Annotated in this window: 54 protein-coding genes, 2 tRNA genes and 1 pseudogene (1 of these 57 running past the window's edge); 28 read left to right on the top strand and 29 right to left on the bottom strand. The window is 72.4% G+C overall.

The genetic code is table 11. The features are described 5' to 3' along the window. The 3 genes in view from TR49_RS21815 to TR49_RS21805 are tightly spaced (at most 2 nt apart) and all read left to right on the top strand, a layout consistent with a single transcriptional unit that may run on beyond the window. Positions 1-79, top strand: partial view of a DUF4097 family beta strand repeat-containing protein gene (locus TR49_RS21815; RefSeq protein WP_042383948.1) — the final stretch only. It extends 815 nt beyond the left edge of the window; only the last 79 of its 894 coding nucleotides appear in the window; its start codon lies off the left edge, out of view; its stop codon occupies positions 77-79. Next, positions 79-1,029: a daunorubicin resistance protein DrrA family ABC transporter ATP-binding protein gene (locus tag TR49_RS21810; RefSeq protein WP_042383945.1), complete on the top strand. Its 951-nt coding sequence runs from the start codon at positions 79-81 to the stop codon at positions 1,027-1,029. Before TR49_RS21815 ends, TR49_RS21810 begins: the two co-directional genes overlap by 1 nt. A gap of 2 nt (positions 1,030-1,031) precedes the next feature. Beyond that, positions 1,032-1,880: an ABC transporter permease gene (locus tag TR49_RS21805; RefSeq protein ID WP_042383944.1), complete on the top strand. Its 849-nt coding sequence runs from the start codon at positions 1,032-1,034 to the stop codon at positions 1,878-1,880. Here TR49_RS21805 and TR49_RS21800 read toward each other — a convergent pair whose 3' ends face one another. Continuing rightward, a complete protein-coding gene (locus TR49_RS21800; RefSeq protein WP_236653480.1) occupies positions 1,881-2,501 on the bottom strand; it encodes a class I SAM-dependent DNA methyltransferase in 621 nt (206 codons plus the stop codon). Positions 2,502-2,575: 74 nt separating this feature from the next. On the opposite strand from TR49_RS21800, the gene TR49_RS21795 reads away from it, so the two are divergent. The 6 genes from TR49_RS21795 to TR49_RS21770 all read left to right on the top strand — a co-directional run bounded on the left by TR49_RS21795 (position 2,576) and on the right by TR49_RS21770 (position 7,434). After that, complete coding sequence (locus TR49_RS21795) at positions 2,576-3,025, top strand: hypothetical protein (RefSeq protein WP_042383942.1); 450 nt, start codon at positions 2,576-2,578, stop codon at positions 3,023-3,025. Continuing rightward, positions 3,010-3,375: a transcriptional regulator gene (locus TR49_RS21790; RefSeq protein ID WP_084725197.1), complete on the top strand. Its 366-nt coding sequence runs from the start codon at positions 3,010-3,012 to the stop codon at positions 3,373-3,375. The genes TR49_RS21795 and TR49_RS21790 overlap by 16 nt, the downstream gene beginning before the upstream one ends. A gap of 359 nt (positions 3,376-3,734) precedes the next feature. Continuing rightward, positions 3,735-4,760, top strand: a complete 1,026-nt coding sequence (locus TR49_RS21785) for an ABC transporter substrate-binding protein (RefSeq protein ID WP_042383940.1) — start codon at positions 3,735-3,737, stop codon at positions 4,758-4,760. Between the two features lie 4 nt (positions 4,761-4,764). Next, a complete protein-coding gene (locus TR49_RS21780; protein ID WP_042383939.1) occupies positions 4,765-5,580 on the top strand; it encodes an ABC transporter ATP-binding protein in 816 nt (271 codons plus the stop codon). Further along, positions 5,577-6,485: an ABC transporter permease gene (locus TR49_RS21775; RefSeq protein WP_084725195.1), complete on the top strand. Its 909-nt coding sequence runs from the start codon at positions 5,577-5,579 to the stop codon at positions 6,483-6,485. Before TR49_RS21780 ends, TR49_RS21775 begins: the two co-directional genes overlap by 4 nt. A 46-nt stretch (positions 6,486-6,531) precedes the next feature. Next, positions 6,532-7,434, top strand: a complete 903-nt coding sequence (locus TR49_RS21770) for a TauD/TfdA dioxygenase family protein (protein ID WP_042383937.1) — start codon at positions 6,532-6,534, stop codon at positions 7,432-7,434. Between the two features lie 85 nt (positions 7,435-7,519). Here the strand turns inward: TR49_RS21770 and TR49_RS21765 are convergent, their stop codons facing one another. Continuing rightward, a complete protein-coding gene (locus tag TR49_RS21765) occupies positions 7,520-8,905 on the bottom strand; it encodes a dipeptidase (protein WP_042383935.1) in 1,386 nt (461 codons plus the stop codon). 92 nt (positions 8,906-8,997) lie between these two features. Then, complete coding sequence (locus tag TR49_RS40230; protein WP_052434514.1) at positions 8,998-10,752, bottom strand: hypothetical protein; 1,755 nt, start codon at positions 10,750-10,752, stop codon at positions 8,998-9,000. A gap of 189 nt (positions 10,753-10,941) precedes the next feature. Here TR49_RS40230 and TR49_RS21755 point away from each other — a divergent pair, with 189 nt between their 5' ends. After that, the gene (locus TR49_RS21755) at positions 10,942-11,757 is read left to right on the top strand and encodes an SDR family oxidoreductase (RefSeq protein ID WP_042383934.1); all 816 of its coding nucleotides are present in this window, start codon (positions 10,942-10,944) and stop codon (positions 11,755-11,757) included. A 30-nt stretch (positions 11,758-11,787) separates the two neighbouring features. Here the strand turns inward: TR49_RS21755 and TR49_RS21750 are convergent, their stop codons facing one another. Beyond that, entirely contained in the window at positions 11,788-12,600 is an 813-nt protein-coding gene (locus TR49_RS21750) for a hypothetical protein (RefSeq protein ID WP_042383932.1), read from the bottom strand. A 225-nt stretch (positions 12,601-12,825) separates the two neighbouring features. Beyond that, positions 12,826-14,463, bottom strand: a complete 1,638-nt coding sequence (locus tag TR49_RS21745; RefSeq protein WP_236653479.1) for an APC family permease — start codon at positions 14,461-14,463, stop codon at positions 12,826-12,828. 316 nt (positions 14,464-14,779) lie between these two features. On the opposite strand from TR49_RS21745, the gene TR49_RS21740 reads away from it, so the two are divergent. The 3 genes from TR49_RS21740 to TR49_RS21730 all read left to right on the top strand — a co-directional run bounded on the left by TR49_RS21740 (position 14,780) and on the right by TR49_RS21730 (position 17,516). After that, positions 14,780-15,010 (top strand): NfeD C-terminal domain-containing protein, encoded by a 231-nt coding sequence (locus TR49_RS21740; RefSeq protein ID WP_042383928.1) that lies wholly within the window; start codon positions 14,780-14,782, stop codon positions 15,008-15,010. Positions 15,011-15,109: 99 nt separating this feature from the next. Next, complete coding sequence (locus tag TR49_RS21735) at positions 15,110-16,261, top strand: SPFH domain-containing protein (RefSeq protein ID WP_042383927.1); 1,152 nt, start codon at positions 15,110-15,112, stop codon at positions 16,259-16,261. Between the two features lie 148 nt (positions 16,262-16,409). Further along, positions 16,410-17,516 (top strand): TolB-like translocation protein, encoded by a 1,107-nt coding sequence (locus TR49_RS21730; RefSeq protein WP_042383924.1) that lies wholly within the window; start codon positions 16,410-16,412, stop codon positions 17,514-17,516. Here the strand turns inward: TR49_RS21730 and TR49_RS21725 are convergent. Further along, positions 17,507-17,989, bottom strand: a complete 483-nt coding sequence (locus TR49_RS21725) for a hypothetical protein (RefSeq protein ID WP_236653478.1) — start codon at positions 17,987-17,989, stop codon at positions 17,507-17,509. The two genes, TR49_RS21730 and TR49_RS21725, sit on opposite strands and share 10 nt — an antisense overlap. 78 nt (positions 17,990-18,067) lie before the next feature. Then, positions 18,068-19,042: a trypsin-like serine peptidase gene (locus TR49_RS21720; protein ID WP_052434513.1), complete on the bottom strand. Its 975-nt coding sequence runs from the start codon at positions 19,040-19,042 to the stop codon at positions 18,068-18,070. Between the two features lie 165 nt (positions 19,043-19,207). Between TR49_RS21720 and TR49_RS21715 the strand changes: the two genes are divergently transcribed. Further along, positions 19,208-19,996, top strand: a complete 789-nt coding sequence (locus TR49_RS21715; RefSeq protein WP_042383921.1) for a sulfite exporter TauE/SafE family protein — start codon at positions 19,208-19,210, stop codon at positions 19,994-19,996. A 45-nt stretch (positions 19,997-20,041) separates the two neighbouring features. On the opposite strand, the gene TR49_RS21710 is transcribed toward TR49_RS21715, so the two are convergent. Beyond that, positions 20,042-22,273 (bottom strand): terpene synthase family protein, encoded by a 2,232-nt coding sequence (locus tag TR49_RS21710; RefSeq protein ID WP_042383920.1) that lies wholly within the window; start codon positions 22,271-22,273, stop codon positions 20,042-20,044. A gap of 29 nt (positions 22,274-22,302) precedes the next feature. Beyond that, positions 22,303-22,926 (bottom strand): CGNR zinc finger domain-containing protein, encoded by a 624-nt coding sequence (locus tag TR49_RS21705; protein WP_042383918.1) that lies wholly within the window; start codon positions 22,924-22,926, stop codon positions 22,303-22,305. Positions 22,927-23,021: 95 nt separating this feature from the next. On the opposite strand from TR49_RS21705, the gene TR49_RS21700 reads away from it, so the two are divergent. Together TR49_RS21700 and TR49_RS21695 are read left to right on the top strand one after the other, a co-directional pair. Next, positions 23,022-23,441 (top strand): carboxymuconolactone decarboxylase family protein, encoded by a 420-nt coding sequence (locus tag TR49_RS21700; RefSeq protein WP_052434512.1) that lies wholly within the window; start codon positions 23,022-23,024, stop codon positions 23,439-23,441. After that, positions 23,438-24,349, top strand: a complete 912-nt coding sequence (locus tag TR49_RS21695) for a phosphotriesterase family protein (protein WP_042383915.1) — start codon at positions 23,438-23,440, stop codon at positions 24,347-24,349. Before TR49_RS21700 ends, TR49_RS21695 begins: the two co-directional genes overlap by 4 nt. Positions 24,350-24,427: 78 nt before the next feature. On the opposite strand, the gene gltX is transcribed toward TR49_RS21695, so the two are convergent. After that, a complete protein-coding gene (gltX, locus tag TR49_RS21690) occupies positions 24,428-25,786 on the bottom strand; it encodes a glutamate--tRNA ligase (protein ID WP_236653484.1) in 1,359 nt (452 codons plus the stop codon). A 254-nt stretch (positions 25,787-26,040) separates the two neighbouring features. On the opposite strand from gltX, the gene TR49_RS21685 reads away from it, so the two are divergent. Next, positions 26,041-26,997 (top strand): hypothetical protein, encoded by a 957-nt coding sequence (locus TR49_RS21685; RefSeq protein WP_042383914.1) that lies wholly within the window; start codon positions 26,041-26,043, stop codon positions 26,995-26,997. On the opposite strand, the gene TR49_RS21680 is transcribed toward TR49_RS21685, so the two are convergent. The 3 genes and pseudogenes from TR49_RS21680 to TR49_RS21675 form a co-directional block, all read right to left on the bottom strand. Then, a complete protein-coding gene (locus TR49_RS21680; protein WP_160311626.1) occupies positions 26,969-27,379 on the bottom strand; it encodes a sigma-70 family RNA polymerase sigma factor family protein in 411 nt (136 codons plus the stop codon). The two genes, TR49_RS21685 and TR49_RS21680, sit on opposite strands and share 29 nt — an antisense overlap. Positions 27,380-27,397: 18 nt before the next feature. Next, a pseudogene (locus tag TR49_RS46780) lies at positions 27,398-27,484 on the bottom strand (sigma factor-like helix-turn-helix DNA-binding protein); the annotation flags it as partial. 74 nt (positions 27,485-27,558) lie between these two features. After that, positions 27,559-28,698 (bottom strand): alpha/beta hydrolase, encoded by a 1,140-nt coding sequence (locus TR49_RS21675; RefSeq protein ID WP_084725191.1) that lies wholly within the window; start codon positions 28,696-28,698, stop codon positions 27,559-27,561. 349 nt (positions 28,699-29,047) lie between these two features. Between TR49_RS21675 and TR49_RS21670 the strand changes: the two genes are divergently transcribed. Beyond that, the gene (locus tag TR49_RS21670) at positions 29,048-30,412 is read left to right on the top strand and encodes an MFS transporter (protein ID WP_236653477.1); all 1,365 of its coding nucleotides are present in this window, start codon (positions 29,048-29,050) and stop codon (positions 30,410-30,412) included. A 354-nt stretch (positions 30,413-30,766) separates the two neighbouring features. On the opposite strand, the gene TR49_RS21665 is transcribed toward TR49_RS21670, so the two are convergent. The 3 genes from TR49_RS21665 to TR49_RS21655 form a co-directional block, all read right to left on the bottom strand. Then, entirely contained in the window at positions 30,767-31,837 is a 1,071-nt protein-coding gene (locus tag TR49_RS21665; RefSeq protein WP_063770146.1) for a tellurite resistance/C4-dicarboxylate transporter family protein, read from the bottom strand. Positions 31,838-31,961: 124 nt separating this feature from the next. Continuing rightward, a complete protein-coding gene (locus TR49_RS21660; RefSeq protein ID WP_042383912.1) occupies positions 31,962-32,651 on the bottom strand; it encodes an enoyl-CoA hydratase-related protein in 690 nt (229 codons plus the stop codon). 46 nt (positions 32,652-32,697) lie between these two features. Beyond that, positions 32,698-33,330 (bottom strand): TetR/AcrR family transcriptional regulator, encoded by a 633-nt coding sequence (locus TR49_RS21655; protein ID WP_236653476.1) that lies wholly within the window; start codon positions 33,328-33,330, stop codon positions 32,698-32,700. 103 nt (positions 33,331-33,433) lie between these two features. Here TR49_RS21655 and TR49_RS21650 point away from each other — a divergent pair, with 103 nt between their 5' ends. Beyond that, the gene (locus TR49_RS21650; protein ID WP_268874104.1) at positions 33,434-34,351 is read left to right on the top strand and encodes a glutaminase; all 918 of its coding nucleotides are present in this window, start codon (positions 33,434-33,436) and stop codon (positions 34,349-34,351) included. Positions 34,352-34,395: 44 nt separating this feature from the next. Further along, complete coding sequence (locus TR49_RS21645) at positions 34,396-34,986, top strand: hypothetical protein (RefSeq protein ID WP_042383910.1); 591 nt, start codon at positions 34,396-34,398, stop codon at positions 34,984-34,986. A gap of 8 nt (positions 34,987-34,994) precedes the next feature. Here TR49_RS21645 and TR49_RS21640 read toward each other — a convergent pair whose 3' ends face one another. Continuing rightward, positions 34,995-36,749 carry a pyruvate dehydrogenase gene (locus tag TR49_RS21640; RefSeq protein ID WP_042383908.1) on the bottom strand — a complete coding sequence of 585 codons (1,755 nt, stop codon included), beginning with the start codon at positions 36,747-36,749 and terminating at the stop codon, positions 34,995-34,997. Between the two features lie 144 nt (positions 36,750-36,893). On the opposite strand from TR49_RS21640, the gene TR49_RS21635 reads away from it, so the two are divergent. Further along, positions 36,894-37,661 (top strand): methyltransferase domain-containing protein, encoded by a 768-nt coding sequence (locus TR49_RS21635; RefSeq protein WP_042383906.1) that lies wholly within the window; start codon positions 36,894-36,896, stop codon positions 37,659-37,661. Positions 37,662-37,715: 54 nt separating this feature from the next. Here TR49_RS21635 and TR49_RS21630 read toward each other — a convergent pair. Next, positions 37,716-37,789: transfer RNA gene (locus TR49_RS21630), tRNA-Pro, on the bottom strand. 116 nt (positions 37,790-37,905) lie between these two features. Further along, positions 37,906-37,979, bottom strand: a tRNA-Pro gene (locus tag TR49_RS21625). A 152-nt stretch (positions 37,980-38,131) separates the two neighbouring features. Here TR49_RS21625 and TR49_RS21620 point away from each other — a divergent pair. Then, positions 38,132-39,142, top strand: a complete 1,011-nt coding sequence (locus TR49_RS21620; RefSeq protein WP_052434510.1) for a LysR family transcriptional regulator — start codon at positions 38,132-38,134, stop codon at positions 39,140-39,142. A gap of 12 nt (positions 39,143-39,154) precedes the next feature. Here the strand turns inward: TR49_RS21620 and TR49_RS21615 are convergent, their stop codons facing one another. Beyond that, positions 39,155-40,114: a metallophosphoesterase gene (locus tag TR49_RS21615; RefSeq protein ID WP_042383905.1), complete on the bottom strand. Its 960-nt coding sequence runs from the start codon at positions 40,112-40,114 to the stop codon at positions 39,155-39,157. Between the two features lie 142 nt (positions 40,115-40,256). Between TR49_RS21615 and TR49_RS21610 the strand changes: the two genes are divergently transcribed. Next, the gene (locus TR49_RS21610) at positions 40,257-40,724 is read left to right on the top strand and encodes a GatB/YqeY domain-containing protein (protein WP_042383904.1); all 468 of its coding nucleotides are present in this window, start codon (positions 40,257-40,259) and stop codon (positions 40,722-40,724) included. Positions 40,725-40,802: 78 nt separating this feature from the next. Here TR49_RS21610 and TR49_RS21605 read toward each other — a convergent pair whose 3' ends face one another. Continuing rightward, positions 40,803-43,088 carry a transglycosylase domain-containing protein gene (locus TR49_RS21605; RefSeq protein ID WP_042383902.1) on the bottom strand — a complete coding sequence of 762 codons (2,286 nt, stop codon included), beginning with the start codon at positions 43,086-43,088 and terminating at the stop codon, positions 40,803-40,805. Positions 43,089-43,475: 387 nt separating this feature from the next. On the opposite strand from TR49_RS21605, the gene TR49_RS21600 reads away from it, so the two are divergent. Further along, entirely contained in the window at positions 43,476-43,793 is a 318-nt protein-coding gene (locus TR49_RS21600; RefSeq protein WP_042373630.1) for a WhiB family transcriptional regulator, read from the top strand. A gap of 139 nt (positions 43,794-43,932) precedes the next feature. Here the strand turns inward: TR49_RS21600 and bagB are convergent, their stop codons facing one another. Further along, a complete protein-coding gene (gene bagB / locus TR49_RS21595) occupies positions 43,933-45,099 on the bottom strand; it encodes an ATPase BagB (protein ID WP_042383900.1) in 1,167 nt (388 codons plus the stop codon). Then, entirely contained in the window at positions 45,096-46,130 is a 1,035-nt protein-coding gene (gene bagA, locus TR49_RS21590) for an ATPase BagA (protein ID WP_042383898.1), read from the bottom strand. Before bagA ends, bagB begins: the two co-directional genes overlap by 4 nt. Positions 46,131-46,224: 94 nt before the next feature. Here bagA and sp36 point away from each other — a divergent pair, with 94 nt between their 5' ends. The 4 genes from sp36 (at position 46,225) to TR49_RS21575 (ending at position 48,562) form a co-directional block, all read left to right on the top strand. Next, on the top strand, positions 46,225-46,383 hold the full coding sequence (gene sp36, locus TR49_RS43000) for a Sp36 family protein (RefSeq protein WP_143094391.1): 159 nt from the start codon (positions 46,225-46,227) through the stop codon (positions 46,381-46,383). A 2-nt stretch (positions 46,384-46,385) separates the two neighbouring features. Continuing rightward, positions 46,386-46,850 (top strand): RidA family protein, encoded by a 465-nt coding sequence (locus TR49_RS21585; protein WP_042383896.1) that lies wholly within the window; start codon positions 46,386-46,388, stop codon positions 46,848-46,850. A gap of 72 nt (positions 46,851-46,922) precedes the next feature. Then, positions 46,923-47,786, top strand: a complete 864-nt coding sequence (locus TR49_RS21580) for an NUDIX hydrolase (protein ID WP_042383895.1) — start codon at positions 46,923-46,925, stop codon at positions 47,784-47,786. 53 nt (positions 47,787-47,839) lie between these two features. Then, the gene (locus tag TR49_RS21575; protein ID WP_084725209.1) at positions 47,840-48,562 is read left to right on the top strand and encodes an MBL fold metallo-hydrolase; all 723 of its coding nucleotides are present in this window, start codon (positions 47,840-47,842) and stop codon (positions 48,560-48,562) included. Between the two features lie 133 nt (positions 48,563-48,695). Here TR49_RS21575 and TR49_RS21570 read toward each other — a convergent pair whose 3' ends face one another. From TR49_RS21570 to TR49_RS21545, 6 genes are all read right to left on the bottom strand, one after another. Next, entirely contained in the window at positions 48,696-49,370 is a 675-nt protein-coding gene (locus TR49_RS21570; RefSeq protein ID WP_042373640.1) for a Crp/Fnr family transcriptional regulator, read from the bottom strand. A 165-nt stretch (positions 49,371-49,535) separates the two neighbouring features. After that, positions 49,536-51,209 (bottom strand): LCP family protein, encoded by a 1,674-nt coding sequence (locus TR49_RS21565; RefSeq protein ID WP_084725185.1) that lies wholly within the window; start codon positions 51,207-51,209, stop codon positions 49,536-49,538. Continuing rightward, positions 51,202-51,822, bottom strand: a complete 621-nt coding sequence (locus tag TR49_RS40225) for a DUF6542 domain-containing protein (protein ID WP_052434509.1) — start codon at positions 51,820-51,822, stop codon at positions 51,202-51,204. Before TR49_RS40225 ends, TR49_RS21565 begins: the two co-directional genes overlap by 8 nt. Positions 51,823-51,983: 161 nt before the next feature. Then, positions 51,984-52,634 carry an NUDIX domain-containing protein gene (locus TR49_RS21555; RefSeq protein WP_084725183.1) on the bottom strand — a complete coding sequence of 217 codons (651 nt, stop codon included), beginning with the start codon at positions 52,632-52,634 and terminating at the stop codon, positions 51,984-51,986. Positions 52,635-52,713: 79 nt separating this feature from the next. Next, positions 52,714-54,000, bottom strand: coding sequence for a hypothetical protein (locus TR49_RS21550; RefSeq protein WP_042383894.1), 1,287 nt, complete (start codon positions 53,998-54,000; stop codon positions 52,714-52,716). A 100-nt stretch (positions 54,001-54,100) separates the two neighbouring features. Beyond that, positions 54,101-55,227, bottom strand: a 1,127-nt coding sequence (locus TR49_RS21545) for an aminotransferase-like domain-containing protein (protein WP_052434508.1), incomplete at its 5' end; no start/stop codon positions are given.

Raw genomic sequence — 55,227 nt, 5'->3', positions numbered from 1 at the left:
CAAGGTCGAGATCCACGCCTCCACCAAGCTCGGCGACGTCATCGTCCGCCGCGTCCTCCGCCACGAGGAGCAGGTCTGATGAACACCTCCACGCACGACGACACTGCCGCGATCTCGGCCCGCGGCCTCTACAAGGCCTTCGGCGAGAAGGTCGTGCTCGACGGCATCGACCTGACGGTCCGGCAGGGCACGGTCCTGGCCCTGCTGGGGCCGAACGGGGCCGGCAAGACCACCGCGGTCCACCTGCTGACCACCTATCTGCGCCCCGACGCCGGCGAGATCCGCATCGCAGGCCGGGACGCCGTGAAGGAAGCGCAGGCCGTCCGGCGTGCGATCGGCGTCACCGGTCAGTTCTCCGCCGTCGACGGCTACCTGACCGGCCGCGAGAACCTGATGCTGATGGCCGATCTGCACCTGCTGCCGAAGCGCGTCGGCCGCCGCACGGCGGAGGAGCTGCTCGAGCGGTTCGAGCTCGGCGAGGCCGGGGACAAGCCCGCCTCGACCTACTCCGGCGGCATGAAGCGCAAGCTCGACCTCGCCATGACGCTGGTCGGCGACCCGAAGGTGATCTTCCTCGACGAGCCGACCACCGGCCTGGACCCACGCAGCCGCCGCACGATGTGGGACATCATCCGCGGCCTGGTCGCCGCCGGCACGACGCTGCTGCTGACGACCCAGTACCTGGAGGAGGCCGACCAGCTCGCGGACCGCGTCGCGGTGCTGGACGGCGGCCGGATCGTCGCCGAGGGGACGCCGGCCGAGCTCAAGGCGCGGATCCCCGGCGGCCACATCGAGCTGTCCTTCGCCGACCGCGCCCAGCTGGAGGCCGCGGCACGGGTCCTCGGCCCGGCGGGCGGCCGTGACGACGAGGGGCTCACCCTCCAACTGCCGGGCGACGCCCGGGTCAGCACCCTGTGGCCACTGCTCCAGCGGCTGAACGACGCCTCGGTCGAGGTCGAGGCGCTCGCCGTGCACACCCCCGACCTCGACGACGTCTTCTTCGCCCTCACCGGAAGGAAAGGGGCCTGACCATGACCACCGTCACCGCCACCCGGCCCACGGCCGACACCGACGACACCCGATCCCACGCCCTCGCGCACGCGCGGATCATGCTGCGCCGCAACCTGCGTCACATGCAGCGCTATCCATCGTTGACGCTCATGGTCACGATGATGCCCCTGGTCTTTCTGCTGCTCTTCGTCTACGTCTTCGGCGGCACGCTCGGATCGGGCCTGGGCGGCGGGATGCCGCCCGGCATGCACGGCGGCCGGGCGGCGTACGCGGCCTATGTCGCCCCCGGCATCATCCTGATGGCCGTGGCCGGCGCGGCGCAGGGCACCGCGATCGCCGTGGCCCAGGACATGACCGAGGGCATCATCGCCCGGTTCCGCACTATGGCGGTCGCCCGCTCGTCGGTCCTCACCGGACACGTCGTCGGCGCGACCGTCCAGACGCTGATCGGCGTCTCCGTCGTCACCGGCGCGGCGATCGCCGTCGGGTTCCGGCCGCACGCGAACGCGGTCGACTGGCTCGCCGCCCTCGGTGTGATCCTGCTGCTGACCTTCGCGGTCACCTGGCTCTGTGTCGGGCTGGGGCTGTCGTCCAAGAGCGTGGAGACGGCGAGCAACGCGCCGATGTTCCTGATGCTGCTGCCGTTCCTCGGCAGCGGGTTCGTCCCGACCTCCTCACTGCCGGTGGGCATGCGCTGGTTCGCCGAGTTCCAGCCCTTCACGCCGGTCAACGAGACCCTGCGCGGGCTGCTGACCGGCACGAAGATCGGCGACAACGGGGTCGTCACGGTCGCCTGGTGCGTGGGCGTCGCGGCGGTCTCCTACGTCTGGTCGCGCCGGCTGTACGAGCGCGAGCCGAAGGCGGGCTGACTAGCCCTTGCGCGAGAGGAGTTGCAGCTCCCGGAACTGACGTCGATCGGTGGGTTGTGGCTCGCAGAGGGTGCGGGCCACTTCGCCCATTCCGGCGTCCCGCAGCATTCCGGCCAGGTGGTCGGGCGACCACCGGTGGGCCGTCGTCACCGTGTGGTCGAAGGACTGCGACGGGATCGAGGGATCGTCGGTGGCGAAGAGGCTGATCAGCAGGTGTCCGCCCGGGGCGAGAACGCGGCCGATCTCCGCGAGGACGACGGGCAGGTCCTGCGGCGGGGTGTGGATCACGGACGAGCGCGAGAGCACCCCGCCCAGGGAGCCGTCCGCGATGTCCAGTGCGGCCATCGAGCCCAGCTCGAACCGCAGGCCCGGATTGGCCTCCCGGGCCAGTCGGACCATCGCCGGGGAGATGTCCACGCCGAACGCCTTGAGGCCCAACTCACGCAGGTGGGCGGTGATGTGGCCCGGGCCGCAGCCGAGGTCCGCGACCTCGCCGTTCCCGTTCGTCCGCACCAGCTCGGCGAAGGCGCGCAGCAGCGCACGCTCCAGGACCCGGTCGTGAAGGGTGTCGCGGAACTGCTCGGCGTAGCGGACGGCGAAGGCGTCGTAGGGAGTGGTCACCCCGGGAACGATAGCGGGGCCAGGCTGACGGAAAGTACTTTCCTTTTGGAAACAAAATGCTCTAGTCTTCAAGCATGACTGCTGAGTTGAGCCCGGAAGAGGCTCTGCGCATCGCCGTGGAGACCCGTCGGTCGGCTGCCCCGCCGCGCGTCCCGCGCTGGTTCCCCGGCTTCATGGGCGCCAGCTTCGGCCTGGCCATGGCCGCGGTCGGGGTGTCCGATCTGGTCGGCAGGAACCAGGCGGCCGCCTCGGCCTGCGGCATCGCCGGGATCGTCCTGCTCGTCGCCCACTTCGCCGTCTATGCGGAGCTGGTGCGCCGCTGGCGCCGCGGCGGGCTGGTCCCGTTGTCGGACACCTGCGCGACGCGTTCCCGGCGCCGGGCGTCCCGCTGGTTCCTCCTGGCCGCCGTCCTCGTCGCCGGGGCGTTCTACCTGGCCGGCAGCCCGGACTGGGGGAACGTCTCCTTCGGTGTGATCATCGGTGTGGAGACCTGGTACCGACTCACCGGATGGACCAAGCCGTAGTGCGCGAGACCTCTCGTTCCCCGCTGCCCGACGAGGCGTTCGGCACGCTGCCCAGGCTCAAGCTGGCCGCCTTCCTGGCCGGCTGCGGCGAGGCGGACTTCGCGACCGTCTCCGACGCCTGCCAGATCGCCGCGCCGACGCTGTCCAAGGCTGCCGTGGCGCTCGAGGAGTTGGGCTACGTCCGTGTCCGTAAGGGCCATGTCGGTCGCCGCCCCCGCACCTGGCTGTCCCTGACGGCCAAGGGGCGCAGCGCCTTCGAGTGCCACCTGTCCGCACTCACCGCCCTCACCGCCCAGGGTCGGGCCCACGCCGAGGAGGAGGGCGACGGGGAAACATCGGAGTCCGAGTAATTCTCGAAAAGCGAGACGCCGCCCCGGAATGTATTGACGACGGGTGGGAATTGCTGCGACGCTTTCGCCCATGAGCCAGTCCGCGAATTTCGCACTGCGCCGCCACGTCGATCTGCGACGCGAGGCGAGCGCCCTCTGTGCCGCCGGTCGGTGAACTGACCGGTCGGTAGCCGCTCCTGGCTGACCTGGCCTTCCTGTTCGCCGCGCACGTGTGTCCCGTGCGCGGCGTTTTCATTTCCCGACGCGCCTGGCGCCGGTATTGCGCGAATGTTGCCCGCCGTTGCGCCGGATTTCCCCGTCCGACCTGCCGTGAATTCTGCCTGCCCGAATTCCGTTCCCCCGAGAAAGGGTCCTTCGCCATGCACGCCTCCAGACGCCGTTTCCTCACCCTCCTGGGCGGCTCCGCCGCCGCTGTCACGCTGGCCGGGTGCGGGGCCGCCGCCGCAGGCGAGCCGGGCGGTGGCGGGCAGACGAAGAAGCTGCGCTACCAGGGCTGGGCCGGCCAGGTGCTGCTGCCCGAACTGGCCGAGGACCTCGGCTACTTCGGCGACGTGAGGCTGGACTGGGTGGGCGACACCATCAGCGGCCCGCAGGACATCCAGTCGGCCGCCACCGGCCAGGTCGACTTCGGCGGCGCGTTCAACGGCGCGGTGGTCAAGCTGGTCGCCTCCCACGCACCCGTGCAGGCGGTGATCAGCTACTACGGCGTCGACCAGTACTCCTACAACGGCTTCTACGTGCTCAAGGACAGCCCGATCCGCTCCGGACGGGACCTGCTCGGGGCCAAGGTCGGCGTCAACACCCTCGGCGCGCACGACGAGGCGATGCTGGACATCTACCTCAAGCGGCAGGGCCTCAGCCCCGCCGAGATCGCCCAGGTCGAGCCGGTCGTGCTGCCGCCCGTCAGCACCGAGCAGGCGCTGCGGCAGAAGCAGATCCAGGTGGCCGTGCTCGGCGGCATTCTGCGCGACACGGCACTGGCGAAGGGCGGCATCCGGCCCCTCTTCACCGACTACCAGCTGCTCGGCGCGTTCAGCGCCGGCACCTACGTCATGACGAAGCGCTTCCTGCGGCAGAACCCGGACACCGCACGGACCTTCGTCACCGGCACCGCCAAGGCCATCGAGTGGGCCCGGCGGACCCCGCGCGACGAGGTGGTGGCGCGCATGACCGAGATCGTCCGCAGGCGCGGGCGCAACGAGAACACGGCGCCGCTGAAGTACTTCCAGTCCTTCGGCGTCGCCGAGACCGGCGGCCGGATCACCGACGCCGAGTTCCAGCTCTGGCTCGACTGGCTCGCGGACCGGGGCACCGTGCCCAAGGGGTCGGTCACCGCGCCCTCCCTCTACACCAACGCGTACAACGGCTACAGGCCCGGGAGTTGAGACGGTGACGACGACGAGGATCGCATTCGAGAACGTCGGAAAGGTCTTCCCCGGGCGGGGCGGGGCCGCCGACCTGGTCGCCCTGGACGGGGTGGACCTGGAGATCGCGGCCGGGGAGTTCCTGGTCGTGGTCGGGCCCAGCGGCTGCGGCAAGTCCACGCTGCTGGACCTCCTCGGCGGCCTGACCACTCCCAGCAGCGGACGGGTGCTGCTCGACGGCGTCCCGGTGACGGGGCCCGGCCTGGACCGGGGGATCGTCTTCCAGCAGTACGCCCTGCTGCCCTGGCGCACGGCCCGCGGCAACGTCGAGTTCGGCCTGGAGGCGACGGGCGTCCCCCGCCGTGAACGGGCGGCGCGGGCCCGCGAGCACCTGGAGCTGGTCGGCCTGGCCGGCTTCGAGGACCGGCACCCGCACGAGCTGTCCGGCGGCATGCGCCAGCGCGTCGCGATCGCCCGCAGCCTCGCCTACGACCCGGACGTGCTGCTGATGGACGAGCCGTTCGCCGCACTCGACGCGCAGACGCGCGAGACGCTCCAGGACGAGCTGCTGCGGATCTGGGAGCGCACCGGCAAGACCGTCGTCTTCATCACCCACGGCATCGACGAGGCCGTCCACCTCGGGCAGCGCGTGGCCGTGCTCACCTCCCGGCCGGGCCGGGTCAAGCACGTCGTGCCGATCGGTCTGGGCGCCCGCCGTCACGAGGCGGACGACCTGCGCTCCAGTCCCGAGTTCGCCCGGCACCGGCACGAGATCTGGAGTCTGCTGCGCGACGAGGTCGCCCTCGCGCAGCGCCTGGAGAAGGAGAGGGCGGTCGCATGAGCAGCACCACGAACACGCGGGTGGCGGAGGGCGGCACCGTCGTGCACCCGTCGGCGCGGCCCACGGACGCGGCGGCGGTGGCGGCAGCGCCTCGTGCGCCCGCCCGCCGACTCGCATGTCCCGGTGGCCGCCGGTGGGGCCGCCGCCTCGCGGGGCTGCTGCTGCGCGGCGTCACCAAGTCCGTCGCGATCGTCGCGCTGCTCGTGCTGTGGGAGGTCGCGCCACGGGTGGGGCTGGTGGACTCCACCTTCCTGCCGCCGTTCTCCGTCGTCGTCGAGGACTGGTGGACCCTCGCGACGAACGGCCAGCTCTGGGCCAACACCCAGGCGAGCCTGGTCCGTTCGCTCAGCGGCTTCGGCCTGGCCGTGCTGGTCGGTGTGCCGCTCGGGCTGCTGATCGGCTGGTACCGGCCCGTCGCCGCGCTGCTCGGGCCGCTGTTGGAGCTGTTCCGCAACACCGCGGCGCTCGCCCTGCTGCCGGTCTTCATCCTGCTGCTCGGCATCGGCGAGACCTCGAAGATCGCCATCGTCCTCTACGCCTGCACCTGGCCGATCCTGCTCAACACCGTCAGCGCGGTGCGGGAGGTGGACCCGACGCTGCTGCGGCTCGCCCGGTCCATGGACCTGTCGGCGCCGCGCATCTTCCAGAAGGTGATCCTTCCGGCGGCCGTGCCCACCATCTTCACCGGAATCCGGCTTGCCGGGGCCGTCTCGATCCTGGTGCTGGTGGCGGCGGAGATGGTCGGCGCCAAGGCCGGCCTCGGGTACCTGATCAACTCCGCGCAGTTCAACTTCGCGATCCCCGACATGTACGCGGGGATCGTCACCATCGCCGTGCTCGGCGTGCTCTTCAACCAACTGCTCGTCGCCGTCGAACGCCGTCTCGGCGCCTGGCGACTCCCCTGACCCGTCCGACGAACGCTCAGCCGTACAACCGTAGAAGGGAACCAGCATGTCCAGCACCAGTACCGGATTCGACGTCCGCCGCATCGGCGGCCGGATCGGCGCCGAGATCCTCGGCGTCGATCTCACCGGGGAGCTCGACCCCGCGCTCGTCACCGAGATCAACGCGGCCCTGCTCGAACACAAGGCCCTGGTCTTCCGGGACCAGCAGCTCGACGACGACGGCCAGCAGCGGTTCGCCTCGCTCTTCGGCGAGCTGACCACCGCCCACCCGACCGTCCCCTCGGCCGAGGGGCAGCCCAACGTGCTGACCGTCGACGGCGAGGCCGGACAGCGCGCCAACCGCTGGCACACCGACGTCACCTTCGTCCGCACGCCCCCCAAGGCGTCGACGCTGCGCAGCATCGTCGTGCCGCCCTACGGCGGCAACACCCTGATCGCCAACTCCCAGGCCGCGTACCAGGACCTGCCGGAGCCGCTGCGGGAGTTCGCCGACCGGGCCTGGGCGGTCCACAGCAACGAGTACGACTACGCCGTCCCGCGCGACGAGCGGGCCGCGGAGCGGCGCAGGCAGTTCGTCTCGCGCAAGTACCGCACCGCGCACCCGGTTGTCCGGGTCCACCCCGAGACCGGTGACCGCGGCCTCTTCATCGGCGGCTTCGCCCGCACACTGCTCGGCTTCGACAGCGAGCAGTCGCAGGAGCTGCTGCGGGTGCTCCAGTCCTACGTGACGCGCCCGGAGAACATCGTCCGCATCGCCTGGAACCCGGGCGACGTGGTCCTCTTCGACAACCGCGCCACCCAGCACTACGCCCCGGACGACTACGGCGACCTGCCGCGCCTGCTGCACCGCGTCACCGTCGCCGGAGACGTGCCCGTGGGCGTGGACGGCCGGGGCAGCTACGTCGTCGAGGGCGACGAGGCCGAGCACTACACCCCGGCTGTGGCCTGACCGTCCGCACCTGCCCCCTCGGCGGACCGCCGGAACGCGTCGGGCCCGGCTGCTCCGAAGCAGCCGGGCCCGACGCGGTGCGCGACTAGCGCTTCGCGTACGAGCGCAGGAAGAGCGCCTCGGCGAGCGAGAGGCGCTCCAGCTCCTCGGGGGAGACGGACTCGTTGACCGCGTGGATCTGGGCCTCCGGCTCGCTCAGCCCGATCAGGAGGATCTCCGCCTCGGGGTAGAGCGTGGCGAGGGTGTTGCACAGCGGGATGCTGCCGCCCTGGCCGGCGATCTGCATCTGCTCGCCCGGGTAGGCCGCGGACATCGCGGTCGCCATGGCGGCGTACGCCGGGCTCGAGGTGTCGGCACGGAAGGCCTGGCCCTGGCCGCGGGAGGTGATCTCGACCTGCGCGCCCCAGGGCGCGGCGGCCGTGAGGTGGGCGGTGAGGGCCTCCTCCGCACGGACGGCGTCGAGGCCCGGCGGCACGCGCAGCGAGACGAGCGCGGTGGCGGCCGACTGGACCGACGGGGTGGCGCCGACGACGGGCGGGCAGTCGATGCCGAGGACGGTGACCGCCGGGCGCGCCCAGACGCGGTCGGCGACGGTGCCGGTGCCGATCAGGCCGACGCCGTCGAGGACCTTGGCGTCGGAACGGAAGTCCGGCTCCCCGTACTGCAGGCCCTCCCAGCTCTGCGCGGCCTCCGCCTCCAGGCCGCGTACGACCGTCGCGCCGGTCTCGTCGCGCAGCGAGTCCAGCATGCGGATCAGCGCGGCCAGCGCGTCCGGCGCGGCGCCGCCGAACTGGCCCGAGTGGAGGTTGCCGCCGAGCGTGCGCACGGCCACCTCGACCATGGTCATGCCGCGCAGGGTCGCGGTGACGGTCGGCAGGCCGACACGGAAGTTGCCGGTGTCGCCGATGACGATCGCGTCGGCGGTCAGCAGCTCCGGGTGGGCCTCGGCGTAGCGCTCCAGGCCGCCGGTGCCCTGCTCCTCGGAGCCCTCCGCGATCACCTTGACGGTGACCGGCACGCCGCCGTTCGCCTTGAGCGCGCGCAGCGCGGTCAGGTGCATCAGCAGGCCGCCCTTGCAGTCGGCCGCGCCGCGGCCGTACCAGCGCCCGTCCCGCTCGGTCAGCTCGAACGGCGGGGAGACCCAGGCGTCCTCGTCCAGCGGCGGCTGCACGTCGTAGTGCGCGTACAGCAGCACCGTGGGCGCACCCTCGGGGCCGGGCAGCACACCGTAGACGGACTGCGTCCCGTCAGGGGTGTCCAGCAGCGCGACCTCGGTGAAGCCCTCCGCGCCCAACGCGTCCGCGACCCACCGCGCGGCCTTCTCGCACTCCTCCACGGGGAACTGCCGCGGGTCGGCGACGGACCGGAACGAGACCAGCTCGGCCAGCTCCGCCTGCGCCCGCGGCATCAGCCCGGCGACGGCCGCGGCCAGTTCGGCCTGTCCGGGCGGGGGAGTGGGGGTCTGCGACATGGAGAGCGCTCCTTGTGGGTGCGGCGGTGGATCCCTGAGGTGGACCGGTGGTGTCCCCACCTTACGATCCGGTCCTGCGGGCGGGCGCCCCGCTACGGGTGGACGGCCAGGTACGCCCATCCGCCCCACGTCGCCGCGTTGGCCGCGCCGGCGGCCGGGACGTACTCCGCCCGGATGCGCAGCGTGGCCCCGGTCAGCCCGCGCAGGTCGAGCCCCAGCGTGGTGACACCCGCGCTGTTGACCGCGTGGCAGGTGGTCGTGGAGGTCGTCCTCCATGCCCCGCCGGTCCAGCGCTGGAACTCGAACTGCACGCAGGAGCCGGGCGCGGCCGGAGTGAGCGTGGCGGTGACGGAGGCGGTAGCGCCGTGGTGCACGAGCAGGTACCGCGTCGCGCCGCGCAGTTGCGTGCCGTAGGAGCCGGTTACCCGCTCGGACAGGGCGGCGCCCGTCGACACCGAGCGCAAGGCGGTGGCGGGCGCGTAGCGGGAGTCCCCGGCGAAGGTCGCCGTGAAGACGGTGTTGCAGGTCAGCCGGTAGGAGACGGCCAGGTTGCCCTTCGCGTCGACCGAGCCCGTCCTCAGCAGTACCTTGGCCGCGCCGTGCGGCTGCGCGTAGAGCGAGACGGTACGGCCGTCGAACGTCGTGCCGAGGTGGGCGGTGACGGTCGCGGTGGCGCCGTAGGAGTAGGAGGACGCGTTCGTGCCCACCGACAACGCGGCGGCCGTGCGACTCACCTGGACTGTGGCCGAGGCGGTGGCCGGCGCGTAGGCGGCGTCGCCCGGGTAGCTGACCGTGTACGTGTCCGCGCCGCCCACCTGCGGGGCGTCGGTGACCGTGAAGGTGCCGTCCGTGCCCAGCACGACGTCGGGGAGGGCGACGCCGTGCGGGTGCAGCAGGTCGGTGCGCGTGACGTGGAGGACCTGACCGGGGTTGTGGTAGCCGCCGCCCAGCTGTCCGACCAGGTGCAGCGGGACGGCCCGGGGTGCGGTGGCCGGGCCGGTCAGGCTCGCCGTGGTCGCGCCCGGGAGCTGCCAGGGAACGAAGAACGTGTAGGCCGAGGGCACCTGGCTCGGAGTTCCGGCGGCGTCGACGGACTGCACGTACAGCGTGTGGACCCCCCAGTGCGGGGCCAGCGTGAGGGTCGCCTGGCCGTCCGCGGCCACTGGCAGGTTCGTCCAGCCGCTCTGGGTGTCGAGGGCGTACTGGTAGTGGTCCAGTCCGCTGGAGGCGCAGTCGGGCGCCGAGGCGTCCGTGCAGCCGGTCGGCAGGTTGTCGTGTCCGGCGGCGAGGGTGAAGGTCGTGGGCTGGCCGTCCGCCTTGCCCGGCTCCCCTGGCGCGCCGACCGGCGGGAAGTCCGGGTTCGTGATCACCGGCGAGGTCGGTGGGGTCGAGTCGACCTTGAAATAGCAGGACTCCGTCGGCTCCGAGTAGGCGCTGCCGTCGTAGGTCTGCGCGTACCAGCCGTACGTGTGGCCGGACTGGTAGGTGACGCTCGCCGGTGAGGCGACCGCGATGGTCGCCAGGGGCTCCGGCGGTGCGACCGAGTCGCCCTGCTGGGATCCGTCGAGGTCCCAGACGTGGACGGCCCCCTGGAAACTGATCCCGTTCTGGGTGGAGCGCGGCACGCCGATCTCGAAGCCGCTGTCCTTCAGCCAGCCCACCGGGTCGCTCCCGCAGCCGTCCGCGTTCGCGGGCACGGTGTGCACCGCCTGGGCCGGCAGGGTCGGCGTCGGGATCGTCGGATCGGTCGGGCTCTGCGCCGATGCCGTCGTCGCGGATGCCCCCGCGAGCAGCAGTCCGGCCAGGGCGGTGCCCGCCCGGCCGTGACGACGCGTCGGTCGGTTCACGTATGTCCCCCTCTGTCTCCCGGGCCGATCACGGGCCCGTCGGGCAGGGGAGGCTATCAGCCTCAAGATCCGCCCGGACAACGGATTTCGGGTGGTTGCCGACGCGCGCCGCCCCGCCGTGTCACGTTTCCGGGGACTGCCCTGTCCACACTGGAGAAGACCAGCTCGGAGCGGAAGCGAGGCGCGGGGATGGACCAGGACCGGATCGTGGTGACCGGCGGGACGGGTGTGCTCGGGAGAGCGGTCGTGGGGCGGCTGCCGACGGAGGGGCAGCCCGTGCGGGTGGTCAGTCGCAGGCCGCGTCCAGGGAGCGGGGCGGAGGCGTACGAGTGGGCCACCGCCGACCTGCGCTCGGGCGCGGGCGCGGGCGCGGGCGCGGCGGAGGCGGTGCGCGGGGCACGGGCCGTCATCCACTGCGCGAGCGGCTTCCGCCGTGGGGAGGAGGAGGCGATGGCGCGCACGGTCGTCGCGGCGGCGCGGGGGGCCGCCGCGCCGCCGCACCTCGTCTACGTCTCGATCGTCGGCGTCGACCGCATCCCGTTCGGCTACTACAAGGCGAAGCTCGCCGCGGAGCAGGTCTTCGCCGCGTCCGGACTCCCGTTCACGGTCCAGCGTGCCACGCAGTTCCACGACCTGCTGCGCGCGCTCTTCGCCTTCTCGGCGAAGGCGCCGGCGGCGCCGGTTCCCGCGCTGCGCTTCCAGCCGATCGACGTCCGGGACGTCGCGGTCCGGCTGGCCGAGCTGGCGCTCGCGGAGCCGGTGGACGGGCGCGCGCCCGACATCGGGGGGCCCGAGGTCCGCGACGCGCGGGAGTTGGCCCGGGTCTACCTCGCCGCGACGGGCCGTGGCCGCCGGCCCGTGCTGCCGGTGGGCGTCCCCGGCCGGGTCTTCGGCGCGTTCCGCGCGGGGGAGAATTTGGTGCCGGGGGAGCCGTATGGGCGGATCAGGTTCGAGGAGTACCTGGCGGGCCTGGACGCGCCGCGCAGCGCCTCGTACCGCGGCTGAGGGCCGCTCCGCCGCCCGGGGCCGCCCGGGCTATTCGAGGTCGAGCCAGGACCGGTGCCACAGCAGGGCGCACTGCCGGTCGCAGCCGAGCCCCGCGAGCGGCTCGCCCAGGCACCGGAGCCCGTCGAGCTGGTACCACTCGCCGACCGGGTACTGCCAGCGCGGCAGGGCGCGGGGGACGACCTGGCGCAGCACGGGCAGGCGGCGGCCCACGTAGCGGGCCATGGCGGCGTGGAAGGGGACGCCGAGGAGGGTGCCGTCGGGGCCGAGGGTCTGCTGGATCTCCTGGAGGCTGCGGACCGTGGCGTACCGCTCCGGCGCGGGGGGCGTCCCGGGGGCGTTCGCCGGGCGCAGCCAGTCGTCGCGGAAGAGGAGGGCGCAGCCGAGGCCGCAGCCCTGGTCGTCGGGGCCTGCGCCGGCGCACGTGGCGCCGCGGAGCGTGACGGTGCGGGAGATGCGGCGCATCCGGTAGTGGTCGTCCAGCATCCTGCGGACGGTGTGCTCGACCTGGTAGGTGCCGCCGCAGAAGGACCACTGGGACCCGGTGAACCAGAGGCCGCCGAGCCGGTCGCCCGCGTCCAGGGTGGCGCGGACCTCCTCGGCGCTGCGGACCGTCACCCAGCTGCCCACCTCGTAGGCGGACGGCCGTCCGCGCGCGGGCACGCCCGCGAGCCGCATCCGCGCGTGCTCGCGGATACGGCGGGTGGGGCGGAGCACGCCGAACGGCGGACGGGCGTGGATCGGCAGCCCCTCGTACTGGCAGCGCGCCGCCTGCATCGGCAACTGCGGCGCGGACAGCGCGACCCCCGCGTTCTTCACGGTGTCGGCCGGGAGTTGGGACATCGGACGGCTCCTCGTCGGCAGGCGCGGCGGCCTCGACGCGGGCCCGCTCCGCACGGCTGATCGTAGCCAGCCGACTACGTTTCGGAGCCGTCCATCACCCGTCTGGGCTACGCCGCGCGTCGCAGCATTGACGCTGGGCCGCCGCGGAGCGTGCTCGACCGCCTCGCCGAGGTGCGGCGAGGCGGTCTGAAGCGGAGTCGCCCGGGATCGGGCCGGGATCAGGGATCAGGTGGAGGGGGAGTCGGGGGGAGGCGCCACGTAGCCCTTGGGCTCCTCCGCGACCTCCACGTCCCCGATGTACTCCTGGGTCTCCTCCCTGGGCAGCCGGACCGCCTGGGCCCAGTAGTAGATGGCCAGGCTGAACCCCGCGATGATGACCATGTCCCACCAGAGCGGGATGTTGTTCGCCGCACCGCACGAGGTCGTCGTGGCCGGTCCGGAGCTGCAGTAGCGGCCCTGCCAGGAGATGATGCCGATGCCGATCAGGTAGACCGGCAGCCACTGCGCGGACCGCCAGTCCATGTGCGGCGACTTGGAGTTGAGCTTGAACGTCACGGACGTGCCGAGCAGCACGTAGCCGAGCAGGATGCCGATGCCCAGCCGCCACAACGTGTCGAAGCCGGACCAGTACATGATCATGTTGGCGACGATGAACGCGACCGGCGACCAGAAGTGGCCGCCCGGCAACCGGTAGGGCCGGTAGCGGTCGGGGTCGTTCTTGCGCAGGGCGCCGAAGGAGAGCGGCGCGCCCGCGTACATCAGCACCGACGCGGAGGTGATGAAGCCGACCAGCTTCTGCCAGGTGGGGAACGGCAGGAAGACGACCAGGCCCATCACGAAGGCGAAGATCAGACCGAACCACGGCACGCCCCGCTTGGTGGTCTTCTCGAAGGCCTCCGGCACGTAGCCGTTGCGGGACAGGCCGTAGGAGACGCGGGACGTCGCGGTGGTGTAGATCAGACCGGTGCCGGCGGGGGAGACCACCGCGTCGATGTAGAGGATGGTCGCCAGCCAGCCCACACCGATCGTCGTGGCCAGACCGGCGAACGGGCCCGTCTTGCCGGTGAAGCTCAGGTTGGCCCATCCCTGCGCGAACGCGCTGTGCGGCAGGGCGGCGATGAAGACCACCTGCAGCATGATGTAGATCAGCGCGCCGAGCAGGATCGACCCGATGACGGCGACGGGGATGTCGCGTTTCGGGTTCCGGCTCTCCCCGGCGAGCTGGTCCGCCTGTTCGAACCCCAGGAGCGCGAAGATGATGCCGCTGGTGCTGATCGCGGAGAGCATGCCCTCCGAGCCGAAGGGTGAGAAGCCCTGGTAGCCGAAGTTGTTGCTGTGCCAGGCGGTGGCCGCGAAGACCAGGATGGTCAGCACCGGGATGGCGATCTTCCACCAGGTCGCTGCGCTGTTGGTGTGGGCCAGGAACTTGATGCCGAGCCAGTTGACGACGACGAAGAAGGCCATGAAGGCGACGGCCAGTGCGTAACCGGCGCCGGTCAGGTGGTTCTTGCCGGTCTGGATCCAGCTCGCGTGGACCGAGAGGTAGTTCAGTGCCGCCAGGACCTCGATCGGCGCCACGGTGACCGCCTGCAGCCAGGAGAACCAGCCGAAGGAGGCGCCCGCCACCGTACCGAAGGCGTAGTGCGGGAACCGGCCCGTGCCGCCCGACACCGGATAGGCCGCGCCGAGCTCGGCGTGCACGAAGGCCAGGATGATGATGGCCACGGCGCCGATGCCCCAGGAGACGAGCGCCGCCGTGCCGGCGGCCTGGGCGGCGAACAGCGCGCCGAAGAGCCAGCCCGAGCCGATGATCGACCCTACCGATGTCCAGGTCAGACCGATCAGCCCGATGTCGCGTTTCAACGCGTGCTGGCCTCCCTTGGTGGGAGGCGCGGTCGACGTTGCCAAAGGGATCACCTCAATCCGACAAGGTAGGTCGGCGATTTCGGCGGGCCTGAGCGCCGGTGGGCGCACGGCTCTCCGCAATCGGAGCCTGGCGACGCAACGCGTAAGCAATATGTAAATGGCTAAGACCAGGATAGGAGGGCAACCGCCGTCCGCAATCCAGCCCGTCCGCAACCTGCTGGGCTGCGGGGATTCGCGCTAGGGTCGTGATTCCCGGACGAGCGGGGGAAACGCGGGACGACGACCCGCGGGACGACCGGAAGGAGCGCGGGGCATGCCGGCGGACGAGGCGGTGATCGGCTGCACCGGGCGCCTGCTCATCGGTACCCGCGGCAGTGCGGGCCCGGGGGAGGTGCTGGTGCGTGTCCGTGGCGGCTCCGAGGCCTTTCTGGCTTGGTCGGAGGAGCCACTCGCAGCCGGTACCACGGTGTTGGTGATCGAGTCGCGCGGCGCGCGGCAGGTCGATGTGATCGAGTGGACGGATTCACTCGACGGCGGGGTGTAGACCCGGGTCCACCCCCTGGGTGTAGACATACCCGCGAGATGTTCCCTCACGGGGGATACCGCGAGGGTCCAGGATTTCTTGGACGAGGAGACGAGAAGGATGTTCGGTTACCGCGTTCCCGCCCCGGACGAGGCGATGTTGATCTCCGGTGGCAGGCGTGGGCTGGAGGGGGCTCCGTTCCGCGTCGTGACCGGGCACGGCAAGTTCGTGCTGCCGGTCTTCCGGAAGACCCGGTTCCTGACCCTGGCCATGTGCGAGGCGGAGGTCGCCGAGACCTGCGTGACCCGCCAGGGCATCGCGCTCACGGTGCGTGCCGTGATCGCGTTCAAGGTCGGCAACGACCACGAGAGCATCGTCAACGCCGGTCAGCGCTTCCTCTCCGACCAGGACCAGATGGCGGTCCTGACCGGCCGGATCTTCGCCGGCCACCTGCGGTCGATCATCGGTTCGATGACGGTCGAGGAGATCGTCACCGAGCGGCAGAAGCTGGCGACGGAGGTGCTGGAGACCTCCAAGGCCGAGATGGCCAAGATCGGCCTGATCGTCGACTCGCTGCAGATCCAGTCCATCGACGACGGCGACGCCGGCTACATCAAGGCCATGGCCGCGCCGCACAAGGCCGCGATCCAGCGGGCCGCGCAGGTCGCGCAGGCCCAGGCGACCCAGGCCGCGGCCGAGGCGGAGCAGGCCGCCACCCGGAACCAGGCCGAGTACGCCCGGCAGACGGCGGTCGTGAAGGCCCAGTACAGCGCGGAGGTCGACCGCGCCCAGGCGCAGTCGGCCCAGGCCGGTCCGCTGGCCGCGGCGCACGCGCAGCAGGAGGTGCTGGCGGCTCAGACCGAGCTGGCCCAGCGCGCGGCCGAGCTGCGGCAGCAGCAGCTGGTCGCGGAGATCGTCAAGCCCGCCGAGGCCGAGGCCGAGCGCATCCGCGTGCTGGCACTGGCCGAGGCCGAGCGGATGAAGATCCAGGCGGAGGCGGCCGCCTCGCACGACCGCGTCGCCCTGGACCGGATGCTGATCGACCAGCTGCCGCTGATCGTCAAGGAGGCGGCCGGCGGTCTGGCCGGAGCCAACGTCAACGTGCTCAACGGCGCGGACGGCCTCGGAGAGATCGCCGCCGGACTGGTCGGCCAGGGCCTGACCATCCTCGACTCGGTGCGCCGCAACCTCGGCACGCCGTCCGGCAACGGCGACGAGGACCCGCGCCCCGCGCGCAAGCAGCTGAACGGCGGTCAGATCGACGTCGACTGACGGTCGGCGAACCCCAGCCGGGCCCGTGTCGCGGCCGCTGTAGCGCGGCTGTGACAGGGGGCGCACGGATCCACGATGCGCGCCGGGCAGTCTCTTCTCAGAGCGTCAGCTCAGAGACCACGAGACTGCCCGACCAAGGGGACCCACCATGCGTACTCGCCGCATCGCCGTCGCGATCGCTCTCGTCTCAGCCGTCACGGCGAGTGGCCTGCTCACCGCCTGCGACCCGAAGACCGGTACCGGCGCCGCGGCCTCCGCGAGCCCGACCCAGGCCGCTTCGGGCGGCGCCAGCGCGTCGACCCCGACCGGGGGCACCGGAGGCCCCGGCGGCACGGGCGGCGCCTCGGGTACGGGTGGGACCTCCGGCGGGTCCACGGGCGGCTCCACCGGCGGCAGGACGGGCGCGCCCGTCTCCGTCAACGGCACCGGCGGGACCATGCTGACCATCAGCAACGGCACCACCAAGGTCGTCATGAACGGCGCCGTCGTCGACTTCGGCGTCGTCGTGCGCGACCTGGCCTGGTCCCCGGACGGCCGCAGGGCCGCCTTCATCGACGGGAACGGCAACCTCGACACCGCCAACGCCGACGGCAGCGGCCGCGTCGTCGTCGCCCGCAACCCCGGCGGACAGACCTGGTCCCACCCCGCCTGGCAGGTCGTCAAGGCCGACCCGGGCTACGGCAACATGCCGCGCAACAACCTCTTCTTCGTCGCCGGCAGCGGCGCGGGCAGCGTTCTGATGGAGGTGCCGACCACGGGCGGCAAGCCCGCTCGCCTTTCGCTCGCCGGAGAGGCCGGCAGCACCGCCGCCCCGCTCCCGCAGACCGGCAACACCTGGATCAACGGCAGCGGCACCACCAACGGCACGACCGTCTACGCCAACACCGGCACCGGCGACGTCTACATCCGCGACGACTACATCCGCCAGCAGGGCTCCGTGATGACCAACGGCTCCGAGCCGGCCCCGATCCCCGGCCAGGTCGACGAGGGCGTGGTCTTCGTCCGCTCCGTCGGCGGCCACGACCACATCTTCGTCGAGCACTTCGGCACTTCCCCCGCCGGCTCGTCCGCCGCCGGCACGACCGCGGTCGACATCACCCCGCACGCCACCACCGACTACACCGAGCCCGCGGTCTCCCCGGACGGCCGCACCGTCGCGGTGCGCACGCCGAACGGCGTCGCGGTCCTGCCGATCGACGGCTCCGCGGCACCGAAGCTGATCTCCTCGGTGCCGGGCCTGCCCGCCTACCGCTGAGCGATCTCCTGCTCCAGCGCTGCCAGGTGCGCCGTCGCGGCGTCGTCGTGGGGAAGGAACTCGACGACGCCGAGGAAGCGGAACAGGACCTGGGTGTCCGTCACCGCGTACTCGTAGTCGGCGAACCCGACGACGGCGCCGGTGGCGCCGCGCGCGGTGCCCCGGTCCAGCACCTTGCGGCGCGCCTGCGGCCGCGCGAGATACGGGCACACCATCGACGCGTAGAGCATGCAGGCCCGGTGCCCCGGCCCCTCCCACGTCGGCGCGAGGTTCCGGTACGGCGCCGCCGCGGCGAGCGCGGCGCCGATGGCCTCCGCCTCGGCCGCCCCGACGACCCGCCACACGGGCGCGTCGACCGGCATGGGCGTCCCGCACACCGAGCACAGGCGCTCGCGCGCACACGCGGCGCTCTTCTCGTAGTCGGTCCGCGCGAAGCGGTGTTCGCCCTCCTCGTACGGCGTGATGGCGGGCACGGGGTAGCCCCTCGGGTCCCGCGGCCTGGCGGCGACGGTCGGGGGCTTGGGTACGGCGTCGAATCGCACGGGGGGAAACTACTGGGACAGCGCCTGCTCGTACAGCGCCTGTGTGTCGGACCCGAAGACGATGCTGTACGAGACGTCCGCGGTGTCGCCGCCCTGCTGGTAGCCGCCGACGACGCCGATGATGCTGCCCGCGTCCGCGTCGGCGTCGTAACCCGCGATCCACGCCGATCCGCTGGTGCCGCCGGTGAAGGCGGTGCAGTCGATGACGAGTTGCGTCTGCGAGAACGCCGCCGCGTCGCCGGTGCAGGTGATGGGCTCGTCCGTGGCCGAGGGGTAGCCGGTCAGCTGGACCGTTGCCGAGGTCGTGCCGGAGGTCGAGAGGTCGTAGCCGCCGCCGACCGCCGTCTCCAGGCTCCTGCCGTCCTGCGGGGCGACCACGGCGAAGGCGACGTCGTCGTCCTGGTCGCCGTCGCCGGTCCAGGCGGAGTTCTCGACGACCTGACTGATGTGCCAGACGCCGTTCGGCGCGCTGCCGTCGCGGTACCCGGGGACGAAGACCGCGCCGGTCGGGCCCGCGCCGAGGCAGTGTGCGGCCGTCACGATGAGGTCGCCTGCGGGGCTGTCCACGACGCTCGCGGTGCAGTGGTGGTTGCCGGGGGTGATCGAGGACGAGGAGAAGATCGCGCCGACCTTGGCGGTCTGCTGTGACGCCGCCAGGACCTGGGACTGCCCCTTCGTCGTCAGCGGCACGTTCCCGCCGGACGTGGCCGTGGGTGTCGGGGAGGGCGACGGGGAGGCGACGGCCGTCGCCTCCCTGCTCGGGCTCGTCGACGCGGACGCCTTGGCCGTGACGGTGCTGCTCGGTGTGGCGGACGCGGTGGTCCTCGCCGAGGCGGACGGGGACGCGCTGGAGCCCGCGGCGGCGCGACTCCTGCCGTGAGGGGTGGAGGCCCAGGCCGTGGCGACGCCCGCGCCGGTGCCGGTGACGATCAGGCCCGCGGCGGCCAGCGCGGCGAACTTTCGTACGGCCGTGTCCATCGCCATCCCCTTCCTCCCGTTTCGCATATCGAGACTTCCCCGCCGGCCTGAGACGGCCGTGGGAGCTTTATGGGAGCTGGATGAGAAGCTCGGTTCACGAACCGCGACCGGTACCGACACCTGTTCGGACCGGATCGACGAACAATGGGGTGTGGAATGAGCGGAGCTGTCATGACGACCGCCGCCGGGCTGGCCGGAGCGTCCGGCTGGACCCAGGCCGGGGTCGCGCTGGCCGGCGTCGGAGCCGGGATGATCAACACCGTGGTCGGCTCGGGGACGCTGATCACCTTCCCGGTGCTGCTCGCGGCGGGTCTGCCGCCGGTGACGGCGAACGTGTCTAACACGCTGGGGCTGGTGCCGGGCTCGGTGAGCGGCGTGCTCGGGTACCGGCGGGAGCTGACGGGTCTGGCGCCGCTGCTGCGGCGGCTCGGCGCGGCCGCGCTCGCGGGCGGGCTGACGGGCGCGGTGCTGCTGCTGGCGCTGCCGGCCAAGGCCTTCGAGGCGGCGGTACCGGTTCTGATCGCCGCCGCGCTGGTGCTGGTCCTGGTCCAGCCGCTGCTGGCCAAGCGCCTCGCGGCCCGCGCCGAGACCCGCCCGCGTCCCGAGTACGGCGGCCGGGCGCTGTTGCTGGGCGTCTACCTGTGCGGCATCTACGGCGGCTACTTCGGCGCGGCCCAGGGCGTCCTGCTGCTCGGACTGATGGGCGTGCTGCTGGAGCTGGAGCTGCAGCGGATCAACGCCGTGAAGAACGTGCTGGCGCTCGCGGTCAACGGGATCGCGGCGGTCTTCTTCATCGTCGACGGCCCGATCGACTGGCGCGCGGCGCTGCTGATCGCCGCCGGCTCGGTCGTGGGCGGCCAGCTCGGCGCGCTGGTGGGCAGGCGGCTGCCCGCACCGGTGCTGCGCGGCGTGATCGTCGCCGTCGGCGTCGTGGCGATCGTCCGCGTCGCCCTGGGCTGAGCACTGTCCAGGGGCGCGGTTCCCCGCGCCCCTGGCAGGTCGCACCTACCTGAGCGGAGCCAGGGCTGAAGTCCCCAGTCCTGTCGGTCCCGGGGGGAACGGCGTGCCGACCGTCCCGCCGTAGCGTGCCAACAGCGCCTGCTCCGGGTAGCGCTCGGTCTTCTCGTGCCAGTGGAAGAGGCCTGCGATCCAGTGCTCCAGGTCCCGCAGCCAGCGGGCGACGCCCGCCCGTGCCCCGGCGTCCAGGGCCAGGTCGTCCAGGACGACGGGGAGCTGTTCCGCCACGACGTGGTGGAACTCGCGGAGGCGGGATTCCATCAGGTCCGCGACGATGCCGACGGCCGTCGCGCGGTCGCAGTCGAAGAAGGACTGCACCACCAGGACGGCGTTGTGCAGCTCGCCCTCGAACTCGATCTCCTTCTGGTACGACCACAGGTCGTTCAGCAGGCAGCAGTAGTCGCTCGCCGCGGCCTCGATCGCACGGGCCGCGCCCGTCTCGAAGAACGCGGCCGGGACCTCGCCGTGGCAGGCGAAGCGGCCGAGGGAGAGCGTCAGTTGCGAGCCGAACGTGTCACGGCGCATCTCGACGTAGTCGACGGGGTCGGGGATGCGGTGCAGGGTGTGGTTGTCCAGCTCCCAGAGCCAGCCCGCCAGCATGCCGTCCACCGCGTCGCGCAGAGCGCGCAGCCCTTCGGGCGGCAGCGCGACGCTGGTGCGCTGCCACAGGTCGGCCAGGCCGCGTTCGAGAGGCGAGACCGGCTCGCCCGCGGTCTCGCCCGGGTCGACGGGCATCAGTTCGTGCAGGCGGGAGTTGGCAAGCCTGGCGGCGAGGGCGTCCCGGCCGAAGGTGAGCGGGTAGTAGTCGTCGGCGTAGGTGCCCCAGGCCAGCCAGTCGGCGGCGAGGCCGAGGGCCTCCTCGCCGCTCTCGGGGAGGATCCCGGCCGCGGCGAGCGGGAGGTCGAAGCCGGTGAGCAACTGCTCGTGCCAGAGGCCGTCGTCGAGCAGGCCCATGGCGGCCACCCAGGCGTTCGAGCTCCTGCGGACGGCGTCCAGGTGCGGGTTCAGCGTCGGCGGGAACGGCGAGGCGGCCACCGGGACCTGCGACGGCCCCACCTTCTGGTGCGGGACGTGGGTGAAGTTGCGCAGCCGTTTGAGTCCCAGGCGGTTCGTCAGCGACGCCACACCCGCGGCCGACAGGCCGAATCCGGTCGGGCCGGGCCGCCATTCGCCGCTCCGGCCGCCCTCCAGAGCGCCCTCGTTCATGTAGCGCGAGGACCGCAGGTGCCACTCGTGGCCGCCCGACTGCCAGTCCTGGAGGCCCTTGGCGTAGGCGAGGACGGCCGCGCAGCCGGCCGGGTCGAGGGCCTCCTCGGCGAAGAGGACCGGGAGTTCGGTGACGACGGTGTGCTCGAACTGCTGCATCCGGGAGGTGAGCAGGTCGCCCACGGCGTCGGCCGCCTCCTGGGTGGAGCAGCCCAGGAAGTGCTCCAGCACCAGGACACCGTTGCTGAGTTCACCCTCGTCCTCGACCTCGCGCTGGTAGGAGAAGAGGTCGTTGCGCAGGTGGACCGCGTCGGCGAAGGTGTCGCGCAGCACCCGCAGCGGCCGGCTCGCGGCGACGTCCGCCGGGACCTCGGCACGGTTGGCGAACTCGATCAGCCCGGCCGACCAGGGCGCGCCGCCGACCTTGCGGCGCATCTCGATGTACTCGACGGGGTTGGCGACGCGTCCCGCGTGGATGTTGGAGAGCTCCCACAGCGACTCGTTCAGCAGGTTCCGGGTGCTCTCCGCGAAGCGGGCCCGCCAGGCGGGGGAGAGGTGCGGCACGGTCCGCAGCCACAGGTTCGCGAGCCCGGCCTCGACGGGGTTGGTCGGGTCGGGCATGGGCGTGGTGGGGTCCGGCGGCATGAACGCGGGCAGCCGGTCGAGGTAGGCCTTGGCGCCCTCGCGGTCCTGGGTGCGCTTGAAGAGCTCCAGGAAGTGGTCGTCGAAGAAGAAGACCCACGTGTACCAGTCGGTGACGGTGTCCAGGTCCTCGGCGGTGGCGTCGGGGTGGGTGTACGAGCAGAGCAGCGCGTAGTCGTGGGCGTCGAGGTCGCGCTCCTCCCAGACGCCCGAGCCCTCCAGCATGCCCATGGAGTGCGCCCAGTGCTTGGTGTGGGCGCGGGCCCGTTCCAGGTGCGGGTTGGTTCGGGCCGGGTGGACGACGTAGAACGCGGGGAGCCGGAAGGGCTGTTGGGGCGTCGCGGTGGACGCGGCAGGTGTGGCTGAGGTCACCCGTGGGGCCTACCCCGCCGGAAAAACGGTCATCCAGGGCCGGAAGTAGTCATATCGTCCGACTTCTTGGGTTCCGCCGCGCGGCGCGCCCGCAGCGCGCGGACCCGTCCGCGACTCGCGCACGCCGGGGACGGGCACCAGCGACGGCGCCCGGTGGGGTCGCTGAAGAGGCCGAGGCAGTCCTGTTCCGGGCAGGTCCGCAGGGTCAGCCGTTCGGGGCCGGTCAGGTGGTCGACGGCCTGCCGCGCGACGCGCGACAGTGCGGCGGCTGTGGTGGGCGGCGCGGCGCGCAGCATCCGCCCGCCGTCCGCGCCGCTCTCCTCGTCGTCCCCGTGGAGCAGCCGGATCGGGTCGTCGTGGTCCCGCAGGAACCGTGCCAGCTCCCGCATCGCCGCGCCCGGCACGTACCGGTGGGTGACCTGCGCCGACGCGACGGCTCGGATCGGCTTGCGCAGCCCCTGGGCCAGCCGGACGTCGTCCTCGGTCACCGGCTCCACCGGCGTGAGCTCGTGCAGTGCGAGCCAGCGGGCCAGCCGGTCGGGCGTCGCGATCCGCTCGACGGGTGACGCGGTGGGGAAGCGTCCCTGGGTCGCCAGCAGGTTGAGCCACGTCGCCCCGCAGTCGAGGCGGAAGGCGAGGTCGTCGTCGGGCATGCGCGAAATCGTAACGGTTGAGGCGTTACGAGTGCTAGGGTCCTGGCCATCGGTAACGGCTCAGCCGTTACAGCCGACCAGGGGGAGGCGGACAGATGCAGAGCCGGACACCGGACGGATTCACCCGCGCCACGCTCGACCGGGAGGCCGGATACGCGCTGCTCGACGAGGTGCAGGACGCCGCCACGCAACAGTCCGCGCTGCCGGCCCTTGAGGGGCTGGCGCCGGGCTTCGCCGACTGGGTGGTCACGGCCCTCTTCGGCGGCACCTACCAGCGCGACGGTCTCGCGCTGCGGGACCGTCAGCTGCTCAACCTCGCCGCCCTCACCGCGCTGGGCGGCGTGGAGCCCCAGCTGACCGGCCACGTGCGGAGCAGCCTGCGGATCGGCATGAGCCGGGAGGAGATCGTCGAGAGCATGGTGCACCTGGCGCCGTACGTCGGCGTCCCGAAGGCCCTGGCGGGCCTGCGCGCGGCGGGCGCCGCGTTCGCGGCGGCGGAGGGGGAGAGCGCGTGACGCCTGTCGTCCGGACCGTGCTCGGGGATCTGGATCCCGGTGTGCTGGGTCGGGTCGACGCGCACGACCACCTGTTCCTCTGCTCGCCGCAGCTGCCCGGCCAGGAGCTGGACGACGTCGCGGCGGCGCGTGCGGAGCTGGTGGAGTTCGCCCGCCTCGGCGGCGGGACCGTGGTCCAGTGGACCCCGTACGGCCTGGGTCGGCGGGCGGCGGAACTGCCCGTTCTGGCACGGGAGTCGGACGTTCACCTGGTCGCCGCGACGGGGCTGCACCAGGCCCGCCACTACGCGGGCGACGTGCTCGCGGAGGTCGCGGGACCGCGCCTCGCGGAGGTGTTCGTCCGCGAGCTGACGGAGGGAATCGCGGGCGCACCCGGCGTCCGCGCGGGGCTCGTCAAGGTGGCGGGCGGCTACCACGGCCTCGACGCCCACGCCCGCTGGACCATGGCCGCGGCGGCGGAGGCCCACCAGGCCACCGGGGTGACCGTCGGCGTCCACCTGGAGCACGGCACCTCCGGGCTCGAGGTGGCGGAGCTGCTCTGCGGGGAGCTGGGCGTCGCGCCGGCGTCGGTGATCCTCGGCCATCTGAACCGGTTCCCCGACGACCGCGGGCTGCGCGAACTGGCGGCGACGGGCTGCTTCCTGGGCTTCGAAGGGCCCTCGCGCGCCCATCACGCCACGGACTGGCGGCTGTTCGACGCGCTGGCGGGGTTGATCGATGCCGGGCACGCGGACCGGGTCCTCGTCGGCGGCGACACGGTCGTCGCCTCGGCCCGCGCGACGACGGGCGAGGGCCCGGGGCTCCCCTACCTCCCCCGCGTCCTCTGGCCGCGCCTGGCGCGGGAGTTCGGCCATGAGGCCGAGACGGCGATCACGGTCGCCAATCCCGCGAGGGCGCTGGCGCTGTAGGCGAGCGAGGGGCGCGGGGCTCCGCCGACCAGCAGAGCCCCGCGCCCCTCTTGCCCTGTGACCACAGCTGTCCTGCGACTACAGCTTGGCGATGGCCGCGTCCAGGCGGGCCAGGACGCGGTCGCGGCCCAGCGCCTCCAGGGACTCGAACAGCGGCAGGCCCACCGTGCGGCCGGTGACGGCCACCCGGACCGGGGCCTGGGCCTTGCCCAGCTTCAGCCCGTGCTGCTCGCCGACGGCCAGCAGCGTCTCCTTCAGCGGCTCCGCCGCCCATGCCACGCTCTCGAACGCGGTGCGCGCGTCGCGCAGGATCGCGTCCGCGCCCGGCTTCATCGCCTTGGACCAGGAGGCCTCGTCGGCCACCGGCTGGTCGAGGAAGAGGAAGTCGACGTTGGCCGTGATCTCCGACAGGACCGCGAGGCGGGTCTGCGCCAGCGGGGCGACCGTCTCGAAGAGCGCCTGGTCGAACTGCTCCGGGGCCCAGTTGGCGTAGGGGGCCGTCAGGTACGGCGCGCAGGCCGCGAGGAACTGCTCGGGCGAGAGCGCGCGGATGTACTCGCCGTTGAAGGCCGTCAGCTTCTTGATGTCGAAGAAGGCCGGCGAGGTGTTGACGTCCCCGATCCGGAAGCGGCGGACCAGCTCGTCGAAGGGGAGGATCTCCTCGTCCTCGCCCGGGGACCAGCCCAGCAGCATCAGGTAGTTGACCATGGCCTCCGGCAGGAAGCCCTCGGCCAGGTAGTCCTCCAGGGCGACCTTGTCGCGCCGCTTGGAAAGCTTCTGCCGCTTCTCGTTGACGATCACCGACAGGTGCGCCCAGACCGGCGGGGTCGCGCCCAGCGCCTCCCAGAGCAGCTGCTGCTTGGGGGTGTTGGACAGGTGCTCCTCGCCGCGGATCACCTCGGTGATCTTCTCGTCGAGGTCGTCGACGACGTTGGCCAGCAGGAAGACGGCGGAGCCGTCGCCGCGGGCGATGACGAAGTCCTCGATGGCCTTGTTCGGGAAGACGGTGTCGCCGCGGACCACGTCCTTGACGACGGTCTCGCCCTCGTCGGGCGTGCGGAAGCGCAGCGCGCGGCCCTCGGCGTACGCGAGGCCGCGGTCGCGGCAGAAGCCGTCGTAGCCGAGGTGCTCGGAGCCGGTGCGGGCGGTCAGCTGCTCGCGGGTGCAGTCGCAGTAGTACGCGTGACCGGCGGCCTTCAGCTGCGCGGCGGCCTCGCGGTGACGCTCGGCGTTGTGCGACTGGAAGTACGGGCCCTCGAAGGTCGGGTCGTCCTGGTGGATGCCGATCGCCGCGAGCGCGTTGATGATGCCGTCGGTCCACTCCGGCTTGTTGCGCGCCGCGTCGGTGTCCTCGACGCGCAGCACGAAGACGCCGCCGGACTGTCGCGCCACGGCCCAGTTGTACAGAGCGGAGCGGGCGCCGCCGACATGGAACATGCCGGTGGGCGACGGGGCGAAGCGGACACGGACCGGGGTGGCTGCAGACATGGGCCAAGCCTATCCGCCGCCGGGCCCCGGCCCTTCCCCATATCCGTGCGGCACGACGCGCCGCCTGTTGCGCGCCTGTGACAGTGCGCGCATGTTTCCAAGATCGTCCCGTCGCTACTTTTCTTCTCGCCGGGAGCGCAGCGAACGACCCACCGCCCCGAGCCGCCGTCACACACCGCCGCAGTCCGTTCCGGGAGCCTCCGATGTCCGCTCGCCTCACCCGCCCCGTCGCCGCCGCCGTCGCGGCCTCCGCGCTGCTCGGCTCCGCCGCGCTGGCCTTCCCGGCCGCGGCGAACGCCGCGACGCCCGCTCCGGCCAAGCCGGCGCTCCAGCTGTCGGTCACCCCGACCGCGCCGGGCACGGCCCTGAAGCCCGGCGGCGCCGCCCGGACCGAGATCGTCACGGTCACCAACACCACCGGTGTGGCCCAGAGGTTCAGCGGGAACCTGGCCGCGACCGCCAAGGGCGCCGTCCACCTCGCGGCCGGCGAGGTCAACGCCACCGTCACCGCGCTCGGCACGACGCCCGCGACGACCACCGTCTTCCACGCGCAGACCCCGGGCTACACCGGCGGCTTCTACCTCAAGAACGACATGTGGGGCGTCTTCACCCTGCCGGCCCACGCCACCTTCACCTGGAAGCTCTCGGTCGTGGCGACCAAGGCCTGGCCGCTCAACGACGACGTGCTCCGCTTCGACGTCGGCGTCAACCGCGGCACCGAGCTCTCCGTGAAGAAGGAGGTCGACTTCACCCTCGCGAAGGGGACCGGCGGTCCGATGGTCGAGAGCCTGCAGGGTGACGGAAGCCTGTCGACCCGTCGCCCGGCCTACGAGTCCGTGAAGATCACCAACCGGACCGGCGCCGATCTCAAGCAGGGCTGGTGGTTCCTGCCCCTGGTCTCGCAGCCGACCGGCGCCAAGCTCGCGGTCGACGTCTGGGTCGGCTCCGCCGCCACGGGCCACTGGCAGACCACGACCAACCACAGCGTGCTCGTGAACGGTCTGCGTGCCGGAAGCACCGCGACCTTCGAGCTGCGCGTGCGCGTCCTCGACTACACGGCCAAGACCGCCACCGTCGCCTCGCGCCTGGAGCTGCTCAACTGGGACGGCGTCGCCAACCCGGCGACCCCGTTCATCCCGCTGACGGTGCACCGTTCCTGAGGTGCCGTAGCTTGTCCGGGGTGACCAGGGCGTAGACCCGGGAGATCCGCCCCGCTGCGTCGAGGTCGAACACGTACACCACCACCCGCGCCGGCGATCGCAGGACGATCGCCGGCGCGTGGTTGTACCGGGCGTGGCTGATCTCGGCGTCGGCGTAGAACCGCTCGAAGACCTTGGTGAAGAGCCAGGCCGCCTTCCGCGCGCCGTGGACGGGGTGACGTCCGGCGCGGGCCAGGCCGCCGCCGTCCGTGGTGACCACGACGTCCTCGCGCAGCAGCGCCCGGAGCCGCCCCATGGCGCCGCCGCGGGCCGCGGCGAGGAAGGCGTCGACGAGCGGCCGGGCGTCTGCCGGTCCGGCCGCCGGGGGACGGGGCCGCTCCACGGCCACCCGGCGGCGGGCGCGGCTCAGCAGCTGACGGCAGGAGTCCTCGGTCCGTTCCAGGATCTCCGCGATCTCCCCGTGGGGCAGGCCGAAGGCCTCGCGCAGGGCGCGTTCACCCTCCCGACGGGAGCGGCGGCCCGCTTGTGACGGATGCTCGTGTGAGCGTCGTCACACGCTCCTCACGAGGACGGCTTCGGGCCCAGCAGGTGCTGGCTGAACCAGGTGATCGGGCCGGTGCCCATGGCGGGGACGTACGTGTAGGCGTTGTGCCGGCCGCCCTGGATCACGTTCACGATCGTGTGGATCGGCCCCTTGTTGCCGAACTGCTTGAGGTAGCGGGTGACCGCGCCGATCTCGCCCGAGCCCTCCTTGGTGCCGTACTGGAAGGCGATGTAGACGTCGGGGCCGCCGCGCGCGATCAGCTGCTTGGAGAGCAGCACCGGGTTGTTCGCGGCCTGCTCCTTGGGGTGGCCCTTCCAGAACGGGGAGTCCGGCACGATGTCCGGGCCGGACACCAGCGCGGCCTTGAACCGGTCCGGGTACTGCAGCACGGCCTTGAGGCCGACGAAGCCGCCACTGGACGAGCCCATGAAGCCCCAGCCGTCGCGCGACTTGTAGGTGCGGAAGTTCTGCCGCATCAGGTTCGGGACGTCGTCCATCAGCCAGGTGCCCATCTTGGGCTGGCCGGGGATGTCGCTGCCGTCCCAGTAGTGGTCGTGGACGTCAGGGCCCGGGTTGAGCACCGGCATGACCACCAGGAACGGCAGGCTCTTGCCCTGCTGGGACCAGGACGTGATGCTCTGCTCCAGCTTGAGGCCGGGGTCCTTCCAGTAGTTGTCGTTGTATCCCGGCCCGCCGGGCAGCGCGATCATCACCGGGAAGCCGCTGTGCGCGTACTTCGGGTCGCTGTACTGCTTGGGGGCCCAGACCCAGACCTTGCCGGTGTAGCCGGACTTCGGGCCGGTGTAGGTGATCACGCCGATGTGGGTGCCGTCGTCGAGGGTGTGCTCGACCCGCCACGGGGCCTCCGGGCCCGTCGGCAGCTCGGTCAGCGCGTCGACCCCGGCCACCTTGCCGTCCCCGCCGCCGTCGCGACCGCCGCTCCCGCCGTGCGGGGCCGGGGTGTCGAAGCTCAGTGGCTGGCCCTTCTGACTGAACGGCGGGATCTCGTAGTGCTTCATCACCGGGATCGCCAGGCCCACGACCGCGGCCAGGCAGGCCACGACCGCCGTCCATATCAACGCGCGCCGCCGCCGCGGCCGCGGCCGTCGCCGCCTGGCCGGGAGGGACTCCTGCGGCGGGGTGAAGGGCTGGGTCATTGCACTGCTCCGGCTGGATCGGCCCTGGTCGGTCAGAGAGCGAGGGCACAAGTGAAAGAAGCGATCACAGGGTGATCTGATACGGCCCATACGACGGCCGAACCAGGCTGATTGGTTCCCATACGTTCGATTCTTTGGTTCGGATGGTCCTGGTGCGTTCCGTGCCGTTTGTGGGTGCGCACCTGTGATGTCGTCAGATGTCCCCATTCTGGGGCGTCGGCGACAGCAGTTCGACTGAAAGTCAGTCAGCTGGGACGTTCGAGTGACGTTGACCACCCCGCGGGGCTGCGACTAGCATCTCGATATCAAGTTTCTTGATATGAAGATAAATGGATCCGGGGGAGTCGACGTGGACAGGCAGGACGGGATCTGGGCGCAGCTGCGCCGACCGCCGGGCGGACGCGACGCGCGGACCATGCTGCTGGCCCAGTTCGTGGACCGGACCGGCACCGGGGTCTGGGCCGCGTCGGCCGTGCTCTACTTCACCTTCGTCTCCCGCCTGGACGCCGGTCAGATCGGCCTGCTCCTCGGCGTCGCCGGGATCGCCGGGATCGCCGGATCCCCGCTGGCCGGCTGGCTCGCCGGACGCTTCCCGGCCCGGGGCCTGCTGATCGCCAGTCACCTGCTGCGTCTCGCGGCGGTCGCCGGCCTGGTCCTGGGCCACGGGATCGCCGTGCTGCTCCCCGTCGTGGCGGTCACCGCGCTCGGCGAGCGCGGGGCGAAGATGCTGGAGATGCTCTTCGCCACCCGCGTCGCGGGCGAGCGCCGCACCGGCTACCAGGCTCTGGCCCGGACCACCGCGAACGCGGGCTACGCCGTCGGCGCCGGCATCGCCGCGCTCGGCCTCGCCTTCGGCACCGACTCCGCGTACCGGGCTCTCGCCCTCGGCAACGGCCTCTCCTACCTGCTGGCGGCCGCCCTGGTCTGGCGCACCGCCGAGCCCGGCCCAGCTCGGACGACGACGGCTCCGGTCGCTTCGTCCGACTCCGTCCCGGCAGCGGTCGCGGCACCGGCTGCGGAGGCCGACGCCCCGCGCAGCCCCTGGCGGGACCCGGGCTACCTCCTCTTCGTGCTCCGCGACATCCCCCTCTGCCTCGACGACTCCGTGCTCAACGTCGGCCTGCCGCTCTGGCTGGTCGCCCACACCACCGCGCCGCACGCGCTCGTGCCCGCGTTCCTCGCGATCAACACCGTGCTCGTGGTGGTGCTGCAACTGCGGGTCTCCACGGCCGCGGAGGGCCCGCGCGGGGCGGTGCGCTCGGTGCTGCTCTACGGCGCGGCCCTGCTGCTGACCTGCGTGCTCCTCGCCACCGCGACGGGCGGTGGCGCGCTCGGCGCGTCACTCGCGCTGCTCGCCGCCGCGGTCCTGGTGACGGTCGCGGAGCTGCTCCGCTCGGTCAGCTCCTGGGAGCTGTCGGTGCTGCTCGCGCCGGAGCGCTCACGGGCCGCGTACCTCGGTGTCGCGGGCATGTCGCAGGCGATCCAGAAGTCGGCGGGGCCGCCGCTGCTGACCGGCGCGGTCATGGCGGCCGGTCCGGTGGGCTGGCTGGTCATGGGCGGAGCGGTCGCCGCGAACGCGGTCGTCCAGAACCGCGCCTGCGCCCGCCGCCTGGCCGCCGCCGCGCGTCCGACAGACCTCCCGGCCGCCGCCCCTGCCGCCGCGCTTCCGACGGACCTCGCGACCACCGCGTCGGCCGAGAACCCGCGCCGGTGAGGGTCCATGAGGCGAGGGGCCGGGCGGCCCGGCCTTGACGCCGCGTCCGTCGAGCCGGCTACCGACGCGGCGCCTGCTGCCGCGCGTCCGACGGACCTCGCGACCACCGCCCCTGCCGAGAACCGCCGCCGGTGAGGGTCCATGAGGCGAGGGGCCGGGCGGCCCGGCCTTGACGCCGCGTCCGTCGAGCCGGCTACCGCCCCGGCCCCTGCCGCCGCGCGTCCGACGTTCCTCCCGGCCACCGCGTCGGCCGAGAACCCGCGCCGCTGAGGGTCCTTGCCTCGGGTGCCTCCGGCCGAGGCGGGCGGCGGCGCCGCAGGTTGCGCCGTTGGGCTGGTGCCGCACGGCAGGCCATCAGCGGTCCGGGTCGAAGTCCCTGCGGGCCAAGGGGTCGTCGCCCAGGCCGGGGGGCCGGCTTTGCGTTCTTCCGGCGGGGGTGCGCCGGGGTGGCTGGTTGCCCGGGCGGTCCGGGCGGTCCGGGGCGATGCTCCGGAGCAGCCCGACCAGGGCGAGGACCCAGGCGGCCACGGCGATCCACAGCAGGACCTGACCCGGCGTTCGCAGCCAACCCACATGTGCGGCGGTACCGACCGAGAGTGTCGCCACCGCCGTCATGCCCATCGGGAAGACCGTCGCCCAGCGCCGCACGTCGTAGTGGTGCCGGGGCCAGCGCAGCTCCGCGGCGGCGAGGACCAGGTACCAGGCGATGTCGAGGGCGAGCAGGACCTCGGTCACCATCTGCAGCGCGGCGTGCGGATCGCCGCGGTGCCACGAGGGGACGGCGAGCAGCTTCGCGCCCGTCAGGGCGCAGATCGCGAGGGCGCCGCCCACGATCCAGTGGTCTCCCGCGCCGGTCGCGACCTGGCGCAGGTCGAAACGGGTGAACGCCACCCCGTACAGGACCAGTCCGAGCACGAAGCAGACCAGCGCCGCCCAGGCCAGCCAGGTGGCCGGGAGCGAGGTCGCCAGCGTCGCGCCCAGGACGGCCAGGGCCTGGGTCGCGACACAGACGAGGAAGACCGCGCCCGGCATGCCGTGCCGCTGCCAGTGGCGGACCACGTGCGGCAGCAGCAGCGCCCAGCAGAGCACGGCGATCACCAGCGCGGCGACGGCGAGCGGCTGCCAGCCGGAGCCGAGCGCCGAGACGCGCGTGCCGAGCACACCCGTGGCCGCGACGGCGGTCAGCGCGGGCGGGGTGTCCGCCTCGTGCTCCCACCGCTCGTGCTCCCGCAGCAGCCGCAGGCCGAAGTCGGCGGCGAGCCCGAGCCACGCCACGCAGCCGAGCACGAGCAGGGCGAGCGACAGCCCCTCCTGCCCGACCAGGTGCAGCCCGACCGAGATGATCCCGGTCGCCATCACCGCCGACCCGGCGGCGGGCGGCAGCTCCGCCCACCAGCTCCCCAGCGTCTCCGTACGGTCCGTCACCCCTCCACGGTCAGCGGGCCGCGCGCCGCCGGCAACGCGACGTGGAGTCATGCCGGGGCGGCATGACTCCACCTGGAACAGGTCTTTCCCCCGGCCGGTGGGGCGCGGTCGGCGTCGTGAGCGCTCAGCCCAGCGCGACGTCCTTCTCGCGCAGCGCCTCCAGCACCGGCCCGTACATCCGTTCCTTGATCGTGCCGACCGTCGGGCCCGCCTTGGCCGCGTGCGGCCGGGCCAGCTCGATCGCGGCGCCGCGCAGCCCCGCCTCGTCGCCGGTCGCGTCCACGATCCCCGCGGTCAGCGCGTCGACGCCGCCGTAGCGGCGGGCGGTGACCATGGCCGTGTGCGCGGTCTGCGGGGCCAGCCGCGACTGGATCAGGGCGGACATGCCGTGGGTGAAGGGGATGTTGATCTCGGCCTCGGGCAGGCACCAGAAGCCGCGGTCGGCGCGCATGATCCGCAGGTCGTGGGTCAGCGAGAGCATCGCCCCGGCGGCGAAGGTGTGCCCCTGGAGCGCGGCGACGGTGACGAAGGGGAGCGTCAGCACGCGGGCGAAGAGCGCCTGTACGGTCTCCACGTACCAGCCGGCTTGGTCGGCGTGGGCGAAGAGCCAGTCGAGGTCCAGGCCGTTGGAGAAGAACTTCCCCGTGGCGGCGGTGACCAGGGCCTTCGGTCCCTCCGCCCGCTCGACCTCGTCGAGCAGCGCGTTGACGGCGACCAGCCAGTCCGGATGGAAGCGGTTCTCGCCGTCGCCGAGGTCGAGGACGAAGACCTCGCCGTCGCGGTCGAGCGCGGGCGGTGTGGGCAGCGTGGGCATGGACGGTCACTCCTTCTGGTGGGGGTGGTGCGTATGCGTGTGCCGTTCAGCGGTTCCCGCGGACACCGAGCGCGGCCGCCAGCAGCGCGTGGACCTCGGCGGCGACGTCGTCGAGCGGCGTGATGCTCCGCTCCGCCTTGCACATCGCCACCGCGCCCTCGACCGAGGCGATGACCAGGCCCGCAAGCCGGCGCGCCCGCTCCGGCGCGAGCCCGTGCGCGGTGAGCAGCGCGGCCAGCGCCTCGCGCCAGTCGCCGAAGACGGCTGCGGCGGTGCGGGCCAGCTGCGGCGCGTCGTCGTTGGTCTCCACGGCGACGGCGACGACCGGGCAGCCGGCGCGGAACCCCCGCTCCAGCAGCCGTCCGCGCCACAGCGCGAAGAACGCGTCGACGGCCGCGAGCACGTCCTCGCGGGTCTCGGCCCGCTGTGCGGCGGCGTGGATCAGACCGCTGACGAAGCCGCCCGCGGCGGTCACCGCCTCGTCGATCAACTGGGCACGGCCGCCGGGGAAGTGGTGGTAGACGGAGCCGCGCGGCGCGCGGCTGTGGGCGAGCACCCGGTCGACGCTGGTGGCGCTGGCCCCGTGCTCCTCCAGCAACATGACCGCGCTGCGCAGCATGCGGTCCCGCGTCGTCCCGGTGCGCTGCGCCCCGGTCGGCCGGTTCGCGGACGCCGCCATCGGCAGACTCCTACTGACGAGTAACTATGTTCCACGCCATAGTACATACCCGGTGCCCCGGCGTCCCCGTGCCGTCGGCGAGAATGTGCGGGTGGACAACGCCGTGGACTACCGGGAACTGCTCGACGCCTGCATGGCGGCCGCCCTGCGGACCGCCGGGACGGGCCGGGTCGCCGACTACATCCCCGCCCTCGCCCGCGAGGACGGGGAGACCTTCGGCATGGCCCTCGCCACCGTCGAGGGCGAGGTCTTCGGCGTCGGGGACTGGGAACGCCCCTTCTCCATCCAGAGCATCTCCAAGCTGCTCACACTGATACTGACCCTCGCGGACGGCGGCGAGGCGGAGCTGTGGCAGCGCGTCGGCCGCGAGCCCTCCGGCAACCCGTTCAACTCCCTGATCCAGCTGGAGACCGAGCACGGCATCCCGCGCAACCCGTTCATCAACGCGGGTGCGATCGTCGTCACCGACCGCCTGCACAGCCTGACCGACGGCCACGCGGCGGACACGGTCGTCGACTTCCTGCGCGCGGAGTCCGGCAACGACTCCCTGCGGACCGACCCGGAGGTCGCCGCCTCCGAGGCCGAGCACGGCCACCGCAATGCCGCCCTCGCCCACTTCATCGCCAGCCACGGCAACCTGGTCAACGAGGTCGACACGGTCCTCGCCGAGTACTACGCGCACTGCGCGATCGCCGCCTCCTGCGGGGACCTCGCCCGGGCCGGCCTCGTGCTCGCCCGCCACGGCCTGCGCGCCGACGGCACCCGGCTGCTCACCCGCAGCGAGGCCAAGCGCATCAACGCCATCCTCCTCACCTGCGGCACCTACGACGCGGCCGGCGACTTCGCCTACCGCGTCGGCCTCCCCGGCAAGTCCGGGGTGGGCGGCGGCATCCTCGCCGTCCTCCCCGGCCGCGCCGCCGTCTGCGCCTGGGGCCCCGCCCTCGACCCGGCCGGCAACTCCGTCGCGGCCGTCGCCGCGCTCGACGCCCTCACCACACTCTCGGGCTGGTCGGTGTTCTGAGGGGCTGCCCCGCGTTGTCAGTGCCGCGAGGTAGCTTCCGAGCCATGGGCATCTATCTGGTGAGCGTCGCCGCGGACGAGTGGTTCGGCGAGGGTGAGGGCGGCCTCGGCGAGCTCGCCGCAGCCCTGAACGGCGAGCTGGCCCGACGCGGGCTGCCGCCGTACGACTCTGTGCCCGCGGAGGCGGAGTTCGTGCGCGGCTCAGGGCTGTCCTTCGAGGAGAAGCTGTCCACGCCGATGGACGGTTTCGTCGCCCTGTGTGACGAGCATCTGACACCCGAGCAGACCCGCACGCTGTCCGACTGGTCGGTCCTGGTTCCGTGCAGCCTGGAGCACTCCGTCGAGCTGCCGGTGCCCACCGCCTACACGGACGACGCGCTGGTGTCCGGCGCCCCGCAGGTGCTGGCGCTGGCGGAGCGCCTGGCGGCCGTGCTGGCTCTGCCGACGGACGCCATACCCGCGACGTCCGACAACCTCGAGCTGACGCTCTGGTTCGGGGACGGCCCGGCGCGTGAGCACGCTGCCGCGCACCCTGGCCCCTGGAGCGCGGACCTCGCAGCGGCCTTCCATGTCGCGCTCCACCTGCGTGCGGCGCAGCACTCACTGCGCCGCAACTGCCCGCTCACCTACTGCTGAACCGCCGGTCACGGCCGCGGGATGTTCCGCAGGTTGCTGCGCGCCAGGTCGATCATCTTGCCGACGCCGCCGTCCAGCACGGTCCGGCCTGCGGCCAGGGCGAAGCCCTTGAGCTGGGCGGCGGTGATGGTCGGCGGGAGGGAGAGGGCGTTCGGGTCGGTGACCACGTCGACCAGCGCCGGGCCGGGGACGGCCAAGGCCTCGGCGAGGGCCGCGCCGACCTCCGTCGGCCTGGTGACGCGCACGCCGTGGATGCCGCAGGCGCGGGCGATCGCGGCGTAGTCGACGTCGCCGTTGTCGATCTCGTACTCGGGGTAGCCGCTGACCATCATCTCCAGCTTGATCATTCCGAGCGCGCCGTTGTTGAACACCACGACCTTGACCGGAGCCCGCTTCGCGTACTTCCTCAGCGTCAGCAGCTCGCCCATCAGCATGCCGAGCCCGCCGTCGCCCGCCAGCGCCACGACCTGGCGATCCGGGTGAGCCAGCTGTGCGCCGATCGCGTGCGGCAGCGCGTTCGCCATCGAGCCGTGCAGAAAGGAGCCGATGACGCGGCGTCGTCCGTTCGGTGTGAGGTAGCGGGCGGCCCAGACGTTGTTCATGCCCGTGTCGACGGTGAAGATCGCGTCGTCCGAGGCCACGTCGTCGAGGATCGCGGCGACGTACTCGGGGTGGATCGGGGTGTGGTGCTCGATGTTCTTCGTGTAGGCGCCGACGACCCGTTCCAGCGCCGCGCCGTGCCGACGCAGCATCTCCTCCAGGAAGGACCGGTCCTGACGTGGCTTCACCAGCGGCTGCACGGCACGCAGCGTGGCCGCCACGTCGCCGTGGACGGCCAGGTCCAGCGGCGTGCGCCGCCCGAAGCGGGTCGGGTCGTGGTCGATCTGGACGGTGTGGCGGCCCGGCAGGAACGAGTCGTAGGGGAAGTCGGTGCCGAGCAGCAGCACCAGATCCGCCTCGTGCAGCGCGTCGTGGCAGGCGCCGTAGCCGAGCAGGCCGCTCATGCCCACGTCGTAGGGGTTGTCGAACTGGATCCACTCCTTGCCGCGCAGCGAGTGGCCGATCGGGGCCTGGATCGTCGCCGCCAGCCGCATCACCTCGGCATGCGCGCCGCGCACGCCCGCGCCCGCGAACAGCACGGGCTTGCTGGCCGCGTTGATCGCCTCGGCCAGCGCCTCCACCTGGGCCTGCGCCGGTACGGCGGTCGCCCGCTGGTCCGGCTGCAGGAACGCGCTCACGCCCGTCGGCCGCGCGACGGGCAGCGCCGCGACGTCGCCGGGGAACGCCACGACCGACACTCCGCCCGCCCCGAGGGCGTGCTGCACCGCCGTGCGCAGCACCCGCGGCAGCTGGCCGGGCGTGCTCACCATCTCGCAGTAGCCCGAGCAGTCCACGAAGACCCGCTCGGGATGCGTCTCCTGGAAGAAGTCCGTGCCGATCTGGGTGGAGGGGATGTGCGAGGCGAGGCCCAGCACCGGCACCCGGGAGCGGTGCGCGTCGTAGAGGCCCTGGATCAGGTGCGTGTTGCCCGGTCCGCAGGAGCCGGCGCAGACGGCGAGCCGACCGGTGGTCTCCGCCTCCGCCGCCGCGGCGAACGCCCCGGCCTCCTCGTTGCGGACGTGGATCCACTCGAGTGCACCCTCGCTGCGCCGGATGGCGTCGACGACGGGGTTCAGGCTGTCCCCGACCACCCCGTAGACGCGGCGCACGCCTGCCTGGCGCAGGACGGTGATCATCTGCTCGGCGACCGTGCGGTCGGCCATGGGCTCCGCTCCCTCCGCTGGGCTGGGCTGGCTGGGCTGGACTGGGCTCAGCCGTTCGTCCCCGCTCGATCCTGCCCCCTCCCCACCGGCCCCGGGCCGTATTTCGCGCGCGCGTGGCGCGCCGCCGGGGTCATACTCCCGATCATGGACCACTCCGCCCGCACCTTCGACGACCTCATCGGCGAGGCCGACTCCGTCTCCGTCGACGGCTGGGACTTCTCCTGGCTCGACGGCCGCGCGACCGAGGAACGGCCCCCGTGGGGATACCAGCACCTGCTCGGCGAGCGCCTCCGCGGCGTGCGGTCCGCGCTCGACGTCCAGACCGGCGGCGGCGAGGTCCTCGCCGGGGCCACCGACAGCTATCCGCCGACGATGGCGGCCACGGAGGCCTGGCCCCCGAACCGGGCCAAGGCCACCGACCTGCTCCACCCCCGCGGCGTCGTGGTCGTCGCCACCCCGGACGAGCGCACGTTCCCCTTCGCCGACGGCGCCTTCGACCTGGTCACCTCCCGCCATCCGGCCTCCACCCCGTGGGACGAGATCTCCCGTGTCCTGCGCCCGGGCGGCACCTACTTCGCCCAGCACGTCGGGCCGGCGACCTCCCTGGAGCTCACCGAGTACTTCCTCGGCCCCTGGCCCACCTCCGGTGAGGACCGCCATCCGGATGTGGAGACGGCCGAGGCCCGCGCCGTCGGCCTGGAGGTCGTCGACCTGCGCACCGCACGCCTGCGCATGGAGTTCTACGACATCGGCGCGGTCGTCTACTTCCTGCGCAAGGTCTTCTGGACCGTCCCGGACTTCTCCACCGGGAAGTGCCTCGACCGGCTTCGCGCCCTGGACGCCGAGATCCGCCGCGACGGCCTCTTCCTCGCCCACTCCACCCGCCACCTGATCGAGGCGCGGAAGGCGTGAAAAAGCCGGAGGCCCTGTCGACGTGGATCGACAGGGCCTCCGGCCTTTGCGAAGTCGGGGTGGCGGGATTTGAACCCACGGCCTCTTCGTCCCGAACGAAGCGCGCTACCAAGCTGCGCTACACCCCGGTGCAACGACACGAACTCTACCGGACCCGGCGGGCTGCTTCCGACGGGACGATGCGATGCCAAAGCAGTAGGGCGGGCTCCTTGACAGGAGCCCGCCCTACTCGCGGTTTCACCAGTCGGGGTGGCGGGATTTGAACCCACGGCCTCTTCGTCCCGAACGAAGCGCGCTACCAAGCTGCGCTACACCCCGGTGCAACGAGCATTACTGTAGCGGACCACCTGCCCAGGCACGAAATCCGATTCCGCAGGGTGCGACGTGGGCACCCTCGTTCAGCGGCTGTTCGTGAGACTGCCCGGTCCCTTCATGCCGTACCGGCATGACCGGGCTCCTAAGATGGACGCATGTCCGAGCTGCGCCGCCTGCGGTACTTCCTGGCCGTCGCCGAGGAACGGAACTTCACCCGTGCCGCCGAGCGCCTGCACATCGCGCAGCCTGCGCTGAGCCGGCAGGTGCGCGAGCTGGAGCGCGAGCTCGGCGTCGAGCTGCTCGTGCGCACGACGCACAAGGTCGAGCCGACCGAGGCCGGCCGGATGCTGCTGGAGCGCGGGCCCGCGCTCCTGGAGGCGGCGGACAGCCTCTGGCGCGGGGTCCGCGCCTTCGCGGACGGGCGGATGGGCAGCGTCAGCCTCGGCTACGGCATGAGCGCCGGGTACGAGACCGCGCCGCAGCTGCTGCTCGCGATGGGCGAGGAGGCCCCCGGCATCGAGGTCTCCGCGCGGGTGATGGCCTTCGCGGACATCATCGACTCCGTCGCCGCCGGAACCCTGGACGTCGGCCTGGTCCGCTCCGCGCAGCCCGAGGCGTTGCCGGACGACGTCGAGCTGACGCTGCTGCGCCGTGAGCGCCAGGGCATCGTGATCAGCAGCGAGCACCCGCTCGCCGCGGACGACGCCGAGTCGATCGACCCCGCCGCACTGGACGGTCTCAAGCTGCTGCTCCACCCGCGCACCCACAACCCCGGCCACTACGACGAGATCATGGAGATCTGCGCCCGGGCCGGCGCGCGCCCCGAGGTGCTCTACCGGGGCCTCGACTTCGACGCCTCCTACACCCCGGTCGCCTCCGGCGCGGCCGTCACGATGGTCGGCTACTCCGGCCGCATCGGCCTGCCGAGCGGGCTGCTCTGGCTCCCGGTGACGCCGGCCGCGTTCATCGAGGTCCATCTGGTCACGCGCCGCGAGAACCGCTCACCCGCGGTGGGACGGCTGCTGCGCGTCGCAGACGAGACCTCCCGTCAGCACAACTGGCTGACGGGCGCGTTGGAGGAGTCGGTCGCGGGCGTCAGGAACCGTAGGGCACTCGGTCTCGACGGCGTCGACATCGGCGCGATCGACGGGGCGTACGAGGTCTGACCCCCGCCGCTCTCAGGCCCGGGCCCGGGGGCGCAGCGTGAGCAGGGTCGCCTCCGGCGGGCAGGCGAAGCGGACCGGGGTGTAGCGGTTGGTGCCGCAGCCCGCGGAGACGTGCAGGAAGCTGCGGCGGCCGCCCGCCGCGTGCGTGGAGAGGCCCTTGACCCGCCCGCGGTCGATGTCGCAGTTGGTGACCAGCGCGCCGTAGAAGGGGACGCAGAGCTGTCCGCCGTGCGTGTGCCCGGCGAGGATCAGCGGGTAGTCGTCCGCGGTGAAGGCGTCCAGGACGCGTAGGTAGGGGGCGTGGACGACGCCGAAGGAGACGTCGGCGTCCGGGGAGGGGCCGCCCGCCACCGCCGCGTAGCGGTCACGGCGGATGTGCGGGTCGTCCAGACCCGTCAGCTCCAGCTCGACGTCGTTGACCTTGAGACCGCCGCGCCGGTTGGTGAGGTCGAGCCAGCCCGCCGCGTCGAAGCCGTCGCGCAGCTCCGTCCACGGGTTGTGGATCGCGCCCTTGATGCCGCGCCGCGCGGAGCCGTCGGCGTTGTTCATGCCGTGGTTGCCGCTGAGCATCGCGGTCAGGTAGCGGGTGGGGCTCTTGGGCTGCGGGCCGTAGTAGTCGTTGGAGCCGAAGACGTACGCGCCGGGGAAGTCGAGCAGCGGGCCGAGCGCGTCGAGCGTCTGCGGCACCGCCTCCGGGTCGGAGAGGTTGTCGCCGGTGTTGATCACCAGGTCCGGGCGGAGCGCCGCCAGGCCGCGCAGCCAGATCTGCTTCTTGCGCTGCCCGTTCACCATGTGGATGTCGGACACCTGCAGCACCCGCATGGGCTTCGCCCCCGGCGGCAGCACCGGGACCTCGATCCGTCGCAGCCGGAACGAGCGCACCTCGTACGCGGCGGCGTAGCCGACGCAGGCCGCGCCGACGGCGGCGGTGACTCCAAGGGCCTTCAGCGGAGCGGCGTATCGGGTGCGCATCCGTCCATGGTGGCAGACGCCCCGAGACGCCCGGTACGACGGGGCGGTCATCGGTCCCAACAGCGCGACCGCCGGGGACCGTGCTCGGCTCGTCGCACGTTAATCCGGGCGGCGGGCCGGGCCCAGGTGTCAGACTTGCCCCATGACCACCACGCTCAAGCAGCAGCTCCAGGAGGACCTCACCGCCGCGATCCGGGCCCGCGACGACCTCCGCTCCGGCACGATCCGGCTCACCCTCGCCGCCATCACCAAGGAGGAGGTGGCCGGCAAGACCGCGCGCGAGCTCAGCGACGAGGAGGTGCTGCAGGTCATCACCCGTGAGGCGAAGAAGCGGCGTGAGGCGGCGGAGGCCTTCGAGCAGGGCGGTCGCACGGACTCCGCCGCGCGCGAGCGCGCCGAGGGCGAGCTGCTCGCCGAATACCTGCCGAAGCAGCTGAGCGACGAGGAGCTCGCCGCGATCGTCGCCGCCGCGGTCTCCGAGGCCGCTGCGTCCGGCGCGGAGGGGCCTCGGGCGATGGGCGCGGTCATGAAGATCGTCAACCCGAAGGTCAAGGGCCTCGCCGAGGGCGGCCGCGTCGCCGCCGCCGTCAAGCAGGCGCTGAACGGCTAGCCGAAGCGCCACCGCACACGAACGCGTCAGGGGCGCGGGGCTCTCGCAGCCCCGCGCCCCTGACGCGTCGTCGTGCTCTCAGTGGCCGATGATCCCGCCCGGACCGCCGGCGCCGCCGCCACCCCCGGCTCCTCCGTTGTTGCCGCCGGCGATGCCGACGAAGCCGGTGGCGCCGAGGACCGTGTTGCCGGTGGCCCCGCCGTTCTTGCCGTGCTTCCCACCCTTGCCGGTGTTGCCGCCCTTCGCGCCCTTTCCGTCGTTGGACGGGTTCGGGGAGTCCGGCAGCGGAACCGTGGTGAAGTTGCTCTGCGGGACGCCGGCCAGCGCGTCGGTCATCGCCTGACGCCAGATCGGGCCGGCCAGCGTGCTACCGAAGGCCGTGTTGTAGGGGACCGCGCTGCCGCCGATCAGCTGGCCGTCGTCGAGCGGCTCCAGCTTCGCGGTGTCGGAGACGACGGTCGCCGCGGCGATCTCCGGGGTGTAGCCGATGAACCAGACGCTGGCGCTCTTGTCGGTGGTACCCGTCTTGCCGGCGCTGGGGCGGCCGTCCCGGAAGGCGTCCACCGCACCGGTACCGTCGTTGACCACGCCCGCCAGCATCGAGTTGATGGCGTCCGCCGTGCCCTGCTGCATCGCCTGCTGGCAGTTGGCCGTCGGCACCGCCAGCGTCCTGTGGTCCGCGGTGGTCACCGAGGTGATCGCGGTCGGGCTGCAGTACACGCCGCGGGCGGCGAAGGACGCGTACACCGCGGCCATCTGCAGCGGGGCGATGTCGTTGGTGCCCAGGGTCATCGACTGGACCACCTGGAGCGGGTCGAGCTGGCCGGGCGTCTTGTACTCCGACGCCTGGCTCTTGAGGCCCAGCTTGTTCGCCATGGTGGCGACGTTGCACAGGCCCGTGGCCTGCTCCAGGGAGACGAAGTAGGTGTTGACCGACAGCGCCATGGCCTTGGCCATGTTGTAGGGGCCGACCAGGCTGTGGCTGTCGTTGTGGTCGTTCGGGACCGGCGCGAGGGTGTTGCCGCTGCAGTCCGTCATCGACGGGTAGTCGGCGGAGTAGGGCGACGGGTAGGTGGTGCTCATGTTCAGACCCTGGTCCAGCGCCGCGGCGGCGGTGATGGGCTTGAACGTCGAACCGGTCTGGAAGCCGAAGCCGCCGCCCATCGTCGCGTCGACGTTGTAGTTGATCGTCGTGATGTCGGCCTGCGGCCCCACGCCGTACGGGCGGCTCTGGCCCATGGCGAGGATCTTGCCGGTGCCCGGCTGCACCATCGACATCGCGGCGGCCGCCTTGTCGCCCGCGTAGACGTGGGAGGTCACCGACCTGTTCAGCGCCGCCTGCGCCTTCGGGTCCAGCGTGGTGTGGATCTGCAGACCGCCCTGGTCCCACAGTGCCTGCCGGTCGGACTGCGTCTTGCCGAAGGCCGGGTCCTTGAGGATCACGTGCTCGACGTAGTCGCAGAAGAAGGCCTCACCGTTGTGGTTCGCGGTGATGCAGCCCTCCTGGGGCTTGTGCGGGTTCAGCCCCAGCGGCGTCGCCTCGGCGGCCTTGGCCTGCGCGGCGGTGATCGAGCCGTACTCGGCCATCTTCTCCAGGACGGTGTTGCGGCGCTTGAGCGCGACGTCCGGGTAGACGATCGGGTCGTAGTAGGTGGGCGACTGGACCATGCCGCCCAGCAGCGCCGCCTGCTGCACCTTCAGCTGGCTCGCGTGTACGCCGAAGTACCGCTCGGAGGCGGCCTCGACGCCGTAGGCCTGCTCGCCGAAGAAGGTGATGTTGAGGTAGTTGGTCAGGATCTGGTCCTTGGTCAGGGTCTCCTCGACCTTGATCGCGTACTTCAGTTCCTGGATCTTGCGGCCGACGGTCTGCCGCTGTGCCTCCAGCACCTTCGCCTGGTCGTTGCCCGCCTCCTCGACGAAGACGTTCTTGACGTACTGCTGGGTCAGCGTCGAGCCGCCCTGGGTGGCGCCGCCGCCGCCGTTGTTGGTCAGCGCGCGCAGCATGCCGCGCAGGTCGACGGCGCCGTGCTGGTAGAAGCGGTTGTCCTCGATGTCGACCAGCGCCTGGCGCATCGCGGGCGCGATCTGGCTCTCGCTGACGACGGTGCGGTCGCGCGAGTACACCTTGGCGATGACGTTGTTCTCGTCGTCGTAGATGTACGAGGCCTGGGACAGCGGCGGCTGGGTGAAGTCGGCCGGGAGGTTGTTGAAGTCGTTGACAGCCGACTTCGCCCCCAGCCCCAGCGCTCCCACGGCCGGCAGGGCCAGGCCGGCCACCAGGCCACCGGCCAGCACGCTCGCACCCAGAAGTCGGGCGCCGAGCGAGATCTGCCGGAGTGGGGTCACCTTGCGCTTCGCTGCCATGGGAGCACCTTACGCGGCGTTCCTCGGACAGCTGGCCAGGTGTTCGCCTACTCTTGTCACAAGCGTGCGACAACTTGCTGTGCGCCCTCTTGATTCACTCTTGTGGGTGATGAGAGATGACCGAATCGCGGGGGAATGCCTGGCATATGCCAGGCGGATGGGCGGGCGGTAACGCCAGAACGGGCACCCGAAGCCCGAAGCGGCCGACGACCTGCGATCACTCCAACGGGTGACCTCCCGGGCACGCATAGTCCAAATGGGCCATAAGGATTGGGCCCCAAGGGGCTGTTGCAACGCGCACTTCTTCCGTAACGTCCTCAACTGGCAACGGCATATTCGCCGTTGCCGCCGTGGGGGAGCCTCGATTCGGGAGAGGACGGCGCCAGCATGAGCTGGGTTGAGGACTGGAGTGCGCAGGCCGCCTGCCGCACCAGTGATCCGGACGAACTGTTCGTCCAGGGGGCGGCACAGAACCGCGCGAAGGCGGTGTGCACCGGATGCCCGGTGCGGACCGAGTGCTTGGCTGACGCTCTGGACAACCGTGTCGAGTTCGGTGTCTGGGGGGGCATGACCGAGCGGGAGCGCAGAGCGCTGCTGCGTCGGCGCCCGACGGTCGTCTCGTGGCGCCGCCTGCTGGAGACCGCGCGCAGCGAGTACGAGCAGGCTTACGCGGTCGTCGCCGTGGACTTCGCCGAAGCGGGCTGAGACCCGCAGTTGCACCACCCCAGGGGCGCGAGGAACTGCGCGACAAGGCACCCACGCAGGTAGAGCCCCTCACGCGCAGGGCCACCCGCACACCGGTGGTTGCTCGCGCAGTTCCTCGCGCCCCTGAGGTCGCGTCGGCTTACTCGCCTGCCAGCAGGGAACCGACCGCGCGGAGGCCGTCGAGGTCGTGGACGTCGCCGGCTAGGGCGGCGACCTCGGCGACGCGCACGTCCGGGTAGACGGACGCGAAGCGGTCGCGCATGCGGCGCTCCCTCGCGATGATCTGCATGCGCTCCGCATGCAGCCGCAGCAGTCCCGCGGCCAGCTGTTCCGCGTCCCCGGGCGGAGCCTCGTCCAGCGCCTCCGCCGCCGCCCGCGCGCGCTCCGCGCTGAGCTGGGGGGCGCCGGTGCCGTGCACGCGGTTGAGCACGAGGCCGGCCAGCGGCATGTGGTCGGCCTCCAGGCGGTCGACGAAGTACGCCGCCTCCCGGAGCGCGTCCCGCTCCGGCGCGGCCACGACGAGGAACGCCGTGCCCTTCGCCTGCAGCAGCGCGTACGTCCGGTCCGCGCGCTCGCGGAAGCCGCCGAACATGGAGTCCATGGCCGCCACGAACGTGGAGACGTCCTGGAGCACCGTCGCACCAAGGACCTTGCTGAGCACGCCGGTGAACATCGTCATGCCGACGTTCAGCATCTTCATCGCGCTGCGCCCGCCCACCTTCGCGGGAGCGGTCAGCACCTTGATCAGCCGCCCGTCCAGGAACGAGCCCAGGCGGTTCGGGGCGTCCAGGAAGTCCAGCGCGGAGCGGCTCGGCGGGGTGTCGACGACGATGAGGTCCCACGTCCCGGTGGCGTGGAGCTGGCCCAGCTTCTCCATCGCCATGTACTCCTGCGTGCCCGCGAAGCCGGAGGACAGGGACTGGTAGAAGGGGTTCTCCATGATCTGCCGGGCCCGTTCGGCGTCGGCGGCGGCCAGCACGACCTCGTCGAAGGTCCGCTTCATGTCCAGCATCATGGCCTGGAGTTCACCCGGCCCGGTGACGCCCTTGACGACGCGCGGGGTGTTGTCGAGCTCGGTGAGGCCCATCGACTGCGCCAGCCGCCGGGCCGGGTCGATCGTCAGCACCACGACCTTCCGGCCCCGTTCGGCCGCCCGCAGTCCCAGCGCCGCCGCCGTGGTGGTCTTGCCGACGCCGCCGCTGCCGCAGCAGACGATGATCCGGCTCCCCGGGTCGTCCAGCAGCGCGTCCACGTCCAGTTGACGGGTGGTCAACGGTTCCGGTGACGCTGTGCCCGTCGACGTCATGCCGCCCCCTGGGTCCGCAGTTCGGCGGCGAGCCGGTAGAGGCCGCCGAGGTCGACACCGCCCGACAACTTGGGCAGCTCGTAGGTGGGGAGCCGCAGCCCCTGGATGTCTGCTCGTTGGGCGCGCTCCAGTTCGACGCGCGCGGCGTGCTCGCGGCCCTCCGCGAGCAGCGGTCCGACGAGCTTGCGCACCGTCGGTCCGGGGCCGCCGCCGTTCGCGGCCGTGCGGCGTCCGCCCAGCCCGCCCTCCGTCAGCGCGAGGGCCAGTTCCTCCTCGTGGCCGTCCTCGGCCGCCAGCAGCGCCGCCTGGTCCAGCACCGGCGGACGGACCATGTTCACGAAGACCCCGCCCACCGGCAGGTTCGCCGCGTGCAGGTCGGACACGCCGTCCACGGTCTCCTGCACCGGCATCTCCTCCAGCAGCGTCACCAGGTGCACGGCCGTCTCCGGGGACTGGATCACCCGCATGACCGCCTGCGACTGGTTGTGGATCGGCCCGACCCTGGCCAGGCCCGCCACCTCGGTGTTGATGTTGAGGAACCGGGTCACCCGGCCCGTCGGCGGGGCGTCCATGACCACCGCGTCGTAGACGCGCCGTCCGTCCGGACGGCGGCGGCGGACGGCCTCGCAGGCCTTGCCCGTCAGCAGCACGTCCCGCAGACCGGGCGCGATGGTCGTGGCGAAGTCGATGAATCCGAGCTTGCGCAGCGCCTTGCCCGCGCGGCCCAGCTTGTAGAACATCTCCAAGTACTCGAGCAGCGCCTGCTCGATGTCGATGGCCAGCGCGTACACCTCGCCGTGGCCGCGGCCGGCGGCCACCTTGCGCTCCTCGTAGGGCAGCGCGGCGATGCCGAAGAGCTCCGCGATGCCCTGGCGCTCCTCGACCTCGATGAGCAGGGTCCGGCGGCCCTCCTTCGCCAGCGCCAGCGCGAGCGCCGCCGCGACCGTGGTCTTGCCGGTGCCTCCCTTGCCGGTGACGACGTGGAGGCGGACGCCCTCCCAGTCCGGACCTGCAGGTGGAGCTGCGGGCATGAGCCGTGCCTCCCTGGCGATCGCGTCACGTCAATGCTGCCGTCCGGTCGAGCGTAACCAATGGGCATCCGGTGGACGGGCTAGAGTCCGTGTCATGACCAAGTGGGAATACGTGACGGTGCCGCTGCTGGTGCACGCGACCAAGCAGATCCTGGACACCTGGGGCGAGGACGGCTGGGAGCTCGTCCAGGTCGTTCCGGGCCCGAACAACCCCGAGCAGCTGGTGGCGTACCTGAAGCGGGAGAAGCAGTAACCATGAGCAAGGTTGAGAGCCGCCTGGCCGAGCTGGGCCTGGAACTGCCCGAGGTCGTCCCCCCGCTGGCGGCCTACGTCCCCGCCGTGCAGACCGGCGACTTCGTCTACACCTCGGGTCAGCTCCCGATGGTGGCCGGCAAGCTCGCGCTGACCGGCAAGGTCGGCGCCGAGGTCACCGCCGAGGAGGCCAAGGAGCAGGCGAGGATCTGCGCGATCAACGCGCTGGCGGCCGTCAAGTCCGTCATCGGCGACCTGGACCGCATCGAGCGCGTCGTCAAGGTCGTCGGCTTCGTCGCCTCCGCCCCCGACTTCACCGGCCAGCCGGGCGTCGTCAACGGCGCGAGCGAGCTGCTGGGCGAGGTCCTGGGCGACGCGGGCGTGCACGCCCGCAGCGCGGTCGGCGTCGCGGTGCTGCCGCTGGACGCGCCGGTCGAGGTCGAGATCCAGGTCAGGGTCCGCGCGTAACGCTCGCCGCTGAGGCGCTCACCGCGTCAGGGTGCGGTGTGATTTTCGAAGCCTGCGCCGTACGATCCGGCCATGAGTGATCGACGGAATGATCGACTCCCGCCGAGCTGGGCGGACCGGATCGCGGCGCAGGCCCGCGGCGAGCTCACCCCCGTGCAGCCGCGCCGCGCGGCGACGGTGGTGCTGCTGCGGGCGCACGGCGAGGCCGTGGAGGCCTACCTGCTGCGCCGCCGCATCTCGATGGCGTTCGCGGGCGGCGCGTACGCCTACCCCGGCGGCGCGGTGGACCCGCGCGACAGCGCGCCGGGCCTCGGCTGGGCCGGTCCGGACGCGGCGGCGTGGGGCGAGCGGCTGGGCGTGCCCGCCGACGAGGCGCGCGCGATCGTCTGCGCGGCGGTCAGGGAGACCTTCGAGGAGTCCGGCGTCCTGCTGGCCGGCCCCGACGCGGCCTCCGTCGTCGCCGACGTCTCCGGCGAGGAGTGGCGCGCGGCGCGCGCCGCGCTGGAGGCCCACGAGCTCTCCTTCGGTGAGTTCCTCGCCTCGCGCGGCCTGGTGCTGCGCAGCGATCTGCTCGGCGCGTGGTCCCGCTGGATCACCCCCGAGTTCGAGGAACGCCGCTACGACACCTGGTTCTTCGTTGCGACCGTCCCCGAGGGCCAGCGCACGGCGGAGGTCCCCGGTGAGGCGGACCGCGTCGTGTGGATCTCCCCCGAGGAGGCCGCGGCGCACCACGCGGCGGGCGAGTTCTTCATGCTGCCGCCGACCATCACCACCCTGCGCGAGCTCACCCCCTTCACCACACCGGACGCGGCGCTGGCCGCGGCGAAGGCCCGCTCGATCGACCCGATCCTGGCCCAGGCCCGCATCGAGGACGACGGCGCGATCGTGGTCAGCTGGCCCGGCCACCCGGGACTGGCCCTGCGGGGGCAGCTGTGAGCACCGTCGTGACGGAGCGGGCGACGCTGGTCCTGGCGCCGAACCCGTCCCCGATGACGCTCGAGGGCACCAACACCTGGATCCTCGCCGAGCCCGGCTCGTCCGAGGCCGTCGTCATCGACCCCGGCCCCCTGCACGAGGGCCACCTGGCCGCGGTCCTGGCCGCGGTGGAGTCCCAGGGCCGACGCGTCGCGGCGACGCTGCTGACGCACGGGCATGCGGACCACGCGGAGGGCGCGGCGCGGTTCGCTGCGCTGAGCGGCAGCGGGGTCCGCGCGCTGGACCCGGGCCTGCGGCTGGGCTCCGAGGGCGTGGCCGACGGGGACGTCCTGCAGATCGGCGGCCTGGAGCTCCGCGTCGTCGGGACGCCGGGCCACACCTCGGACTCCCTCTGCTTCACGCTTCCCGCGGAGGGCTCGCTGCTCACCGGGGACACGGTCCTCGGCCGCGGCACGACGGTGGTGGCCCACCCCGACGGCCGCCTCGGCGACTACCTCGACTCCCTCACCCGCCTCCGCGCGCTCGCGGAGACGCGCGAGGCCCGCACGATCCTTCCCGGCCACGGCCCCGTCCTGGAGGACGCCCTCGGCGCGGTCGAGTACTACCTCGCCCACCGCGAGTCCCGCCTGGCGCAGGTCGCCGCGGCGGTCGAGGCGGGGCACACGACCCCGTCGGAGGTCGTCGCCCACGTCTACGCGGACGTGGACCGTTCCCTGTGGCCTGCGGCGGAGTGGTCCGTGCGGGCGCAGCTGGAGTACCTGAGAGAAAAGAAGTAGGGGCAACACCTCAGGGGCGCGAGGAACTGCGCGACAAGCCACCGATGGGCGGATGGTCCTCATCGATCAGGGCCATCCGCACAGGTTGGTTTCTCGCGCGGTTCCTCGCGCCCCTGGACAGTGCAGCTGAACGTCAGCGCGAGCGGCGGGCGAGGCGTTCGACGTCGAGGAGGATGACGGCGCGAGCCTCGAGGCGGAGCCAGCCGCGCTGGGCGAAGTCGGCGAGGGCCTTGTTGACCGTCTCGCGGGACGCGCCCACCAGCTGGGCCAGCTCCTCCTGGGTGAGGTCGTGCACCACGTGGATGCCCTCGTCGGAGGGGACGCCGAACCGGCGGGACAGGTCCAGCAGGGCCTTGGCGACACGACCGGGGACGTCGGAGAAGACCAGGTCCGACATGACGTCGTTGGTGCGGCGCAGGCGGCGCGCGATCGCGCGCAGCAGAGCGATGGCCACCTCGGGGCGGGTCGCCAGCCACGGCTGCAGGTCGCCGTGGCCGAGGCCGAGCAGCTTGACCTCGGTCAGCGCCGAGGCGGTCGCGGTGCGCGGGCCCGGGTCGAAGAGCGACAGCTCGCCGATCATCTCGCTCGGCCCCACCACCGCGAGCATGTTCTCGCGGCCGTCGGCCGACGCCCGGTGCAGCTTCAGCTTGCCCTCGACGATGACGTAGAGCCGGTCCCCGGGGTCGCCCTCGTGGAACAGCGACTCGCCGCGGCTCAGCGTCGTCTCCGTCATGGAGGCACGCAGCTCGGCGGCCTGCTCGTCGTCCAGTGCGGTGAAGAGCGGTGCCCGCCGCAGAACGTCGTCCACTCGGTCCTCCTAGTCGGCCGTGCAGGCTTGAGGTTCGGTCCCCATCATGCCCGACCGGGAAACAGTGCGATCAATCACAACAAGTGTGTCTTACGTGTTTCCCGTTCTCCTAGCCGGGTGCCGGTCCTGAGACGGAATCGTCCACCAACCGGGACCGAACGCGGATCAATCCACGCAGGGGATGCCCCGGCCCATCTCCACCGACGCGCCCTGGAAGGGGATGCTCGACACCGCGTCGCCCGACGTGGAGCCCCCGGTGCCACTCCCGGAGCCGCCGCCGGCGGCCGTGTTCGCGCGCGCCGCGCCCACCGCGTCCGTGCCGAGCAGCACCTCGACGTGGCCCGCGGTCAGACCCGTGGACGCGGCGGGGGTGGCCGGGACGCCGAGCTTCGCCGCGATCTGCCTGGCCGCCTGGGCCGCGCTCGCGCCGGAGCCGTAGCGGATGACGGTGCGGGCGTGGGAGGGGGCGTTGCCGGTGCGTCCGGCCGTCCAGCCGGCGTCGACGAGGTCCTTCTGCTTCTGCGCGGCCAGGCCGGTGATGCCGGAGGCGTTCAGCACGTCCACCGTTGCGGGGGCGACGGGTCCGGCCGGCTGCGGTGCGGTGTCGGGGGCGGCGGGGGAGGAGCCGGCGGGGGCCGCCGCGCTCGGGTGCGGGTCGACGGAGGTGAGGCGGTGCATGATCCGCTGGATCTGCTGCTCGTCGACCAGGTTGACCGATTCGCCGTTGCGGGTGGCGAAGCCCTGGATCGGCAGGGTGTTGAAGACGACGTTCCCGCCGGTCAGGTTGGGCACCTGCTGGGCGAAGTCGAGGATGTTCCACTGCGAGTCCAGCACGACGTCCTTCTTCACCACGCCGAGCAGGCCCTGCATCTTGCCGAGGTCGTCGAAGAGGCCCTCCTGCTTCAGCTTGTACATCACCGAGGAGATGAAGGCCTGCTGACGGTGGGTCCGGTCGAGGTCGCCGTTGGTGAGGTTGTGGCGCTGGCGGACGAAGGAGAGGGCCTGGGCGGCGTCCAGGGTGTTGTAGCCGGCGTGGAAGTCGGCGCCGGAACCCTGGCCGGCCATGGCCGGATCCTTGGTGGCGTGCTTGAGGCAGACGGTGACCGGCTGGACGACCTTGGCGATGTCGTAGAAGCCGAGCAGGTTGACCTCGGCGAAGTGGTCGATGCGGACGCCCAGGAACTGCTGGACCGTGGCCAGGGTCGCCTCACGCCCGGCTTCGCGGCTCTGCTGTTCCAGCGCGGCGCCGGTCAGGCCCTGGGCCTTCAGCCTCGGCTCGATCGCGGCCTTGGCCAGGCCGTAGGCCTCCTTGACCTTGTGGTGGCCCTGGGAGCTGCCGTCGCCGTTGAGCGTCTCGACGTAGTCGTCGCGCGGGATCGAGAAGGCCTGCACCTTGCCGCCGTTCGCGGGGATGTGCAGCAGGATCAGCGTGTTGGTGTTGTAGCCGCCGATGTCGCTGGAGCCCGCGTGCAGGTCCTGCTCGACGAACTGCTTGGGCAGGTCGTTGCCGTTCATGTCCTTGCGGCTGTCCAGCCCGATCAGCAGCAGGTTGATGGAGTTGTCGAGCTTGGGCGGCGCGTGACGCTGGGTCACACCGAGCGCGTCGGAGGTGTTCAGACCGTCCGCCAGCGAGTGGTAGGTGATCCAGGAGACGCCGCTGCCGAGCAGCACCACCGCCGAGGCGGTGGCCAGGGCCGCCCGACCGGCCTTGACGAGCGGTGTCGCGGGGCGGCGTCCGACCGCGCGGTCGCCGGGGCGGTGTTCCGGCCGGTGTTCGGGGCGGACCGGGCGTCGGCCCGGAGGGCGCCCGTGCGGGCGGTCCTGGGGGCGCTCAGCCATGGTGGCTCCTTCGCGGGACAGGTACCTGGGCGGCGCGCCCGGCCGCGCGGCCGGCGAGGTGACGGGTCAGCACGCGCCGCAGCGCGGGCGCCGCGAAGGCCGCGAGCAGGGCGAAGAGCATGGCCGGGAACACCTCGACCGCGCACTTCAGCACGCCGGTGCCGAACTTGTCGCCGGCGAAGTCCGAACGGTGCAGCAGCACCTGGTCGAGGAAGGCCACGGCGGCGATCACCAGCGGCGGGCTCGGCAGGACCCACCACAGGCCGCGGCGGGTGACCAGCAGCGCCGCCCAGGCGGAGGCCAGCACCGAGCAGACCAGGAAGAACCGGCTGCCCAGCTGCGCGCCCGACACCTCGTCGACCAGCGCGCCGAGGACGGGCAGCCCCAGCAGCACCCAGCTCGCCTGCGGCCGGGCGAGCCGGCCGCCGCGTCCGGAGCCGCCGCGCTCCGGCACGGGCCGGTCACCGGGGGAGTACGACTGCCCGTGCGCCTGCCCGTGGCCGTGGCCGTCGGCCCGGCCGTCGCTCCGGCCCTGGAGCCCGCGCTGGTTCGGCGGCTGGGCGGTGCGCTCCGGCGACCTCGCCGCCTGGCGCTGCGTCGACTGCCCAGTCATGCCTCTCCTCTCACGCGGTCCTACCGCACTGCTCCCCGTCCCTCGCGCGCCTCTCGTCCGGCGGCAAAGCCCATAAACCCACTAGATCGGGCTTACCAGGTGTAACAGACGCACAGGGGACATTCACGGTTCCGCACGGCAAGCCGTCCCACGGCGGGGCGTCACGCGCCGGGCGTGCGCTCCCCAGTGCGTGCGCGTCCCTCGCGTGACTCCACGGCCAGGGCAACGAGCTCCGCCCACCACCGGTCACGGCCATGGGCGAGCAACTCCTGGGCCTCGTGGGCCGGGAGGACGCGAACCTCGACGACCGCCTCGCCGTCCTCGGGGTTGGTCGGGTCGGAGTCGACGACCACCTCGCCCCAGCCCCACAGCCAGGCCTTCTCCGGATGCGGCTGCCACGGGCGGTAGGGCACGGGGTTGTCGGTGACGCAGCGGTGGGCGCCGATCCACACCGGGGCGGCGAGCAGACGGGCGCCCGCCTCCTCGCGCAACTCCCGGGCGAGGCACTCGTCGACGCTCTCGTCCTGCTCGCGGGTGCCGCCGGGCAGGAACCAGTGGTCGCGTTCGTCGCGGCAGAGCACGACGCCGTGGGCGTCCGCTCCCTCGCCGCCGCCCGGGAGCGGCGCGAAGCCGATCAGGTGCACGTTGGTGACGAGCCGGTCCTCGGGCAGCAGGACGGAGAACTGGGCGTCGTAGCCGCCCCAGGCCCAGAACTGCGGTGCGTGCAGGCGCGGGAACCGCTGTGCCAGGGCCTCCGGACCGGCGGGGTCCGGAGCTGCCGAACCGTCAGAACGGGCAGTCGTCGATGTCATTGATCGAGACTAGCGGCTCCGCTGGCCCGTTCGGGGGAGCGCATGCGGTGCACCGGTTTGACGCACCGCTGCGGAAACGTCACTGCGGGTGCGTCGCAGGGAGGGCCGTCCACGACGCCGCGCGGGTGCCCTCCGCCGAGCGGCGGGGCCGGGGAAGCGCGGGCGTGTGCAGGGTGCTCGTCTCGGCGAGGCGCTGCCTGCGCGGCCGTCCGCCCCGCCGCTTCCTGCCGGGTGCGGGCCAGAGCAGCACGTAACAGGTCGACAGGACCACGAAACCGAGGCGGACCAGGCCCCGCGCCCGGTCGTCCGGGATGAACAGCGTCCCGCCGTAGAGCGCCAGCAGCGCGATCCAGCTCCACCAGGGCACCAGGCGTCGCTGGCCCACCGCGTCCCACAGCAGCGTGCCGAGCAGGACCGAGGCGCTGTAGTAGGTGTAGGTGCTCGGGTCGAGCAGGATCCGCGCGTTCGCGCCGAGCAGGATCACCGCCGGCCAGCGGCCGCGCCACACGGCGAGCGCGCCGAGCGCGCCACCGAGCGCGAACTGGGCCGGCCGGTCCCACGGCGGGGTGCCCGGGGTGGTCACGCCGAGCCAGCGCAGCGAGGACGCGGGCTGGTTGGGGATCGCGAACTTCGCCGCCGAGACGGAGCCCAGGTTGCCGAGGTAGAAGGGCAGCCAGGCCCCGGCGACCAGACCGCAGAAGAGCAGGAACGGCCCGCGTCGGGTGCCGCGCGGCAGCGCCAGCAGCAGCACCGCGAAGGGGACCGCCGTCGGCTTGGCGTCGACGGCCAGCGCCAGCCAGACGGCCACCGCCCAACTGCCGCCCCGTGCCAGCGAGTGCACCGCCACGGTGGTGAAGAACAGCGCCAGCACGTCGTCGAGGTGCGCGAAGCGGACCGAGACCTCGATCCACATCGGGATGAAGGCCAGCCCCGCGACGAGAATGCGCTGTTGCAGGCGACGGTGGTTGGTGCCGGTGCCCAGGTAGTGGAGGGCGGCCGTGCGGCCGACCAGGGTCAGCATCACCAACCCGAGCACGGACATCGCCGCCTCGGCGAGCAGCTGTCCGGTCGCGGGGGTGAACGGCTGGAACAGCCGGGCCGCGGCGAGGCTGACCGGTCCGATCTGCAGTTCGGGGTGCGTCGCGTAGAGCGAGAGCCCGCCGCCGGGGCGGCCGCCGAAGAGCAACTGCTCACCCTGGCGCAGGTAGTGCCAGGACACGCCGCCGTTCGGGACGACCAGCACGAACCAGAGCGCGGTCCACGCGACGAGGAGCAGGTGGTGTCTGCGCACCGGCAACCACCGCACGATGCGTCCGGTATCCGCCCGGTAGTCGGAGAGCGTCGTCTCCTCGCCGGCTCGGCTCACGTTCGTCCTTTTCGCCCGATTCGCCCGTTACCCTCCGGGGGCGCGGGTCATCTTAGGCGTTGAATGAAAGAACGATGAATGAGCAACCAGGTTCGTGCTCTTACCGAGGTCGGCCGCCCGTCTCCTCCCGTAGCAGCCGGGCGAGCTCGGTCACGGCCGCCGGGAAGCCTCCGTCCCCCGGGGTCCCGTAGCCGAGGACGAGGCCGGCGCGGTGCGGGGCCGACCGGTCGTGCCAGTGGTCGCCGAGCGTCCCGAAGGCCAGGCTGCGCGCGGCCGCCTGACGCAGCAGGTGGGACTCCGCGGGCGCGCCCCCGGGAAGGCCCAGCAGCACGTGCTGACCGGCCGCGACGCCCTCCAGGGGGTAGCCCTCCAGAGCGGAGAGCAGCAGGTCCCGGCGGCGACGGTAGCGCGAGCGGCTCGCGCGCACATGGCGGTCGTACGCGTGGGAGGTGATGAACTCCGCCAGCGTCAGCTGCCCCAGGGCCTCCGACTGGAAGTCGGTCAGGCGCTTGGCCCGCATGACCGGCTCGACCAGCCGGCCCGGCAGCACCATCCAGGCCAGGCGGACGCCCGGGGCGAGGGTCTTCGACGCCGTCCCGACGTAGACGACGCAGTCCGGGGCCGTGCCCTGGAGCGCACCGACGGGCTGGCGGTCGTACCGGAACTCGCCGTCGTAGTCGTCCTCGACGACCACCGTGGCGGCCGCCCGGGCCCAGGAGACCAGCGCGCGGCGCCGGTCCGGATGGAGGGTGACGCCGGTCGGGTACTGGTGCGCGGGGGTGACGACCGCCGCGGCGACGCCGGAGGACGGCAGGGCGGCGGGTTCCGCACCGCGGGGGTCCACCGGAAGCGGGACCACGTCCCGGCCCGCGAAGCGGACGGCCTCGCGGTGGAAGGGCAGCCCCGGGTCCTCCAGGGCGAAGGCGCCCTCCGGCAGGACCCGGGCGAGCAGGGTGAGGGCCTGGACGTAGCCGGCGGTGACGACGATGCGGCCGGGCGCGGCGTCCACGCCGCGAGCGCGGCCCAGGTAGTCGGCGAGCGCGGCCCGCAGCTCCGGACGGCCCCGGCTGTCGCCATAGGCGAAGGCGGCGGACGGGGCCTCGCCGAGTGCGCGGCGGGAGGCGCGGAGCCAGGCCGAGACCGGGAAGGAGCCGACGTCGGGGGTGCCGGGCCGCAGATCGTGCCGCGGCGGTCGTGGCGCGCCGCGGGTCGCCCGCCCCCCCGGGC

Source organism: Streptacidiphilus melanogenes (genome assembly GCF_000787835.1).
Classification (GTDB): Bacteria; Actinomycetota; Actinomycetes; order Streptomycetales; family Streptomycetaceae; genus Streptacidiphilus; species Streptacidiphilus melanogenes.
Note: the sequence above shows the minus strand (reverse complement) of the source record. Positions and strands in the feature narration are given on the sequence as shown.

Coding starts and splice junctions, on each gene's coding strand:
- TR49_RS21810 (WP_042383945.1), top strand. CDS start 79: ATGAACACCTCCACGCACGACGACACTGCCGCGATCTCGGCCCGCGGC.
- TR49_RS21805 (WP_042383944.1), top strand. CDS start 1,032: ATGACCACCGTCACCGCCACCCGGCCCACGGCCGACACCGACGACACC.
- TR49_RS21795 (WP_042383942.1), top strand. CDS start 2,576: ATGACTGCTGAGTTGAGCCCGGAAGAGGCTCTGCGCATCGCCGTGGAG.
- TR49_RS21790 (WP_084725197.1), top strand. CDS start 3,010: ATGGACCAAGCCGTAGTGCGCGAGACCTCTCGTTCCCCGCTGCCCGAC.
- TR49_RS21785 (WP_042383940.1), top strand. CDS start 3,735: ATGCACGCCTCCAGACGCCGTTTCCTCACCCTCCTGGGCGGCTCCGCC.
- TR49_RS21775 (WP_084725195.1), top strand. CDS start 5,577: ATGAGCAGCACCACGAACACGCGGGTGGCGGAGGGCGGCACCGTCGTG.
- TR49_RS21770 (WP_042383937.1), top strand. CDS start 6,532: ATGTCCAGCACCAGTACCGGATTCGACGTCCGCCGCATCGGCGGCCGG.
- TR49_RS21765 (WP_042383935.1), bottom strand. CDS start 8,905: ATGTCGCAGACCCCCACTCCCCCGCCCGGACAGGCCGAACTGGCCGCG.
- TR49_RS21755 (WP_042383934.1), top strand. CDS start 10,942: ATGGACCAGGACCGGATCGTGGTGACCGGCGGGACGGGTGTGCTCGGG.
- TR49_RS21750 (WP_042383932.1), bottom strand. CDS start 12,600: ATGTCCCAACTCCCGGCCGACACCGTGAAGAACGCGGGGGTCGCGCTG.
- TR49_RS21740 (WP_042383928.1), top strand. CDS start 14,780: ATGCCGGCGGACGAGGCGGTGATCGGCTGCACCGGGCGCCTGCTCATC.
- TR49_RS21735 (WP_042383927.1), top strand. CDS start 15,110: ATGTTCGGTTACCGCGTTCCCGCCCCGGACGAGGCGATGTTGATCTCC.
- TR49_RS21730 (WP_042383924.1), top strand. CDS start 16,410: ATGCGTACTCGCCGCATCGCCGTCGCGATCGCTCTCGTCTCAGCCGTC.
- TR49_RS21720 (WP_052434513.1), bottom strand. CDS start 19,042: ATGGCGATGGACACGGCCGTACGAAAGTTCGCCGCGCTGGCCGCCGCG.
- TR49_RS21715 (WP_042383921.1), top strand. CDS start 19,208: ATGACGACCGCCGCCGGGCTGGCCGGAGCGTCCGGCTGGACCCAGGCC.
- TR49_RS21705 (WP_042383918.1), bottom strand. CDS start 22,926: ATGCCCGACGACGACCTCGCCTTCCGCCTCGACTGCGGGGCGACGTGG.
- TR49_RS21700 (WP_052434512.1), top strand. CDS start 23,022: ATGCAGAGCCGGACACCGGACGGATTCACCCGCGCCACGCTCGACCGG.
- gltX (WP_236653484.1), bottom strand. CDS start 25,786: ATGTTCCATGTCGGCGGCGCCCGCTCCGCTCTGTACAACTGGGCCGTG.
- TR49_RS21685 (WP_042383914.1), top strand. CDS start 26,041: ATGTCCGCTCGCCTCACCCGCCCCGTCGCCGCCGCCGTCGCGGCCTCC.
- TR49_RS21675 (WP_084725191.1), bottom strand. CDS start 28,698: ATGACCCAGCCCTTCACCCCGCCGCAGGAGTCCCTCCCGGCCAGGCGG.
- TR49_RS21660 (WP_042383912.1), bottom strand. CDS start 32,651: ATGCCCACGCTGCCCACACCGCCCGCGCTCGACCGCGACGGCGAGGTC.
- TR49_RS21655 (WP_236653476.1), bottom strand. CDS start 33,330: ATGGCGGCGTCCGCGAACCGGCCGACCGGGGCGCAGCGCACCGGGACG.
- TR49_RS21645 (WP_042383910.1), top strand. CDS start 34,396: ATGGGCATCTATCTGGTGAGCGTCGCCGCGGACGAGTGGTTCGGCGAG.
- TR49_RS21640 (WP_042383908.1), bottom strand. CDS start 36,749: ATGGCCGACCGCACGGTCGCCGAGCAGATGATCACCGTCCTGCGCCAG.
- TR49_RS21635 (WP_042383906.1), top strand. CDS start 36,894: ATGGACCACTCCGCCCGCACCTTCGACGACCTCATCGGCGAGGCCGAC.
- TR49_RS21620 (WP_052434510.1), top strand. CDS start 38,132: ATGTCCGAGCTGCGCCGCCTGCGGTACTTCCTGGCCGTCGCCGAGGAA.
- TR49_RS21615 (WP_042383905.1), bottom strand. CDS start 40,114: ATGCGCACCCGATACGCCGCTCCGCTGAAGGCCCTTGGAGTCACCGCC.
- TR49_RS21610 (WP_042383904.1), top strand. CDS start 40,257: ATGACCACCACGCTCAAGCAGCAGCTCCAGGAGGACCTCACCGCCGCG.
- TR49_RS21605 (WP_042383902.1), bottom strand. CDS start 43,088: ATGGCAGCGAAGCGCAAGGTGACCCCACTCCGGCAGATCTCGCTCGGC.
- TR49_RS21600 (WP_042373630.1), top strand. CDS start 43,476: ATGAGCTGGGTTGAGGACTGGAGTGCGCAGGCCGCCTGCCGCACCAGT.
- bagB (WP_042383900.1), bottom strand. CDS start 45,099: ATGACGTCGACGGGCACAGCGTCACCGGAACCGTTGACCACCCGTCAA.
- bagA (WP_042383898.1), bottom strand. CDS start 46,130: ATGCCCGCAGCTCCACCTGCAGGTCCGGACTGGGAGGGCGTCCGCCTC.
- sp36 (WP_143094391.1), top strand. CDS start 46,225: ATGACCAAGTGGGAATACGTGACGGTGCCGCTGCTGGTGCACGCGACC.
- TR49_RS21585 (WP_042383896.1), top strand. CDS start 46,386: ATGAGCAAGGTTGAGAGCCGCCTGGCCGAGCTGGGCCTGGAACTGCCC.
- TR49_RS21580 (WP_042383895.1), top strand. CDS start 46,923: ATGAGTGATCGACGGAATGATCGACTCCCGCCGAGCTGGGCGGACCGG.
- TR49_RS21575 (WP_084725209.1), top strand. CDS start 47,840: ATGACGCTCGAGGGCACCAACACCTGGATCCTCGCCGAGCCCGGCTCG.
- TR49_RS21565 (WP_084725185.1), bottom strand. CDS start 51,209: ATGGCTGAGCGCCCCCAGGACCGCCCGCACGGGCGCCCTCCGGGCCGA.
- TR49_RS40225 (WP_052434509.1), bottom strand. CDS start 51,822: ATGACTGGGCAGTCGACGCAGCGCCAGGCGGCGAGGTCGCCGGAGCGC.
- TR49_RS21555 (WP_084725183.1), bottom strand. CDS start 52,634: ATGACATCGACGACTGCCCGTTCTGACGGTTCGGCAGCTCCGGACCCC.